Below are 56790 nucleotides of genomic sequence, written 5' to 3' on the forward strand. Positions count from 1 at the left end.
GTCTTGCCATGATCCACGTGACCAATCGTGCCCACGTTCACGTGGGGCTTGGTCCGCTCAAATTTGCCTTTTGCCATTCTGATTTCTCCGTCTAAAGAGCAATTGCCCGTGTGGTGTTTAAGGTCTCCGACGCGTTGTCCGCCACGGGCAACGGACGGCCTATCCCTGGTGGGGATGGGCGCGAAGACCAGCTCTGATTACTTGCCGCGCGCCGTGATGATGGCGTCGGCCACGTTCTTCGGGGCCTCGGCGTAGTGCTTGAACTCCATCGTGTACGTGGCACGGCCTTGCGACATCGAGCGCAGCGTGGTCGAGTAGCCGAACATCTCGGACAGCGGCACCTCGGCCTTGATGACCTTGCCACCGCCGGGCATGTCGTCCATGCCCTGCACCATGCCGCGACGGGACGACAGGTCACCCATCACCGAGCCGGCATAGTCTTCCGGCGTCTCGACCTCGACGGCCATCATCGGCTCGAGGATCACGGGGCTGGCCTTGCGGCAGCCGTCCTTGAAGCCGATGGACGCGGCCATCTTGAACGCGTTTTCGTTCGAGTCCACTTCGTGGTACGAGCCGAAGGTCAGCGTCACCTTGACGTCCACCACCGGGTAGCCGGCCAGCACGCCGTTCGGCAGCGTGTCGATCAGGCCCTTTTCCACGGCGGGAATGAACTCGCGCGGCACGACGCCGCCCTTGATGGCGTCGACGAACTCGAAACCCTTGCCCGGCTCCTGCGGCTCGATCTTCAGGACGACGTGGCCGTACTGGCCCTTGCCGCCCGACTGGCGGACGAACTTGCCTTCGACGTCCTCGATCGCCTTGCGGATGGTCTCGCGGTACGCCACCTGCGGCTTGCCGACATTGGCCTCGACGCCGAACTCGCGCTTCATGCGGTCGACGATGATCTCGAGGTGCAACTCGCCCATGCCGGAGATGATGGTCTGGCCACTCTCCTCGTCGGTGCGGACGCGGAACGACGGATCTTCCTGTGCCAGGCGGCCCAGGGCGATGCCCATCTTCTCCTGGTCGGCCTTGGTCTTCGGCTCGACGGCCTGGGAGATCACCGGCTCCGGGAACACCATCTTCTCGAGCGTGATGATCGAATCCGGGTCGCACAGGGTTTCGCCCGTGGTCACGTCGCGCAGGCCCACGCAGGCGGCAATGTCACCCGCCAGGATTTCCTTGATCTCTTCGCGCTGGTTGGCGTGCATCTGCAGGATCCGGCCGATGCGCTCCTTCTTGCCGCGGATCGGGTTGTAGACCGAGTCGCCCGACTTCAGCACGCCGGAATAGACGCGCACGAAGGTCAGCTGGCCGACGTAAGGGTCGGTCATCAGCTTGAAGGCCAGCGCCGAGAATTTCTCTTCATCGGTGCGATGGCGCACCACCGGCTGGTCGTCGTCGTCGGTGCCGGGCACCGGCGGGATGTCGGCCGGTGACGGCATGAAGTCGACTACGCCGTCGAGCATGCGCTGCACGCCCTTGTTCTTGAAGGCGGTGCCGCAGAACATGGGCTGGATCTCGGCTGCGATGGTCCGCGTGCGGATGCCTTGCATGATCTCGGCCTCGGTCAGCTCACCGGACTCGAGGTACTTGTTCATCAACTCTTCGCTGGCCTCGGCGGCGGCCTCGACCATGTTCTCGCGCCACTTCTGCGCGTCAGCGACCAAGGCCTCGGGAATCGGCTCGTAGTTGAACTTCATGCCCTGCGAGGCCTCGTCCCAGATGATGGCCTTCATCTTCAGCAGGTCGACCACACCGGTGAAGGTTTCTTCCGCGCCGATGGGGATGACGATCGGCACCGGATTGGCCTTCAGGCGCGTCTTCATCTGGTCGTAGACCTTGAAGAAGTTGGCGCCCGTGCGGTCCATCTTGTTGACGAACGCGAGACGCGGCACCTTGTACTTGTTGGCCTGGCGCCAGACGGTCTCCGACTGCGGCTGCACGCCGCCCACGGCGCAGTACACCATGCACGCGCCGTCGAGCACGCGCATGGAGCGCTCCACCTCGATGGTGAAGTCCACGTGTCCAGGCGTGTCGATGATGTTGATGCGGTGCTCGGGGAACGACAGGTCCATGCCCTTCCAGAAACAGGTCGTCGCGGCCGACGTGATCGTGATGCCGCGCTCCTGCTCCTGCTCCATCCAGTCCATCGTGGCGGCGCCGTCATGCACCTCACCGATCTTGTGGTTCACACCGGTGTAGAAAAGGATGCGCTCGGTGGTGGTGGTCTTGCCGGCATCGATGTGCGCGCTGATACCGATGTTGCGGTAGCGCTCGATGGGGGTCTTGCGGGCCATGGTTCACTCCAAATACAGGGGCCGCCCTCGGGTCAGTAGTAACCCGCAGGAGCGGCCGGAAGGCTTTGACAGGGATTAGAAGCGGAAGTGCGAGAACGCCTTGTTGGCTTCGGCCATGCGGTGAACTTCGTCACGCTTCTTCATGGCGCCGCCGCGGCCTTCGCTGGCCTCGAGCAGTTCGTTCGCCAGGCGGGCGGCCATCGACTTCTCGCCGCGCTTGCGGGCGGACTCCTTCAACCAGCGCATGGCCAGAGCCATCCGGCGGACAGGGCGAACTTCCACGGGAACCTGGTAGTTCGCACCGCCAACGCGGCGGGACTTGACCTCGACCATCGGCTTGACGTTGTTGATGGCGACCATGAAGACCTCCAACGGGTCCTTGCCGGCCTTCTTCTCGACCTGCTCGAGGGCACCATAGATGATCCGCTCGGCAACCGCCTTCTTGCCGGATTCCATGATGACGTTCATGAACTTGGACAGGTCGACCGAACCGAACTTCGGGTCGGGGAGGATCTCGCGCTTGGGTACTTCGCGACGACGTGGCATGGGATGCTTCCTTCTAAAGCTTCAGTTGGCGCCGACCACCTGGCCGACCCCTCGAGAGACCACGATCCGGGCCTCTCACTTACTCGACACCCACGAGAGGCATCGCAACTGTCATGAGCACCGCCCCAGGGGCGACACCTGACGACTGGCGAAGACCGATCAGGCCTTCTTCGGACGCTTCGCGCCGTACTTGGACCGCGACTGCTTGCGGTCCTTGACGCCCTGCAGGTCGAGCGAACCCCGCACGATGTGGTAGCGCACGCCCGGCAGATCCTTGACCCGACCGCCGCGCACGAGCACCACGCTGTGCTCCTGCAGGTTGTGGCCCTCACCGCCGATGTACGAGATGATCTCGAAACCGTTGGTCAGGCGAACCTTGGCGACCTTGCGAAGCGCGGAGTTCGGCTTCTTGGGCGTCGTGGTGTACACGCGCGTGCACACGCCCCGGCGCTGCGGGCAATTCTGCATCGCAGGCGATTTGCTCTTGGTGACCTCGACCTGACGGCCGTGGCGCACGAGCTGGTTGATGGTTGGCATAGGTAACTTGTTCCCGTTTGAAGTCACTTGTCTTTCCGGCCGCCGACCTTGCACCCACGGAGCCCGGCCCGATGCCGGAAGCACAAAAGGCGCCGATACCGCCCGCCTCGCGCTCAGTTCACGCGTGACAGGATGAGGTTCGACGCCAGTTCCGGTGGGCCGCTCGACAACGAGCGCGGCTGAAAACTGCCGAAAAGCCCGCGATTATAGTCAGCGCCCCCCGCCTCCACAAGTGCACAGATCCGATGACCGACAAAGACCTCACCTTGGCCGACCCGCCCGAGGTGGTGCTCGACACCAATGTCGTGCTGGATTGGCTGCTGTTCGACGACCCGACGGTGCGGCCGCTCGCAGAGGCCATCATCGCGGGCCGGTGGCGCTGGGTCGGCACCGAAGACACGCTGGGCGAACTCGCCGTGGTGTTGTCCAGGCCCGAACTCGCACGTTGGCACCCTGGTCGTCGCGACCCGGGCACCACCGTTGCAGACGCCTCGCCATCCGCCGAAGCTGCCGAATCACGCGTGGCCGTCACCGGTGAGTGCGTCCACCCGGCCCTCGCGACCGCGCGGCACCTGTGCCGGCGCGTGGCCGCACCGATCGTCGGGGGCACCCAGCGCCTGAACTGCACCGACGCCGACGACCAGAAGTTCATCGACCTGGCCATGGCGCGGCGGGTGCAGTGGCTGTTCAGTCGTGACAAGGCGGTGTTGCGACTGGCGCGGCGCGCGCGCGCCTTCGGTGTGACGGTGCTTCGGCCCAGGGACTGGCCGCGCGACTGACCCACGAAGCGCGACCCGAAATCCGCGTCCAGAACGAAAAACGGGCGGCCGAAGCCGCCCGTTTCGATCCGCCTGACGGCGGATCGGTGGATCACTCCGCCGAGGATTCGCCCGCGGCTGCAGCCGACTGGCTGTCGATCGCAGCCAACTGCACGGCGGCCAGTTCCTCGGCCTCCTGCTGCGCGATGGCCTTGCGCTCGGTCTCGTCCATCTCCTCCTTGGCCTTGCGGGCCTGGTGGTAGGCCATGCCCGTGCCGGCAGGGATCAAGCGACCGACGATGACGTTCTCCTTCAAGCCCCGCAGCTCGTCGCGCTTGCCCATGATGGCCGCCTCGGTGAGCACCCGGGTCGTCTCCTGGAAGGACGCCGCCGAGATGAACGAGTCGGTGGACAGCGAGGCCTTGGTGATGCCCAGCAACACGTCGGCATAGGCCGCCGGCACCTTGCCTTCGCCACGCAGGCGATCGTTCGTGTCGAACAACTCGGAGCGCTCGACCTGCTCGCCGCCGATGTAGGTGCTGTCACCCGGCGCGGTGATCTGCACGCGGCGCAGCATCTGGCGAACGATCACCTCGATGTGCTTGTCGTTGATCTTCACGCCCTGCAGTCGATAGACGTCCTGCACCTCGTCAACGATGTAGCGCGCCAGCTCCTCGACGCCTAGCAGACGCAGGATGTCCTGCGGATCAGCCGGGCCGTCGACGATGAGTTCGCCCTTGTTGACCACCTGGCCTTCGTGCACCAGGATGTTCTTTTCCTTGGGCACCAGCTCTTCATGCTTCTTGCCGTCGGGGTCGGTGATCTCGAGGCGGACCTTGCCCTTGGTCTCCTTGCCGAACGACACCGTACCGGTCTGCTCGGCCAGCTTGCCGGCATCCTTCGGCGAGCGGGCCTCGAACAGCTCGGCCACCCGCGGCAGACCGCCGGTGATGTCGCGCGTCTTCTGGCCTTCGACCGGGATGCGCGCCAGCACCTCGCCCGGGGCGAGGTCCTGGCCATCGCGCACCTGGATCAGCGAGCCGACCGGGAAGCCGATCGTCACCGAGTGGTCGGTGCCGGGGATCTTGACCTCGTTGCCCGACGCGTCCAGCAGCTTGACCTGCGGGCGCACGACCTTGGTCGCACCGCGGCGCTTCGGGTCGATCACCACCAGCGTGGACAGGCCGGTGACCTCGTCCACCTGCTTGGCCACCGTCACGCCCTCTTCGACGTTCTCGAAGCGGGCCTTGCCGGCGAATTCGGTGATGATGGGTCGGGTCAGCGGGTCCCAGTTGGCCAGCACCACACCGGCCTTCAGCGTCTGGTCGGCCTTGATGTTCAAGGTCGCGCCATACGGCACCTTGTGGCGCTCGCGCTCGCGGCCGTGCTGGTCGGAGATGATGATCTCGCCGGAGCGGGAGATCACCACCAGTTCGCCCTTGCCGTTGGTCACGTAGCGCATCGTCGGGTTGAACCCGATGATGCCGTCGGACTTGGCCTCGACGCTGTTGGCCACCGCCGCACGAGACGCCGCACCACCGATGTGGAACGTGCGCATGGTGAGCTGCGTTCCCGGCTCACCGATCGATTGCGCAGCGATGACGCCCACGGCCTCGCCGGTGTTGACCAGGCCGCCACGGCCCAGATCGCGACCGTAGCAGCTCGCGCAGATGCCGAAGCGCGTGGCGCAGGTGAGCGGCGTGCGCACCTTCACCTCGTCGACGCCGGCGGCCTCGAGGATGTCGAGCGCGTCTTCGTCGAGCATCGCCCCAGATGGCAGCAGCGCCTCCTGCGTCTCGGGATGCATCACCTCGACCGCAGCGACGCGGCCCAGGATGCGGTCACGCAACGACTCGATCACCTCGCCGCCCTCAACCAGCGCGCGCGTGGCGAAGCCGTTCTCGGTGCCGCAATCGACCTCGGTGACCACCAGATCCTGGGTCACGTCGACCAGACGACGGGTCAGGTAGCCCGAGTTCGCGGTCTTCAGCGCCGTGTCCGCCAGGCCCTTCCGGGCGCCGTGGGTGGAGATGAAGTACTGCAGCACGTTCAGGCCTTCGCGGAAGTTGGCCGTGATCGGGGTCTCGATGATCGAGCCATCCGGCTTGGCCATCAGGCCGCGCATGCCCGCCAGCTGGCGGATCTGGGCGGCGGAACCGCGGGCACCGGAGTCGGCCATCATGTAGATGGAGTTGAACGACTCCTGATCCACTTCCTTGCCGTTGCGGTCGATGGTCTTTTGCTTGGACAGCTGGGTCATCATGACCTTGCCGACCTCGTCACCTGTCTTGCCCCAGATGTCGACGACCTTGTTGTAGCGCTCGCCGGCGGTCACCAGGCCCGAGACGTACTGCTGCTCGATTTCCTTGACCTCCTTCTCAGCACGCTCGATCAGACCATGCTTCTGTTCGGGCACGAGCATGTCGTCGATGGCGATCGAGATGCCCGCGCGGGTGGCCAGCCGGAAACCGCTCTGCAGCAGCTTGTCGGCCAGCACCACCGTCTCCTTCAGGCCGCACTTGCGGAACGAGGTGTTGATCAGGCGCGAGATCTCCTTCTTCTTCAACGCCTTGTTGATGTTGCTGAAAGGCAGGCCCTTGGGCAGGATCTCCGACAGCAGGGCACGGCCCACGGTGGTCTCGACCAGCTTGGTCTCGGGCGTGAAGTCCTTGCCGTCCTTGTCCTTGACCCATTCGGTCATGCGCACGGTGATGCGCGCGGTGACTTCCACCTGGGCGTTGTCCAGCGCGCGCTGCACCTCGGGCAGGTCGGCGAACACCATGCCTTCGCCCTTGCCGTTGATGCGCTCGCGGGTGGCGTAGTACAGGCCCAGCACCACGTCCTGCGAGGGCACGATCGACGGTTCGCCGGAGGCCGGGAACAGCACGTTGTTGGAGGCCAGCATCAGCGCGCGGGCCTCCATCTGCGCTTCGATCGACAGCGGCACGTGGACGGCCATCTGGTCGCCGTCGAAGTCGGCGTTGAAGGCCGAACAGACCAGCGGATGCAGCTGGATCGCCTTGCCTTCGATCAGCACTGGCTCGAACGCCTGGATGCCCAGGCGGTGCAGCGTGGGTGCGCGGTTCAGCAGCACCGGATGTTCCTTGATGACTTCCTCGAGGATGTCCCAGACCACCGGCGTGCCGGACTCGACTTCCTTCTTCGCCGCCTTGATCGTCGTCGCGATGCCCATGGCTTCGAGGCGCGAGAAGATGAAGGGCTTGAAGAGTTCGAGCGCCATCAGCTTGGGCAGGCCGCACTGGTGCAGCTTGAGCGTCGGGCCGACCACGATGACCGAACGGCCCGAGTAGTCGACGCGCTTGCCCAGCAGGTTCTGCCGGAAGCGGCCGCCCTTGCCCTTGATCATGTCGGCCAGCGACTTCAGCGCGCGCTTGTTGGCACCGGTCATCGCCTTGCCGCGACGGCCGTTGTCCAGCAGCGAGTCGACCGCCTCCTGCAGCATGCGCTTCTCGTTGCGCACGATGATCTCGGGCGCCTTCAGCTCCAGCAGCCGCGCCAGGCGGTTATTGCGGTTGATGACGCGGCGATAGAGGTCGTTCAGGTCGGAGGTCGCGAAGCGGCCACCGTCCAGCGGCACCAGCGGGCGCAGGTCGGGCGGCAGCACCGGCAGGACGGTCATGACCATCCACTCGGGCTTCATGCCGCTCTTCTTGAAGGCTTCCATCACCTTCAGGCGCTTGGAGTTCTTCTTGACCTTGAGCTCGGAGCCGGTCATGTCGTTGCGGAGCTTGTCGATCTCCACGTCGAGGTCCATGTCGGCCAGCAGCTTCTGCACGCCTTCGGCACCCATCAGCGCAACGAACTCTTCACCGAACTCGGTGCGCTTGGCGTCGTAGTCCTCCTCGGTCATGATGGAGAACTTCTTCAGCGGCGTCATGCCCGGGTCGACGACGACGTAGGCCTCGAAGTACAGCACGCGCTCGATGTCGCGCAGCGTCATGTCGAGCACGAGGCCCAGACGCGACGGCAGCGACTTCAGGAACCAGATGTGCGCGCAGGGCGCCGCCAGGTCGATGTGACCCATGCGGTCGCGCCGCACCTTGGTCTGGGTGACCTCGACGCCGCACTTCTCGCAGATCACGCCACGGTGCTTCAGGCGCTTGTACTTGCCGCACAGGCACTCGTAGTCCTTGATCGGACCAAAGATCTTGGCGCAGAACAGGCCGTCGCGCTCGGGCTTGAACGTCCGGTAGTTGATGGTCTCGGGCTTCTTCACCTCGCCGAACGACCATGACCGGATCTTCTCCGGGGATGCGATGCCGATCTTGATGGCATCGAAATGCTCGTCAGGGGTGAACTGCCTGAACAGGTCCAGCAAACCTTTCATGTGATTCTCCTGTTCCTAGTGTTCAGTTGCGCTCGAGTTCCATGTCGATGCCCAAGGAGCGAATCTCCTTGACCAGGACATTGAACGACTCCGGCATGCCGGCATCGATCGCGTGTTCGCCCTTGACGATGCTTTCGTAGACCTTGGTGCGGCCGTTCACGTCGTCGGATTTCACCGTCAGCATCTCCTGCAGGATGTAGCTCGCGCCGTAGGCTTCCAGCGCCCACACTTCCATTTCGCCGAAGCGCTGACCGCCGAACTGGGCCTTGCCGCCCAGCGGCTGCTGGGTGACCAGGCTGTACGGGCCGGTGGAGCGGGCGTGCATCTTGTCGTCCACCAGGTGGTGCAGCTTCAGCACGTGCATGTAGCCGACAGTGACCGGGCGCTCGAAGGCGTCACCGGTGCGGCCGTCGTGCAGCGTGGCCTGGGTGCGGGTGGCCGTGAGGCCCTTCTTGGCCGCAATGTCGTCCGGATAGGCCAGCTTGAGCATGGCGCGGATCTCGGACTCGGCGGCGCCGTCGAACACCGGCGTCGCAAAGGGCACGCCCTTGGACAGGTTGCCGGCCATCTCGAAGACGTCCTCGTCGCTCAGCGCATTGAGATCTTCGGTCTTGCCGCCGTTGCGGTTGTACAGCTCGTCCAGGAACTTGCGCAATTCGGCGGCCTTGGCCTCGCGCTGCAGCATGTCGCCGATGCGCTGGCCGATGCCCTTGCCGGCCCAGCCCAGGTGCACTTCCAGCACCTGGCCCACGTTCATCCGCGAGGGCACGCCCAGCGGATTGAGCACGATGTCGCACGGGGTGCCATCGGCCATGTAGGGCATGTCCTCGACCGGCGTGATCTTGGACACCACGCCCTTGTTGCCGTGGCGGCCGGCCATCTTGTCGCCGGGCTGCAGGCGGCGCTTGACGGCCAGGTACACCTTGACCATCTTCAGCACGCCCGCAGGCAGCTCGTCGCCCTGCGTCAGCTTCTTGCGCTTCTCTTCGAACGCGAGGTCGAAGCTGTGGCGCGTCTGATCGAGCGAGTTCTTGATGCTTTCGAGCTGGTTGGCCACCTCGTCGTCGGCCGGCCGGATGTCGAACCAGTGGTACTTCTCGACCGAGGCCAGGTAGGCCTTGTCGATGGCCGTGCCCTTGGCGATGCGGTTCGGGCCACCGTTGGCCAACTTGCCCGCCAGCAGCTTCTCGATCCGGTCGAAGGCGTCGGCCTCGACGATGCGGAGCTGGTCGTTCAGGTCCAGGCGGAAGCGCTTGAGCTCGTCGTCGATGATCTGCTGGGCGCGCTTGTCGCGCTGGATGCCTTCGCGGGTGAACACCTGCACGTCGATCACGGTGCCGTTGGTGCCCTGGTCGACGCGCAGCGAGGTGTCCTTCACGTCAGACGCCTTCTCGCCGAAGATCGCGCGCAGCAGCTTCTCTTCCGGCGTCAGCGTGGTCTCGCCCTTCGGCGTGACCTTGCCCACCAGCACGTCGCCGGGGTTGACCTCGGCGCCGATGTAGACGATGCCGCTCTCGTCCAGGCGGGCCAGTTGCTGCTCGGACAGATTCGGGATGTCGCGCGTGATTTCTTCCGAGCCCAGCTTGGTGTCGCGCGCCATCACCACCAGTTCCTCGATGTGGATCGAGGTGTAGCGGTCTTCGGCCACGACGCGTTCGCTGATGAGGATCGAATCCTCGAAGTTGTAGCCGTTCCAGGGCATGAACGCGACCAGCATGTTCTGGCCGAGCGCCAGCTCGCCCAGGTCGGTCGACGCGCCGTCGGCCACCACGTCGCCCGAGGCGACCTGGTCGCCGCGGCGCACGATGGCGCGCTGGTGGATGTTGGTGTTCTGGTTGGAACGCTGGTACTTGATCAGGTTGTAGATGTCGACGCCGACTTCACCGGCCACCGTCTCGTTGTCGTTGACGCGGATGACGATGCGGTTGGTGTCGACGTAGTCGACCTTGCCACCGCGGCGCGCGGTGACCACAGTGCCTGAGTCGACCGCGGCAACGCGCTCGACGCCCGTGCCGACGAAGGCCTTCTCCGGGCGCAGCACCGGCACGGCCTGTCGCTGCATGTTAGCGCCCATCAGCGCGCGGTTCGCATCGTCGTGCTCGAGGAAGGGCACCAGCGAAGCGGCCACCGACACGATCTGCGCCGGCGCCACGTCCATGTACTGGATGCGTTCGGGCGAGGTCAGCACCGATTCGCCGTGCTCGCGGGCAGACACCAGCTCGTCGGTCAGCGTGCCTTCGGCGCCCAGCGACGCATTGGCCTGGGCAATGACGTACTTGCCTTCTTCGATGGCCGAAAGGTAGTCGATCTGGTCGGTGACCTTGCCGCCCTCGACGCGGCGGTACGGCGTCTCGAGGAAGCCGTACTCGTTCAGTCGCGCGTACAGCGCCAGCGAGTTGATCAGGCCGATGTTCGGGCCTTCCGGCGTTTCGATCGGGCACACGCGGCCGTAGTGGGTGGGGTGCACGTCGCGCACCTCGAAGCCGGCGCGCTCGCGGGTCAGGCCGCCCGGGCCCAGGGCCGAGACGCGCCGCTTGTGCGTGATCTCGGACAGCGGGTTGGTCTGGTCCATGAACTGCGACAGCTGGCTCGCCCCGAAGAACTCCTTCAGGGCCGCGGAGATCGGCTTGGAGTTGATCAGGTCATGCGGCATCAGCGCGTCGGTCTCGGCCTGGCCGAGACGCTCCTTGACGGCCTTCTCGATGCGGGCGAGGCCCGAGCGGTACTGGTTTTCGGCCAGTTCGCCCACGCAGCGCACGCGGCGATTGCCCAGGTGGTCGATGTCGTCGACTTCACCCCGGCCGTTGCGCAGCTCGACCAGGATCTTGACCACGTCGAGGATGTCCTCGTTGCTCAAGGTCATCGGGCCTTCAGGCGCATCGCGGCCGACGCGGGCATTGAACTTCATGCGGCCGACGCGCGACAGATCGTAGGTGTCTGCGTTGTAGAACAGGCGGCCGAAGAGGGCCTGCACCGCATCCTCGGTAGGCGGCTCGCCAGGGCGCATCATGCGATAGATCGCAACGCGAGCGGCCAGTTCGCTGTCGGTCTCGTCGCTGGCCAGGGTCTGGCTGATGTACGCGCCCTGATCGAGCTCGTTGGTGTACAGGCACTGGATGTCCTTGACACCGGCGGCGCGCAGCTTCTTCAGCAGCGCATCGGTCAGCTCGTCGTTGGCCTTGGCCACGATCTCGCCGGTGTCGGCGTCGATCATGTTGCGGGCGATGATGCGGCCGACGAGGAAGTCTTCCGGCACCGAGATGAACTGCGTGCCACTCTGCTCGATCTGGCGGACATGGCGGGCGGTGATGCGCTTGTCCTTCTCGACGATGACCTTGCCATCCTTGTCGGTGATGTCGAAGCGGGCCACCTCGCCGCGCAGGCGGTCGGCCACGAACTCGAGCTGAGCACCGGCGTCCATCAGGCGGAAATTGTCGAAGACGAAGAAGTGCGCCAGGATCTGCTCGGGCTTCATGCCGATGGCCTTGAGCAGGATCGTGACCGGCATCTTGCGGCGGCGGTCGACGCGGAAGTACAGGATGTCCTTCGGGTCGAACTCGAAGTCGAGCCACGAGCCACGGTACGGAATGATCCGGGCCGAGAACAGCAGCTTGCCCGACGAGTGGGTCTTGCCCTTGTCGTGCTCGAAGAACACGCCGGGCGAGCGGTGCAGCTGCGAGACGATGACCCGCTCGGTGCCGTTGACGATGAAGGAGCCGTAGTCGGTCATGAGCGGCACTTCGCCCATGTAGACCTCTTGCTCCTTGATTTCCTTGACCACCTTGGCCGGCGCCGACTCGCGGTCATAGATGATCATCTGCAGCTTTGCGCGCACGGCGGCGGCGTAGGTCAGCCCGCGCTGCTGGCACTCGCGCACGTCGAACGGCGGCTTGGCGATGTTGTATTCGATGAACTTCATCTCGACCATGCTGTTGTGCGACACGATCGGGAAGGCAGAGAGGAAGGCCGCCTGCAAGCCCTCGGGCTTGCGCTTGGTGGGGGGCAGGTCCTTCTGCAGGAAGGCCACGTAGGCCTCGCGCTGCATGGTGAGCAGGTAGGGAACGTCGAGGACGTGCTCGCGCTTGCCGAAGCTCTTGCGAATACGCTTGCGCTCGGTGTAGCTGTAGGGGGTTGCTTGCGCCATGGATACTCCGTTTCGATGACACGCACCAGGGCCCGGGTGCACATCTCGTCGGCGACTGGCACTCGAGTGACGCCCGGTGGCCGCCGTTGGCGGCACCCGGTCCCTGGTGGAGGGATGGTGCGATCTCGGGGTCAGTCCCGCCGATCGACACAGGGCGTTGCATCTCAAAGCTTGGTGGCTGGCCACTACCAGCCGCTGGCGGACAACCCCGGCGTTGCACCGGAGCCCGACCAAACCGGTTCTCTGCAGTCGGTTCAGAGAACACTTGAAAAAGCCCTTGAGGATACCCCGTCAGGCACTTTCAGGTGATCTCCAGGGCACAAGCCCTGAATTGCAAAGGGCTGGCGGCCGATTTCGGCCGCCAGCCCATGCCAGCCAAGCGGCTTACTTGATCTCGGCCTTGGCGCCGGCGTCGACCAGCTTCTTCAGCGCGGCTTCGGCGTCGGCCTTGGCCACGGCTTCCTTGACGTTCTTCGGAGCGCCGTCGACCAGGTCCTTGGCTTCCTTCAGGCCCAGGCCCGTCAGTTCGCGCACGGCCTTGATGACCGACACCTTGTTGGCGCCGGCTTCGAGCAGCACCACATTGAACTCGGTCTTCTCTTCCACCACCGCAGCAGCGGCACCGCCGCCACCGGCGGCCGGGGCCGCCATGGACGCGGCGGACACGCCGAACTTCTCTTCGATGGCCTTGACCAGGTCGTTGAGTTCCATCACGGACATGCTGTCCATCGCGGCCAGGAAGGCGTCTTTGTCGAATGCCATTTTGATTTCCTCGATTCAGTAGAGATACGGTTGAGAGCGTGCGGTTCAGGCGGCAGCCGATGCGTCGGCGGGTGCCTCGGCTTCGGCAGGGCCCGCGCGCTTTTCGGCCACGGCGGCCAACACACCTGCCAGCCGCTGGATCGGCGACTTCAGCAGGCCGGCCACCTGGGCGATCAGCACTTCACGGCTGGGGATGGCGGCCAGGGCCTTGACCCCATTGGCATCCAACACCTTGCCGGCGTACGCACCGCCCTTGACGATCAGCTTGTCGTTGCCCTTGGCGAAGTCGGCAATGACTTTCGCCGCGGCAACCGCGTCTTCGGAAAAGCCGTAGATCAGCGGGCCGGCCATGCTCTCCGCGGCCACCTCGAACGGCGTGCCAGTGACGGCGCGACGGGCGAGCGTGTTCTTCAGTACATGAAGGTACACGCCCTTGTCGCGCGCCTCTCGGCGCAGCTTGTTCAGGTGTTCGACGGTGAGGCCACGGTACTCGGCCAGCGCAAGCGTCTGCGAACGGGCGGCTTGTGCCGACACGTCCGAGATCACGGCTGCTTTCTCGCTTCGATTGAGACTCAAGGTCTGCTCCTCACATTCACGCGCCATGCGCACCGGTTGCCCGACGACGCCTGGCGCACCCAGGTTGCAGCGACCAAACCGTCCAGCCAACCGAACCTCCGCCCCTCACGGGCCGGAGACTCCACTGTCCTTCGGGCGGGACCGCCATCTGCGCTGGCCCGACGACCCCTTGCAGGGCACCGGATTAAGAGGCTCGAGGCCTCGCCAGCGGTCTTGGATGGCCTGCGCCGGTTGCCCGGCTCAGCCCACCAAACTCAGGGTCGCGCGCAAGACCGACGCGCGACCGTTGATCAAATCAATCTCAGGCGGCGCTCATCGTGGCCAGGTCGACGCGGACGCCAACGCCCATGGTCGACGAGACGGCCAGCTTGCGCAGGTACACGCCCTTGCTCGACGCCGGCTTGGCCTTGGTCAGCGCATCCAGCAGCGCCGCCAGGTTGCCCTTGAGCTTGTCGTTGTCGAACGAACGACGGCCGATGGTGCCGTGGATGATGCCGGCCTTGTCGACGCGGAACTGCACCTGGCCGGCCTTGGCGTTGCGAACCGCCTGGGCGACGTCGGGCGTCACGGTGCCGACCTTCGGGTTGGGCATCAGGCCGCGCGGGCCGAGGATCTGACCCAACGTGCCGACGACGCGCATGGTGTCGGGCGAGGCAATCACCACGTCGAAGTCCATCTTGCCGGCCTTGATCTCGGCGGCCAGGTCGTCCATGCCGACGATGTCGGCACCGGCGGCCCGGGCTTCCTCGGCCTTCGCGCCCTGAGCGAACACAGCGACGCGCTTGGTCTTGCCGGTGCCGTTGGGCATCACGACGGCACCACGCACCACCTGATCGGACTTCTTGGCGTCGATGCCGAGTTGCACCGCCACATCGATCGACTCGTCGAACTTGGCCTTGGCGCAATCCTTGACGAGCCCGAGCGCGTCATCGATGCCATACAGCTTGATCGGATCCACCTTGCCGGCGAGGGCTTTCTCGCGCTTGTTCAGCTTGGTCATGTCAGACACCCTCCACCGTGATGCCCATCGAACGGGCCGAACCTGCGATCGTCTTGACGGCGGCATCCATGTCGGCAGCGGTCAGATCCTTGATCTTCATCTTCGCGATTTCTTCCAGCTGCTCGCGCGTGATCTTGCCGACCTTCTCGAGGTGCGGACGGCCGGAGCCCTTCTCGATCTTCACGGCCTTCTTGATGAGCACGGTCGCCGGGGGCGACTTCAGCACGAAGGTGAACGACTTGTCGGCGTAGGCCGTGATGACGACCGGCAGCTTCAGGCCCGGCTCGTAGCTCTGCGTCTGGGCGTTGAACGCCTTGCAGAACTCCATGATGTTCAGGCCACGCTGACCCAGCGCAGGACCCACCGGCGGCGAAGGATTGGCCTTGCCTGCCGGGATTTGCAGCTTGATGAAGCCGACGATTTTCTTTGCCATGATGGCTCCTCGAGTTCAAACGTTCGTCACCCAGAAACGGGTGGTGCGAACTCCTCGTCCGATGGCGGCCCTGTTGCGAATCAGCAGAAGGCGCCGGGCCGCGCCGCACCTGCCGCCGTGAAACTCAGACCTTTTCGACCTGCGCGAAATCGAGCTCGACACCGGTGGCGCGACCGAAGATCGTGACCGATACCTTGACCTTTGACTTCTCGTAGTTGACTTCCTCGACCGCCCCATTGAAGTCGGTGAAAGGGCCTTCCTTGACGCGGACCAGCTCGCCGACCTGCCACTCGACCTTCGGCCGCGGCTTGTCGATGCCTTCCTGCATCTGGTTGACGATCTTCATCACCTCGGCCTCGGAAATCGGGGCGGGGCGGTTCTTGGCTCCGCCAACGAAGCCGGTGACCTTGCTGGTGTGCTTCACCAGGTGCCAGGACTCGTCGTCCATCAGCATCTCGACCAGCACGTAGCCAGGGAAGAAGCGACGCTCGGTGACGGACTTCTTGCCGTTCTTGAGTTCGATGACTTCTTCCGTGGGCACCAGGATTCGGCCGAACTTGGCTTGCATGCCGGCGCGCTCGATGCGCTCGCGGATGTTGCGCTCGACGGCCTTTTCCATGCCCGAATAGGCGTGCACCACGTACCAACGCAACAGGCTGGGCGCAGAGGTGACGCCGTCGGGCGATGCGTCGGGGGTGAGTTGCTCGGTCATGCGGAACCCTCGTTCAACGCTTCCAGCCCAGGACCAGGTCGTACAGCACCCACTCCAGGGTCTTGTCGGTCAGGAACAGGAACAGCGCCATCACCACGACAAAGGCGAAGACATAGCCCGTCATCTGCATCGCTTCCTTGCGGGCGGGCCAGACGACCTTCTTGGTTTCGCGCACCGAGTCGCGGCCGAAGGCGATCAATTGCCGGCCTGGCTCGCTCGTGAAGAAGGTGGCCACCGCCGCGGCCAACACCGCCAGCAATGCGAGAACGCGAACCCAGAGATCTTGCTTGGCAAGGAGGTAGAACACGACGATGCCAGCCGCCACCAGCACTGCGGCCGCGACCAGTTTCGCCTTATCAGCGCCGGTGGAGACGGTTTCGACTTGAGTGTTGGTGGTGACCATGCTCTCGACTGCTCTCAGGCTCGAGGCGACCCGCAAGGGCCGAACAAGCCGACAATCCCATCAGAAGCAAAGCCCGCCCGGCTGTCCATCAGCCTGCGGGCCGCCACTTTCGGGCAAGAAAAATCAAAGTCCGCGCTTGGCAGGGGCAGAGGGAATCGAACCCCCAACCTTCGGTTTTGGAGACCGACGCTCTGCCAATTGAGCTATGCCCCTGCAGCCCGAACTTGCTTACTCGATGATCTTGGCCACGACGCCGGCGCCGACGGTGCGGCCGCCTTCGCGGATGGCGAAGCGCAGGCCCTCTTCCATCGCGATCGGGGCAATCAGCTTGACCGTGATGCTGACGTTGTCGCCCGGCATCACCATCTCCTTGTCCTTCGGCAACTCCACCGCGCCCGTCACGTCCGTCGTGCGGAAGTAGAACTGCGGCCGGTAGTTGTTGAAGAACGGCGTGTGGCGCCCGCCCTCTTCCTTGCTCAGCACGTAGATCTCGGCCGTGAAGTGCGTGTGCGGCTTGACGCTGTTGGGCTTGCACAGCACCTGGCCGCGCTCGACGTCTTCGCGCTTCGTGCCGCGCAGCAGGATGCCCACGTTGTCGCCCGCCATGCCCTGGTCGAGCAGCTTGCGGAACATCTCCACGCCCGTGCAGGTGGTCTTCTGCGTCGCACGGATGCCGACGATCTCGATTTCCTCGCCGACCTTGATGATGCCGCGCTCGATCCGGCCGGTCACCACGGTGCCGCGACCCGAGATCGAGAACACGTCTTCGACCGGCATCAGGAAGGCGCCGTCCACCGCGCGCTCGGGCGTGGGGATGTAGCTGTCCAGCGCATCGGCCAGCTTCATGATGGCTTGCTCGCCCAGCGGTCCCTTGTCGCCTTCCATGGCCAGCTTGGCGCTGCCGTGGATGATCGGGGTCTTGTCGCCAGGGAAGTCGTACTTGTCCAGCAGCTCGCGAACTTCCATCTCGACGAGCTCGAGCAGTTCGGCGTCGTCGACCATGTCGCACTTGTTCAGGAACACGATGATGTACGGCACACCCACCTGGCGGGCCAGCAGGATGTGCTCGCGCGTCTGGGGCATCGGGCCGTCGGCGGCCGAGCACACCAGGATCGCGCCGTCCATCTGCGCCGCACCGGTGATCATGTTCTTCACGTAGTCGGCGTGCCCCGGGCAGTCCACGTGCGCGTAGTGCCGGTTCGCCGTCTCGTACTCGACGTGCGCGGTGTTGATCGTGATGCCGCGCGCCTTCTCTTCCGGCGCCGCGTCGATCTGGTCGTACGCCTTGGCCTCACCACCAAACTTGCTCGACAGCACCGTCGTGATCGCCGCCGTCAGCGTCGTCTTGCCATGATCCACGTGACCAATCGTGCCCACGTTCACGTGGGGCTTGGTCCGCTCAAATTTGCCTTTTGCCATGTTGCGCTCCTCGCGATCAGACGGGAATGACGATGAATACAGAAAGAACCGGGTGGTGCCCATGGCGCGGATCGAACGCGCGACCTCTCCCTTACCAAGGGAGTGCTCTACCACTGAGCCACATGGGCATCGTCACAGGACTGGACTCGATCTCGGAGCACAGGCCTGTACCGACGGACGCTGGAGCGGGAGACGGGAATCGAACCCGTGTCATTAGCTTGGAAGGCTAAGGTTCTACCATTGAACTACTCCCGCCTTGCCAACCCCCTGCCAGCCAGCGTCAGGATTGGATACGCCGGCAGAGAGCACCGAATTGTTTCGCCTTGGTGGAGGAGGCTGGATTCGAACCAGCGTAGGCGTAAGCCAACAGATTTACAGTCTGCCCCCTTTAGCCACTCGGGCACCCCTCCGCGGCGAACTCAAGACTATAGCAGAAAGTTAAGACGCCCGGCAAATCGAATGACACCGTGGGGCGCGCATGCCCGCTGCGCCAGGGCCGCCAGGTCGCTCAGGTCGACCAGTCGACGGTGTTCGATTCCCCTCCCACGTCCTGGAGGAAGCGCTGCACCGTTCCGAAGTGACCACAACCCAGGAAGGGCACCGGCGGCCGACGCGCCGACAGGGGCGATGGGTGATTGGCGCGCAGCACGAGGTGGCGCCCGCCATCGACCGACTCGATCAGCGGGGCCTTGCCCTGGGCATGCGCGCCCCACAGCAGGAACGCGCGGCGCCCCGGGTCGCCTGCCACGGCACTGATCACGCGGTCGGTCAAGGCCTCCCAGCCCCATGACGCATGTGCGCCGGGCTGGCCGTCCTCGACCGTGAGCGCGGTGTTGAGCAACAGCACGCCCTGGCGGGCCCAACCGCCCAGGTGGCCGACACCGGCATGTCGAACACCCAGGTCGCGCGCCAGCTCGGCGAGGATGTTCCTCAGGCTCGGCGGCACACGCACCCCTGCGGGCACCGAGAACGCAAGCCCTTCGGCCTGACCCGGACCATGGTAGGGGTCCTGGCCCAGGATCACCACGCGCACGGCCGGCCTGGGCGTGCACTCCAGCGCCTTCAGGACATTGGCTGGGTAGATCATGCCGCCGGCGAGGCGGCGTCCTTCGACCGCCGCGATCAAGCGCCTGCCGGCATCACTGGCACGCCACGCCTCGACCACCCCGCGCCAGCTTGCGGGGGCGCGATCGAGCACCGCCCCCAGCGGCTCGACGAGCCGGTTGTCCGGGCCTGCCGCGCCGCCCCTTCGGGACTGCGGCATGGTCAGTCGAACAGGGCCGCGAGCGCCACGCCCGGATCGGGTGCGCGCATGAACGCTTCGCCGACCAGGAATGCATGCACGCCAGCCGAACGCATGCGCTGCACGTCGGCCGGCCCCAGGATGCCCGACTCGGTGACCAGCAGGCGGTCCGCCGGCACCTGCGGCAGCAGCGCCAGCGTGGTGTCCAGCGTGACCTCGAAGCTGCGCAGGTTGCGGTTGTTGATGCCGACGAGCGGCGTCTTCAGGCGCAGCGCGCGATCCAGTTCGGCACCGTCGTGCACCTCGACGAGCACGTCGAGTCCCAGGCCCGTCGCGCAGGACTCCAGGTCGGCCAACTGGGCATCGTCCAGGCAGGCGGCGATCAGCAGGATGCAATCGGCGCCCATCGCGGCGGCCTCGACCACCTGGTAGTCGTCGATCATGAAGTCCTTGCGCAGCACAGGCAGGTCACAGGCGGCGCGCGCCTGGCGAAGGTAGGCGGCCGATCCCTGGAAGAAGCGCTCGTCGGTCAGCACGCTGAGGCATGCGGCGCCGTGGCGCGCATAGCTGGCCGCGATCTCCGACGGCACGAAGTGCTCCCGGATCACCCCCTTGCTGGGACTGGCCTTCTTGATCTCGGCGATCACCGCCGGCCGCCCTGCGGCCAAGCGGCCGCGCATCGCCGCCGCAAAGCCACGCTGGTCACGGCGCTGCTCGGCCTCGGCGCGCAGTGAAGCGAGGTCGCGCACCGCGCGCGCGGCCGCCACTTCCTCGCGCTTGACCGCCACGATCCGGTCGAGGATGTCGCTCATTGAATTACCCTCCGCGCCGGGGAGCGGCCCGGCGCGCTCAACGGAGTACCTTCGTGCTGCGCACTCCGGTATTCGCCCTTGGGGCGGCCCGGCGCGCTCATGCCGACGCCCCCAGTTCCTTGCTGCGCGCGACGAACTGGTGCATCCTGGCCAGGGCCTTGCCCGACGCCAGCGCGTCCAGCGCCAGCGCCACGCCATCGGCCATGGTCGCGGCCACGTCGGCGGCATAGAGCGCCACGCCGGCGTTGAGGGCGACGATGTCGCGCGCCGGGCCGGCTTCGTTCTCGAGCACCGCCTGCATCAGCACACGCGACTGCTCGGGCGTCTCGACCTTGAGGGCGCGGCTGCTGGCCATCGTGAGCCCGAAGTCCTCGGGGTGGATCTCGTACTCGCGGATGCCGCCATCCTTGTACTCGCCGACCATCGTGGAGGCACCGAGCGAGACTTCGTCCATGCCGTCGCGGCCGTAGACCACCACCGCGTGCGACGCACCCAGCCGCTGCAGTGCCCGCACCTGGATGCCGACCAGGTCGGGGTGGAAGACGCCCATCAGGATGTTGGGCGCGTCGGCCGGGTTGGTGAGCGGGCCCAGGATGTTGAAGATCGTGCGCACACCCAGCTCTCGTCGCACTGGGCCGACGTTTTTCATCGCGGGGTGGTGGTTGGGCGCGAACATGAAGCCGATGCCCGTGTCGGCAATGCAGCGCGCGATGGCCGCCGGCGACAACGTCATCGGCACGCCCAGCGCCTCGAGCACGTCGGCGCTGCCGGACTTGCTGGACACGCTGCGGTTGCCATGCTTGCTCACCCGCGCGCCGCAGGCCGCCGCCACGAACATCGAGCAGGTGGAGATGTTGAAGGTGTGCGACCCATCGCCGCCGGTGCCGACGATGTCCACCAGGTGCGTTCGGTCGGCCACGTCGACCTTGGTCGAGAACTCGCGCATCACCTGCGCCGCGGCAGTGATCTCGCCGATGGTCTCCTTCTTGACGCGCAGGCCGATCAGCAGCGCCGACATCATCACCGGCGACATCTCGCCGCTCATGATGCGCCGCATCAGCGCGAGCATCTCGTCGTGGAAGATCTCGCGGTGGTCGATGACGCGCGTCAGGGCTTCGTTGTTGGTGATGGTCATGGGGCCTCGCAAGGTGGGGCGGTGAGGTGCCGCGTCAGGTGCCGAAAAACTCGCGGGTGGCTGCGATGGCATGGTCGATGCCGGCGGCGTCCACGTCCAGGTGGGTGACGAAGCGCAGGCCGATCAGGCCGGTGGCGAGCACGCCGCGCGATTTCAGGTGGGCCAGCAGCGCCGGCCCGCGGCCGTCGGCGACCGTGACGAAGACGATGTTCGTCTGCGGCGGGGTGAGCTGAAGGCCGGGGATGCCGGCAAAGCCCTCGGCGAGCCGGCGCGCCAGCGCATGGTCGACGGCCAGTCGGTCGACATGGTGATCGAGCGCATGCAGCGCGGCCGCCGCCAACAGGCCCGCCTGCCGCATGCCGCCGCCGGCCATCTTGCGGATGCGGTGGGCCCGGGCGATGAGCTCGCGCGGGCCGCACAGGGCCGAGCCGACCGGTGCGCCCAGCCCCTTGCTGAAGCACACCGAGACGCTGTCGAAGGGGCCCGCCAGCCGAGCCGCCGGCAGACCGCTGGCCACCGCCGCGTTGAACAGGCGGGCGCCATCGAGGTGCGTGGCCAGGCCGCGGCGCCGCGCCTGGGCCGTGGCCGCCTCGACATAGTCCGCCGGCAGCACGTTGCCGTTCCAGGTGTTCTCCAGGCACAGCAGGCGCGTGCGGGCAAAGTGCGGATCGTCGGGCTTGATCGCCGCGTCGATGTCGGCCAGCAGCAGCGTGCCGTCGGGCTGGTTGGGCACCGGCTGGGGCTGGATGCTGCCCAGCACCGCGGCGCCGCCGCCCTCGTAGCGGTAGGTGTGGGCCATCTGGCCGACGATGTACTCGTCGCCGCGCCCGCAATGCGCCAGCAGCGCGCACAGGTTGCTCTGCGTGCCGCTGGGCATGAACAGGGCCGCCTCCTTGCCCAGCAGCGCGGCGATGCGCTCCTGCAGCGCGTTGATGCTCGGGTCGTCGCCGAACACGTCGTCGCCCACCGGCGCGGCCGCGATGGCAGCGCGCATCGCCGCGGTCGGGCGGGTGACCGTGTCGCTGCGCAGATCGGCCACCACCGGGACGCCGGCGGCGGCGGACGCGTCGGCAGCGCCGCCGTAGGACACCGTGCTTGCCGTCATGCGTGGCCCCCCAGGCTCAGGAAGTTGCGCAGCATGGCATGACCATGTTCGGACAGGATGGACTCGGGGTGGAACTGCACGCCCTCGAGCGGCGTGGCCGTGCCGGCGAGTTCGCGGTGGCGCACGCCCATGATCTCGCCATCTTCGGACGTGGACGTGACCACCAGCGAGGCCGGGCAGGTGGCGCGGTCGATCACCAGCGAGTGGTAGCGCACGACGCTGAACTCGCGCGGCAGGCCGAGGTACACGCCCTGCTGGTCGGTGGTGAGCGTGCTCGACTTGCCGTGCATCTGGCGCTGCGCGCGCACGATGCGGCCGCCGAGCGCCGCGCCGATGCTCTGGTGCCCCAGGCACACGCCCAGGATCGGCATCCTGCCGATCAGGCCCTGGATCGCCGGCACGCACACGCCGGCCTCGGCAGGCGAGCACGGGCCGGGCGAGAGCACCAGGTGGTCGGGCTTCAGCGCCGCGATCTCGTCGACCGTGATCTCGTCGTTGCGCACCACCTTGACGTCCTGCCCCAGTTCGCCGAAGTACTGCACCAGGTTGTAGGTGAAGGAGTCGTAGTTGTCGATCATCAGCAGCATGGTCGTCCCCTTCAGAAGCCTTCTTCGACCAGCTCGGCGGCTCGGATCAGCGCCCGCGCCTTGTGCTCGGTCTCCCTCCACTCCATCTCGGGCACCGAGTCGGCCACCACGCCGGCCGCGGCCTGCACGTACAGCATGTTGCCCTGGACGATGCCGGTGCGGATGGCGATGGCCACGTCCATGTCGCCGGCAAAGCTGAGGTAGCCGCAGGCGCCGCCGTAGATGCCGCGCTTGACCGGTTCGAGTTCGTCGATGACCTCCATCGCGCGGATCTTCGGCGCACCGGTCAGGGTGCCGGCCGGGAAGGTGGCGCGCAGCACGTCCATGTTGCTCATGCCATCCTGCAGCAGGCCTTCGACGTTGCTGACGATGTGCATCACGTGCGAGTAGCGCTCGACCACGAAAGCCTCGGTCACCTTGACCGAGCCGGTCTTGGCGATGCGGCCGATGTCGTTGCGCGCCAGGTCGATCAGCATCAGGTGCTCGGCGCGCTCCTTGGGGTCGGCCAGCAACTCGGCCTCGGTGGCCTTGTCGGCCTCGGGCGACGTGGCGCGCGGGCGCGTGCCCGCCAGCGGGCGGATGGTGATCTTGTCGCCTTCGGGCGTGCGCTCGTGGCGCACCAGGATCTCGGGCGACGCGCCGACGATCTGGAAATCGCCCATGTCGTAGAAGTACATGTAGGGCGACGGGTTCAGCGACCGCAGCGCGCGATAGAGGCTCAACGGGCTTTCGGTATAGCGCTTCTTCAGGCGCTGGCCGATCTGCACCTGCATCATGTCGCCGGCGGCGATCAGTTCCTTGCTGTGCTCGACCGCCGCCAGGTAGTCAGCCTTGGCGAACTCGCGCTCCACCGGGTACGAGGTGCCGCGTCGCACCGGCGGGGCGGTGACCGAGTAGCGCAGCTTGTCGCCCAGTTCGGTGAGGCGGCGCTTGGCCTTGAAGAATGCCTCGGGCTGCGACGGATCGGCATAGACGATCAGGTACAGGCGCCCCGACAGGTTGTCGATGACGGCCAGTTCCTCGGTCTGCAGCAGTTGGATGTCGGGCGTGTCCAGCCCGCCGGTCTTCACCGTCTTGGCCAGTTTGGGCTCCATGTAGCGTACCGCGTCGTAGCCGAAATAGCCGGCCAGCCCACCGCAGAAGCGCGGCAGCCCGGGCCGCAGCGCCACCTTGAAACGCGACTGGTAGGCCTCGATGAAGTCGAGCGGATTGCCCTCGTGCCGCTCGACGACCTGGTCGTCGGTGACCACCTCGGTGACCCCGCCGGTGGCCCGCAGCAGCGTGTGCGCCGGCAGTCCGATGAACGAGTAGCGGCCGAAACGCTCGCCGCCGACGACGGATTCGAGCAGGAAGCTGTGCTTGGCGCCGCCGGCCAGCTTCAGGTAGAGCGACAGCGGCGTCTCGAGGTCGGCAAAGGCCTCGCTGAGCAGCGGGATGCGGTTGAAACCCTGGGCGGCCAGGCTCTTGAATTCGAGTTCGGTGATCACGGGACGGTGTCCTTCTCGGCGGTCTCGCTCGGCGCCCGTGGGGCGGCTGGCGCGACGGTGGGTGTCGGTGCGGGCGGACTGCGGTGGCGCAGAGGCCCAGGAAACCGAGGGGCGCGAACCGGATCAGGTCATCGACGAAGACAACGGCCCGGCGGCCGACGGCAAATCAGACGGACGCGGTGCCGCGTCGCCAGGGCCAGGCTCCCCGGGCGGCCGACCGGTGGGTCTCCAGCCCCTTGATCTGATTCAGCGCCATGCACATGGCAGCAAGTCTAGCAGCGCGCTTTGCCTGCGGCAGCCGCCGGAAGCCCCAGGCCGCGCAGGTCGTCGATGCGGTCGATCCACGCCAGCGCAGGCACCTCGCGCACCGGCTCGCCGTGGTTGTAGCCGTAGCTCACCAGCACCACCGGGCAGCCGGCCGCGTGCGCCGCCTGCGCGTCGTTGCGCGAATCGCCGATCATCAGCGTGCGCGCCGGCAAGCTGCCCAGCGCCTCGCAGGTGCGCAGCAGCGGCAACGGGTCGGGCTTCTTGCGCTCGAAGGCATCGCCACCGAAGACGCAGGCGAAGTAGCGGTCCAGGCCCTTGGCCACCAGCAGCGGGCGGGCGAAGGCGGTGGGCTTGTTGGTCAGGCAGGCCAGCTTCAGCCCCGCGGCCACCAGCGCCTGCAGGCCCTCGGGCACGCCGGGGAACACGGTCGAATACCGGCCATTGATGGCCTGGTAGTGGAACTGGTAGCGCAGCCAGGCGGGCTCGTACAGCGAGGCGTCGGCGTCCACCTGCGCCAGCGTGCTGCGGATCAGGTGCTCGGAGCCCTTGCCGACCGTGCGCTCGATGAAGTCGCGGCCGATGGGCGGTCTGCCCAGGTCGGCCAGCATTGCATTGAGCGCCACCTCGAAGTCGCCGACCGTGTCGACCATGGTGCCGTCGAGGTCGACGATCGCGGCCTGCAGGCCGGCCAGGGCGGGCAATGGGCCCAGGTTGGGGAGGATGTCGGTCATCGGTTCTCTCGGCTCCGGGGCAGGTGGGCCGCCTGGCAGGCGACGGGGTGACAGCTCAACGCGCCAGTTCGGTGCGCATCGCGTCGATGACGGCGCGGTAGTCTTTCTGGCCGAAGATCGCGCTGCCGGCCACGAAGGTGTCGGCGCCGGCGTCGGCCACGCGACGGATGTTGTCGATCTTGATGCCCCCATCCACCTCGAGCCGGATATCGCGGCCGCTGGCGTCGATCAGCTTGCGCAATTGGCCGATCTTTCGCAGCGCGCTGTCGATGAAGCTCTGGCCACCGAAGCCGGGGTTGACGCTCATCACCAGCACCAGGTCGACCCTGTCGATCACCCACTCGAGCACGTCGATGGGGGCTGCCGGGTTGAACACCAGCCCGGCCTGGCAGCCGGCGCCCTTGATCAGTTGCAGCGTGCGGTCCACGTGCGCGCTGGCGTCGGGATGGAAGCTGATCAGGTCAGCCCCGGCCTTGGCGAAGGCCAGGGCAAGCGCATCGACCGGCTGCACCATCAGGTGCACGTCGATCGGCACCTGGCCGCCGTCGGCCCGCACGGCGTGCTTGCGCAGGGCTTCGCAGACCATCGGGCCGAAGGTGAGGTTGGGCACGTAATGGTTGTCCATCACGTCGAAATGGATCCAGTCGGCGCCGGCGGCCACCACGTCGCGCACCTCCTGGCCGAGGGCGGCGAAATCCGCCGAGAGGATGCTGGGGGCAATGCGATAGGGGCTGGGCATGGGCGTTCGGGTACTCTGTTGCACGCAATTTTCGCAGCCTTCCTAGAATGCGCCGCATGGCCCACCCGCAATTCACCTGCTCGGTCGTTGTCAAGCCCCTGCCCGAACAGACCGATCCGGCACAGCAGCAGTACGGCTACACCTACACGGTGAGCATCCGCAATTCGGGCGACGAGGCCGCGCAGCTGGTCGCCCGGCACTGGCTCATCACCGACCACCGCGGCCATGTGCAAGAGGTGCGCGGTCTGGGCGTGGTCGGCCATCAGCCGCTGCTCAAGCCCGGCGAAGAGTTCGAGTACACCAGCTGGGCCCAGATCGCCACGCCGCAGGGCTCGATGCACGGCTCCTTCTATTGCATCACCGAAGCGGCCCGCTGGTTCGAGGCCCCGGTGCACGAGTTCGCCCTGGCCGACACGGCCGCACTGCATTGAGCGACCGCGCCGCCTGGGACCTGTCGGCGCTGCTGAACGCCGCTGATCCGCGGGCCAGCCGCCCCGAGAGGCACCTCTGGCTGGTACGTCTGGTGCAGTGGCTGCGCCACGGCGAGAACGGCACCGACGAAGACGCCACGCCGCGGCCGGTGTTGCGCCTGAGGCTGCTGCTGAACGCCCTGGAGCGCTACGACGAGCCGCGCGAACGCATCGCGGCGCTGCTGGCGCGCTTCTGGCGCGAAACCGACCTGGCCGCGCTTTTTGCCGATTTCGGCTTCACCGCGCGGCGCGACCTGTGGGGCGAACTGGGCGAGCGCCTGAGGCTGCGCTTCCTGCCGGCCACGCCGGACACCGACGACCTGGCGGCGCTGTTCCAACTGCTGTTCACCGAAGACGGCGATGCCGCCTGGCTGCGCGCCATCGACGACGAAACCCTGTCGCGCCTGGCCAAGCTGCTCGCCACCGCGCACGACGCCGACGGACGCCAACCGCTGCTGCAGGCCATGACCTGGCTGGTCAGCGCGATCCGCTCGGCCGCCTTCGCCGCGCCACTGCGCCGCCGCATGGACGCGGCGCTGCTGGCCGACCGGCCGTTCGAGCAACTGGTGCGTGCGGGTGAAGCCCTGGCCGACAGCCTGGTCTCCGGCACCCCGGTCGACGCCCGCCAGCATGCCAGCTACCTGCGCGCACTGCTGTCGCGCTGCCGCGCGGCCACCGACAGCGTGACGTCCCACCTCGACGACCATGGCATCTCGGTGCACATCGTGTTCGAGCTCGAGCAGTTGCGGGCCCGCACCGAGCGCCTCGAGGCCGTGATCGACGTGCTCATGTCCGACACGCCGCAGCGAGAACTGGCGCACCTGCTGTCCGACCTGGTGGCGCTGGCGCGCGATCGGCGCAGCGTGCGCGCGCTGCTGGCCCGCCAGTACTCGATGCTGGCGCGCAAGGTGGCCGAGCGGCACGCCGAAACCGGTGAGCACTACATCACCCGCACCCGCGCCGAGTACCGCCACATGCTGCGCACCGCCGCCGGGGGCGGGGTCGTGATCGCCGGCACCACCTTCGCCAAGTTCGCCGTGCTGGCGCTCGGGCTGGCGCCGTTCTGGGCCGGCTTTGGTGCCGGGCTGAACTATGCGTTGAGCTTCCTGGTCATCCAGTTGCTGCACTGGACGGTGGCCACCAAGCAACCGGCGATGACGGCGCCGGCCATGGCCGAGAAGCTGCAGGACGTGACCGACGCCGCCGCGGTGGAAGGCTTCGTCGACGAGGTGGCGCACCTGGTGCGCTCGCAGATGGCCGGCATCGTCGGCAACCTGGCGGCCGTGATCCCGGTGGTGCTGGCCGTGCAGGCGCTGGCCTGGTGGGTGGCCGGCCGGCCGCTCATCGGCCCGGCCGAGGCCGAGCATGTGCTGCACGCCATCACCCTGCTCGGTCCGACGGCCTTCTATGCCGCATTCACCGGCGTGCTGCTGTTCGCCAGCAGCCTGATCGCGGGCTGGGTGGAAAACTGGTTCGTCTACCACCGGCTCGACAGCGCCGTGGCCCATCACCCGGCGTTCGTTGCGCGCCTGGGAGCGCCGCGGGCCGCCCGTTGGTCGGCCTGGTGGCGGCACAACATCTCCGGCGTCGCGGCCAATGTGTCGCTGGGCCTGCTGCTGGGCATCGTGCCGGCATTGGCGGCCTTCGTCGGTCTGCCGCTCGATGTGCGCCACGTCACGCTGTCCACCGGGCAACTGGCCGCCGCGGTGGGCGCGCTGGGCTGGCAGACCGTGCTGCAGCCGGCGTTCTGGTGGTGCGTGGCCGGGCTGGGGGTCACCGGGGCGCTCAACCTGGGTGTGAGCTTCTGGCTGGCGCTGAAGGTGGCCTTGCGCTCACGGGGCATCACGCTGAGCGATCGGCGAAGGCTGTACCTGGCCGTGCGCCAGCGCCTGTGGACGCGGCCGCGCAGCTTCTTCCTGCCGGATTGAGCCAGCCCGCCGGCAGGCCCGCGCTGCTCAGCGCGGCGTGTCGTCCTCGTCGCGCCGGTCGCCGCCGCGGCGGCCCGAGAACATCGTCCACCAGACGATCAGGACCAGGATCAGCAGCGCGCCCAGCGCTTCCAGCAGGATCAAGCCCATGACAGCGCGCTTCCGGTGGCGATGTCCCGGATTCTAGGAGCGGGTCGTGTCGCGACGCGGCGTCGGGCCATCAGCGCCGCCGGTCGCCGGCCAGGCCCTGGCGCAGGTGCCCCAGCGGCAGCGCCGCACTGGCCTTCACGTCGCCCAGCGAGAAGCTGGTGTGGATGTCCTTGACGTTGGGCAGCTTGAACAGCGTGTCCATGGCCCAGCGCGAGTAGGCGTCGAGGTCGGTCACCAGCACCTGCAGCTCGAAGGTACCGGCGCCGCTGATGTAGTGGCAGGACACCACCTCGGGCAGGGCCCGGATCAGGTCTTCCAACACCTGCGTCGCCTCGGCGTTGTTGCGTTCGGCGTCCACCCGCACGAAAGCCAGCACGCCCAGGCCGATCTTGCGGCGGTCGATCTCGGCGCGGTAGCCGGTGATGTAGCCCTGCGCCTCGAGCCACTTCACGCGGCGCCAGGTGGGCGCCGCGGACAGCCCGATGCGGCTGGACAACTCGGCGTTGGACAGCCGCGCATCGCGCTGCAGTTCGTCCAGGATGGCCACGTCATAGCGGTCGAGCGCGGGGCCGTGGTCGTCGGCCAAGGGCTCGGTCGACAGACTTCGCGTTTTCCCTGAATCCGGCTTGGCGGGAGATGTTCTGGTCTTGGTGGCCATGATCTGAGCAAGGATCTTGCGCGCAGTATCCCCACAACGGCATAGAAAGAAAAGACTTCACAGGCCTGTTTTCCTACACTGGCGCATCCCGACTGGAGCCTTCGACGCCATGAACGCACCGCTGCCCGAATCGATCCGAAAGGCCCTCGAAAGCGTCACGCTGGACGACAAGTACGCCCTCGACAGTGGCCGCGCCTTCATGAGTGGCATCCAGGCGCTGGTGCGCCTGCCGATGCTGCAGCGCGTGCGCGATGCGGCGGCCGGGCTCAACACCGCCGGCTTCGTCAGCGGCTACCGCGGCTCGCCGCTGGGCGGTTACGACCAGGCACTGTGGTCGGCCAAGAAGCACCTGGCGGCGCATCACGTGGTGTTCCAGCCCGGCGTCAACGAGGAACTGGCCGCCACCGCGGTGTGGGGCACCCAGCAGATCGAGTTCGATGCCGCCAACCGCAAGTACGACGGCGTCTTCGGCCTCTGGTACGGCAAGGGACCGGGGGTGGACCGCTGCTCCGACGTGTTCAAGCACGCCAACCTGGCCGGCACCTCGCCGCACGGCGGCGTCATCGCGCTGGCCGGCGACGACCACGTGGCCAAGAGCAGCACCGCCGCGCACCAGAGCGACCACATCTTCAAGGCCTGCGGGCTGCCGGTGTTCTTCCCGAGCAGCGCGCAGGACATCCTCGACCTCGGCCTGCACGCCTTCGCGATGAGCCGCTTCTCGGGCGTGTGGACCTCGATGAAGACCATCCAGGAGGTGGTCGAGTCGGCCGCCAGCATCGACGTCTCGCCCGACCGGGTGCAGATCGTGCTGCCGACCGATTTCGCGATGCCGCCCGGCGGCGTGCACATCCGCTGGCCCGACCATGCGCTGGTGCAGGAGGCGCGGCTGTTCGACTTCAAGTGGTACGCCGCGCTGGCCTATGTGCGCGCCAACAAGCTCAACCACAACGTCATCTCCGGCCCGAACGACCGCTTCGGCATCATCGCCAGCGGCAAGGCCTTCAACGACACCCGCCAGGCGCTGGCCGACCTGGGCCTGGATGACGACACCTGCCGGCGCCTGGGCATCCGGCTGCACAAGGTCAACGTGGTGTGGCCGCTGGAGGCCACCATCACGCGCGACTTCGCGCAGGGCCTGCAGGAGATCCTGGTCGTCGAGGAAAAGCGCCAGGTCATCGAGTACCAGTTGAAGGAAGAGCTGTACAACTGGCGCCCCGACGTGCGCCCGCACGTGCTGGGCAAGTTCGACGAGCCCGAGGGCAGCGGCACCGGCGGCGAGTGGAGCCAGCCCAACCCCAGCGGCAACTGGCTGCTGCGCGCCAACGCCGACCTCACCCCCGCGCTCATCGGCCAGGCCATCGCCAAGCGGCTGAAGAAGCTCGGCGTGCCGCAGGACATCTTCGCGCGCATGGACGAGCGCATCTCGGTGATCGAGGCCAAGGAACAGGCCCTGGCCGCCAGCACCACCGGCGGTGCCGACCGCGCCCCCTGGTTCTGCAGCGGCTGCCCGCACAACACCAGCACCAAGGTGCCCGAGGGTTCGCGCGCGATGGCCGGCATCGGCTGCCACTTCATGGCCACCTGGATGGACCGCGCCACCATCGGCTTCACGCAGATGGGCGGCGAAGGCGTGCCCTGGGTCGGCCAGGCGCCGTTCAGCAAGCGGCCGCACATGTTCGCCAACCTGGGCGACGGCACCTACTACCACTCGGGCTCGCTGGCAGTGCGGCAGAGCATCGCCGCCGGTGTGAACGTGACCTACAAGATCCTCTACAACGACGCGGTGGCGATGACCGGTGGCCAGCCGGTGGACGGCATCCTGACCGTGCCACAGATGACGCGCGAGCTCGAGGCCGAGGGCGCCAAGGCCATCGTCATCGTCACCGACGACCCTGACAAGTACAACGCCCGCGTCGGGCTGGCGCCGGGCGTGACGGTGCGACACCGCGACGAGCTCGACACCGTGCAGCGCGAACTGCGCGAACTGCCCGGTTGCACCATCCTGATCTACGACCAGACCTGCGCCACCGAAAAGCGCCGCCGCCGCAAGCGCGGCAAGATGGTCGACCCGGCCAAGCGCGTGGTCATCAACGAGCTGGTGTGCGAAGGCTGCGGCGACTGCTCGGTGCAGAGCAACTGCCTGTCGGTGGAGCCGCTCGAGACCGAGTTCGGCCGCAAGCGCCGCATCAACCAGAACAGCTGCAACAAGGATTACTCCTGCACCAAGGGCTTCTGCCCGAGCTTCGTCACCGTCGAAGGCGGGCAGCTGAAGAAGCCGAAGAAGGAGCGCGCCAAGGCCGATCCGTTCAGCCTGCCGGCGATCCCGCAGCCGTCGCTGCCGCTGGCCGAAGAGGCCTTCGGCATCGTCGTGGCCGGCGTCGGCGGCACCGGCGTCATCACCATCGGCCAGTTGCTGGGCATGGCCGCTCACCTCGAAGGCAAGGGCGTGGTCACGCAGGATTCGGCCGGACTGGCGCAGAAGGGCGGCGCCACCTGGAGCCACATCCAGATCGCCAACCGGCCCGAGGCCATCTTCACCACCAAGGTCGACACCGCCAAGGCCGACCTGATCATCGCCTGCGACTCGATCGTCGCGGCCGGCAAGGCCACGCTGTCGCTGATGCGCGAGGGCCGCACCTACGTGGCCATGAACTCGCACGCCACGCCCACCGCCGCCTTCGTCACCAACCCGAACTGGCAGTTCCCGGTGGGCGGCTGCGAGGCTGCGCTGGCCGCGGCGGTGGGCGCCGGCCGGCTCGGCCTGGTCGATGCCGAGCAGGTGGCCGTGCAACTGCTGGGTGACTCGATCTACGCCAACCCGCTGCTGCTGGGCTACGCCTGGCAGCAGGGCCGGGTGCCGCTGGGCCAGGCGGCGCTGCTGCGCGCGATCGAACTCAACGGCACGCAGGTCGAGAACAACAAGGCCGCCTTCGAGTGGGGCCGGCGCTGCGCGCACGACCTGGCGTCGGTGACGGCGCTGTTCCAGGCCGCGCAGGTGATCGAGTTCGTCAAGAAGCCCTCGCTCGACGAGACGATCGCCAGGCGCGTGGACTTCCTCACCGGCTACCAGGACAGCGCCTACGCGGCGCAGTACCAGGCCTTCGTCGAGCGCGTGCGCGCCGCTGAAGCGCCGCTGGGCAAGGGCCACGCGCTCACCGAGGCGGTGGCGCGCTACCTGTTCAAGCTGATGGCCTACAAGGACGAGTACGAGGTGGCCCGCCTGCACACCGACCCGGCCTTCACGCAGAAGATCGAGGGCATGTTCGAGGGCGACTTCAAGCTGGTGCACCACCTGGCGCCGCCGCTGTTCGCCAAGACCAACGACAAGGGCGAACTGGTCAAGCGCCCCTACGGCCCGTGGATGCGCAGTGCCTTCGGCCTGCTGGCGCGCCTGAAGGGCCTGCGCGGCGGTGCCTTCGACGTCTTCGGTCGCACCGAGGAGCGCCGCACCGAGCGTGCGCTGATCGGCGAATACCGCGCCTGCATCGAGGAACTGCTGCGCACGCTGTCGGCCTGCAACCTGGCCGCCGCCGCCGAGATCGCGCGCCTGCCCGAGGAGATCCGCGGCTTCGGCCACGTCAAGGCTCGGCACCTGGCCGCTGCGCGGCTCAAGTGGGAGCGGCTGATGGCGCAGTGGCGCCAGCCGGCCGCGGCGCGCCAGGCGGCCTGACCGGCGCGCACCGCAGCCGCTGCGGCCCGTGCCATGCCGTCGCACCGGGTGATCCGTTGAGCGCCACGCCGCCCTGGCATGCCATTGCCGAGGCCACCCGGCGCGAGGTGCCCCGCGTGCCGTTCCGCGTACTCGACGACGGACCACACGGGCGGCGATCGCTCGAGGCCGGCTCGATCGCCAGTGCCCACCTCGGCGCGCTGGCGCGCTGGCCCGAGGCCCTGCGCGTCGACGACTCCGGCGTCACACTCACCGTGGCCACCGGCGAACGCAACGCGTTCTTCGCGCAGGCCAATGCCGCGCTGCACGCGGACGGGCTGGTCGTCGGCTGGCGCGACGAAACCTACCCGGTGCTGGCCCTGGCCACACAGGAACTGCTGGCCACCTTCGAGCGCGCGGCCTCGCGCTTCTGGGGCACGATCACCTTCGGCGCGCACTGCAATGGCTGTGTCGTCGGCGCCGACGGCCGCCCGCAGCGGCTGTGGATCGCCCGCCGTTCCTTCAGCAAGCCCACCGACCCCGGCCTGCTCGACAACCTGATCGGCGGCGGCGTGCCCCACGGCCAGAGCCCCGCCCAGGCGGTGGTGCGCGAAGGCTGGGAGGAGGCCGGGCTGATGCCGACCCAGATGCGCGGCATCCGCCCCGGCCGGGTGGTGCGCGTGGCGCGCGACATCCCGGAAGGCTTGCAGATCGAATGGCTCAGCGTCTACGACCTGGCCCTGCCCGCCGGATTGCGCCCCTGCAACCAGGACGGCGAGGTCGCCGAGCTGATGTGCCTGACACTGGACGAGGCCCTGGCCCACGCAGCCGGCACGGGCATGACGGTGGATGCCTCGCTGGCGACGCTGGACTTCGCGCTGCGGCACCGCCTGCTGCCGCCGGCGCGCCACGACACGCTGGCGGCGCTCTCAGCCGGGCTCTGGCTCGGCGACGCCGACCTGGCCAGCGTTCAATTCGACTGAAGCGCCCCGACAACCCCGCTGAACCCGCAGGCTCCCGAGGGCGGCACACTCCGCCCCATGACGTCCGCCGCCTCGACCACCCCCACCACGCGTTACAGCGGCCTGGCCATCGGCCTGCACTGGTTGCTGGCGCTGATGATCGTCGGATCCTTCAGCCTCGGCGTGTACATGCACGAGCTGCCGATGACGCCCACGCGGCTGAAGCTCTACAACTATCACAAGTGGGCCGGCGTCACGATCCTGGCCCTGTCGGCGCTGCGCCTGCTGTGGCGCCTGACGCACAAGCCGCCACCCGACGTGCCGATGCCGGCCTGGCAGGCCACCGTGGCGCACGCCACCCACCTGGCGCTGTATGGGCTGTTCTTCGCCGTGCCGCTGGTCGGCTGGGCCTACAGTTCGGCGGCCGGCTTCCCGATCGTCTGGTTCGGCGTGCTGCCGCTGCCCGACTTCGTGCCCGTGGACAAGGCGCTGGCCGAAGCGCTCAAGCCCTGGCACGAGCGCCTGGCCATGCTGATGGCCGTGCTCGTCATCGGCCACGTGGCCGCCGCGATCAAGCACCAGTTCATCGACCGCGACGGCCTGATGGACCGCATGCGGCCCGGCCGCGGCTGACGCGGCCGCTGTCGTTCCGCGCGCACCCCTGCCGGCATCCTCCGTTTCGATTCAATCGTTTCCTCCACCCACTGCAACCCAAAAGGCCCTCCATGATCCGCAGCTGTCTCCTTGCCACCGCCCTTGCCGCCGCCGCCCTCGGCGCCCAGGCCCAGAGCGCCACCTACGCCATCGACCCGACGCACACCTTCGTCACCTTCGAGGCCACCCACTTCGGCACCTCCACCAACCGTGGCCGCTTCGACAAGAAGGAAGGCACGGTGCAGTTCGACCGCGCGGGCAAGTCCGGCAAGGTCGACATCACCATCGAGGCCGGCTCGATCAACACCGGTGTGGAACCGTTCAACAAGCACCTGCAGAGCAAGGACTTCTTCAACGCCACCGAATTCCCGACCATCAAGTTCGTCGGCGACAAGCTCACCTTCGACGGCGACAAGGTCACCGAGGTCGCGGGCCAGCTCACGCTGCTGGGCAAGACCCTGCCGGTCACGCTCAAGTCGAAGCAGTTCAACTGCTACCAGAACCCGATGCTCAAGCGCGAGGTCTGTGGCGGCGACTTCGAGACCACGATCCAGCGCAGCCAGTGGGGCATGACCTACGGCTTGCCCGGCATCCCCGACAACGTGCGCCTGGTCATCCAGGTCGAGGCCGCCAAGCAGTGATGCCGAAGGGCGGTCACCGCCTCGCGGCGGCCGCCTGCACGATTGCATGCGGGGTCTGCATCGGCGCAGCCGCGCAGCCCCGCCACTACACGCTCGACCCGAGCCACAGCTTCGCCACCTTCGAGGTGCTGCACTTCGAGGCGTCGACGATCCGCGGCCGCTTCGGCCCGCTCAGCGGTGAGGTGATGCTCGACCCCGGCGCGCGCCGAGGCCGGGTCCAGGTGCTCATCGACACCGCCGCCGTCAGCACCGGGCTGCCGGTGTTCGATGCCCGGCTGCGCGAGCCCGACATGCTCTCGACCGCGACCCATCCGCAGGCCAGTTTCGTCGCCGAGGGTTTCAGCTTCGACGCCCAGGGCGCGGTCACCGCGGTGCGCGGCGAATTCTTCCTGCGCGGCCACGGCGAAGCCCTGACGTTGACGGCGCGCCGCTTCCGCTGCTACACCAGCCCGCTGTTCCGGCGCGAGGTGTGCGGCGGCGACTTCGAAGCCACCTTCCCACGCAGTGCCTTCGGCATCACCCACAGCCTGCCCTTCGTCGGCGACATGGTTCGCCTGACGGTGCAGGTGGAGGCCATACACCAGCCCGCAGAACGATGACCGGGCAGGGTCTTGACAGGGACCATGGCAGGGATCGCCCCATTGCCAAAGGCCGGGCGGGTTTCGATAGTTGCGCATCCCCGGCCTGTGGAGGTCGCGGACAACCATCGACGAACCTGGAGACCCCCATGTCCGAGCAAGACAAGTCTGGCGCGCCGCGCCGTCGTTTTCTCCAGCGGGCCGCGGCAGGCACCGCTGCCGCCGGCGCCTTGGCCGTTCCGGCGGTGTCACGGGCCCAGACCGTGGCCTTGCGCTTCCAGAGCACCTGGCCGTCCAAGGACATCTTCCACGAGTACGCCTCCGACTTCGCCAAGAAGGTCAACGACATGGCCGGCGGGCGCCTGAAGATCGAGGTGCTGCCCGCGGGTTCGGTGGTGCCGGCCTTCCAACTGCTCGACGCGGTGAACAAGGGCACGCTCGACGGCGGCCACGGTGTCGTCGCCTACCACTACGGCAAGAACACCGCGCTGGCGCTGTGGGGCTCGGGCCCGGCCTATGGCATGGACCCCAACATGGTGCTGTCCTGGCACTACTACGGCGGCGGCAAGGCGCTGCTCGACGAGATCTACAAGAGCCTGAACATGGACGTGGTGTCGTACCTCTACGGCCCCATGCCGACGCAACCGCTGGGCTGGTTCAAGAAGCCGGTGGCCAAGGTCGAGGACATGAAGGGCCTGAAGTTCCGCACCGTGGGCCTGGCGGTCGACGTGTTCAAGGAACTGGGCACCGCCGTGAACCCGCTGCCCGGCGGCGAGATCGTGCCCGCCCTCGACCGCGGCCTGATCGACGCGGCCGAGTTCAACAATGCCTCCAGCGACCGCCTGCTGGGCTTCCCCGACGTGGTGAAGAACTGCATGCTGCAGAGCTTCCACCAGAGCGGCGAGCAGTTCGAGATCCTCTTCAACAAGGGCAAGTACGACGGCCTGCCGGCCGAGCTGAAGTCCATCATCGACTACGCGGTGCAGGCCTCCAGCGCCGACATGAGCTGGAAGGCCATCCAGCGCAACAGCCAGGACTACATCGAGCTGAAGAAGGCCAAGATCAACTTCTACAAGACGCCCGACGCCATCCTGCGCGCGCAGTTGGCGGCCTGGGACAAGGTGATCAACGCCAAGGCTGGCGAGAACGCACTGTTCAAGAGGGTGCTCGAATCGCAGAAGGCCTACGCCGAGCGCGCCGGCCAGTGGCAGAACGACTACACCGTCGACTTCAAGATGGCCTGGAACCACTACTTCCGGTCCGGCAAGAAGGCCTGATCCGCCGAGCCCTGCGCGGGCCACCGCCTCCCCCGAGGCCGGTGGCCCTTTTTTCGATCGAACCCAACAAACCGACAAGGACGCCGCGATGCAACGCCTGCTGCTGCTGGTGGACCGGGTGTCGACATGGCTGGGGCAGCTGTTCGCCTGGCTCATCGTCGCACTGACGCTGATGATCAGCTGGGAGGTGTTCTCCCGCTACGTGCTGAACAACCCGCACGACTGGGCGCTGGACGCCCAGATCATGATGTACGGCACGCTGTTCATGATGGCCGGCGCCTACACGCTGAGCAAGAACGGCCATGTGCGCGGCGACGTGCTTTACGGCTTCTTCATGCCGCGCACGCAGGCCACGCTCGACCTCATCCTGTACTTCCTGTTCTTCCTGCCGGGGGTGTTCGCCCTCACCTGGGCCGGCTGGAACTTCGCCAGCGAATCGGCCGCCATCCGCGAAAGCACCTTCTCGGCCACGCCGCTGCCGGTGTACCCGTTCAAGTTCGGCATCCCGCTGGCCGGCGGCATGCTGCTGCTGCAGGGCATCGTCGAGATCGTGCGCTGCGTGCAGTGCATCCGTGACGGTGAATGGCCGTCGCGCGAGCAGGACGTGGAAGAGGTCGACCTCGACAAGCTCAAGGCCATGGTGCACGTGAAGGACGAGGACATCTACGGACTCGACAAGTACGTGACGCCGCCGAAGGGGTCGACATGAAGATCCGCAAGGAACTCTGGTTCGGCTTCATCCTGATGGCGCTCATCATCGCCGGCACGGCGCTGATGCTGCTGCTGGCACCCAAGCTCACCACCGGCCACCTCGGGCTGATGATGCTGGCGCTGGTGGTGGTGGCCATCATGCTGGGCTTTCCCACGGCGTTCACGCTGATGGGCATGGGCATGATCTTCACCTGGCTGGCCTACGAGCGGGACACGTCCAAGACGCTCACGCTGATGGTGCAGTCGGCGTTCAAGGTGATGGGCAACGACGTGCTCATCTCGATCCCGCTGTTCGTCTTCATGGGTTACCTGGTCGAGCGGGCCAACCTGATCGAGAAGCTCTTCAAGAGCCTGCACCTGGCGATGGCGCGGGTGCCCGGCTCGCTGGCCGTGGCCACGCTGTTCACCTGCGCGGTGTTCGCCACCGCCACCGGCATCGTCGGCGCAGTGGTCACGCTGATGGGCCTGCTGGCGCTGCCGCAGATGCTGCGCGGCGGCTACGACGTGCGCGTCTCGGCCGGCGCCATCACGGCCGGCGGCTGCCTGGGCATCCTGATCCCGCCGAGCGTGATGCTGATCGTCTACGGCGCCACCGCTGGCGTGTCAGTGGTGCAGTTGTACGCCGGAGCATTCTTCCCCGGGATCATGCTGGCCGGCCTGTACGTGGTCTACGTGATCATCCTGGCCAAGCTCAAGCCGCACCTGATGCCGCCGCTGTCGGCCGAAGATCGCTTCGTGCCGCTGCCGCCATTGACCGAGCGCATCTCGACGGCCGTGTCCAACACCGCCCTGCCGGCGCTGCTGGTGGCGCTGAAGGGCAAGCGCAATGCGGACGTGCCCACCGGCTACATCCTGCAGCAGCTCGCCGTCGCGCTGATCCCGCTGATCCTGTTCCTGCTGGTCACGCTGATGAGCTGGCGGTCCAACACCGCCCCGCCCGACGCCGACGCCATCATGGCCAGCCGCCAGGCCACCGCCACCGCGGCCGCCGACGCCTCGGGCAGCGGCCTGCAGGCGCCGCCCGGCACCGAGCCGGATGCGTCGACCAGCGAGAAGAGCGGCCTGGCCGAGCCCCCCAGCGCCGGCCAGGGCGGCCTCGCCGAACCGCCGAGCGAGGACAAGGGCGCGCTGGCCGAGCCGCCCAGCGACAACAAGGGCGCCTTGTCCGAGCCGCCGTCCGCCTCTGGCGACCTGAAGCCGCCGCCCGGCACCGACGAGGGCGTCAAGGAGCCTCCCGGCGCCGAGGCGCCCGCGTCGGCCAGCGCCGGTGGCGTGCAGGAACCCGGCGCGGCAGCCAGCCCGCCGCCGTCGACCGAACGCACACCGGCCACGCGCGGCTGGTGGATCGGCGTGGGCGTCGGCGCGCTGGCCATGGTCGGCTACTACGCGCTGCTCAGCTTCCAGCGGCTCGAGATCTTCAAGATGCTGCTGTCGAGCTTCTTCCCGCTGCTGGTGCTGATCCTGTCGGTGCTGGGCTCCATCGTCATGGGCCTGGCCACGCCCACCGAGGCGGCAGCGGTCGGCGCGCTGGGCGGCTTCATCCTGGCCGTGGCCTACCGGCAGTTCACGGTGCTGGTGCTGAAGGAGTCGGTGTTCCTCACCGCCAAGACCAGTGCGATGGTGTGCTGGCTGTTCGTGGGCTCGGCCATCTTCTCGGCGGCGTTTGCGCTGCTGGGCGGGCAGGAACTGGTCGAGAACTGGGTCATGTCGATGAACCTGTCGAAGACGCAGTTCCTGGTGCTGAGCCAGGTGATCATCTTCATCCTCGGCTGGCCGCTGGAATGGACCGAGATCATCGTCATCTTCATGCCCATCTTCATCCCGCTGCTGGACAACTTCGGTGTCGACCCGCTGTTCTTCGGCCTGCTGGTGGCGCTGAACCTGCAGACCGCCTTCCTCAGCCCGCCGGTGGCGATGGCGGCGTTCTACCTGAAGGGCGTGAGCCCGCCGCACGTGACGCTGAACCAGATCTTCGCCGGCATGCTGCCCTTCATGGGCATCCAGGTGATCGCGATCATCCTGCTCTACCAGTTTCCGGCCATCGGACTCTGGCTGCCGCAGCTGCTCTACAAGTAGGCCGGGCCATGACGGTGAGCGCTGGCAGGCGCTCACCGCGCTCGCCCCGCAAGGCGTCGACAGTCGGAGCGACGCGCGCGCCGTTGGCGGTGCGTAGGATGCGGCGGTTATGCTCGCCGCGCCGATGCCCCCGCCGACGCTCGCACTGCACCTGAGCGGCGACCCCCAGGTGGTCGCCGGCCATGGCGTGGCCCAGCCGCTGGGCACGGTCGACGCGCTGCTGCTCGGCTGGCTGGCGGTGTGCGGGCCCACCGGGCGCGATCGCCTGGCCAGCCTGCTGTGGCCCGACAGCCCCGCCGACGCCGCACGCACCGCCCTGCGCCAGCGCCTGTTCCGGCTGCGCAAGCAATTCGGCGAAGACCCCGTCGCCGGCACGCGGCAGCTGTCTCTGGCGCCCGGCGTGGCGCACGACCTGGACGAGGCCACCACGCTGCTGGGCAACCTGCAACTGCCGGCCGGCACCGAGCTGGCCCAGTGGCTGGACGACGAGCGCGCTCGCCGCCGCGAGCTGGCGCGCTCGCGGCTGCTGCAGCGCATCGACGCGCTGGAGCAGGCGGCCGACCTGCCCGCGGCGCTGCCGCTGGCCCGCGAGCTGATCGCCCTCGACCCGCTGCGCGAGGACGCGCACCAGCGCCTGATGCGCCTGCTCTACCTGGGCGGCGACCGCGCCGGCGCGCTGAAGGCCTTCGACGACTGCGAGCAGCGCCTGAAGCACGACCTGGGCGCGCGACCCTCGCCCGAGACCCTGGCGCTGCTGGCCACCATCGAGGCCGCTGCGCGCGAAGCAGCCCCGGGCGGCGCCGCGCGCCGAACGCTGCCGGCCGCGCTGATGCGCCCGCCTCGGCTGGTGGGGCGCGGCGCCGAGCTCGCACGTCTGCAGCGCGTGCTGTCTGATGGCGGCCGCGCGCTGGTGCTGGGCGAGGCCGGGCTGGGCAAGTCGCGGCTACTGCAGGCCGCCGCAGCGGCGTCAAATCCGCCCTGGATGGCCGCCGGCCGGCCCGGCGATGCCCTGGTGCCTTACGCGACGCTGGGCCGTGCGCTGCGGGCCTTGCAGGCGCTGCGGCCGCAGGCGCTGGCCTCGGTGCCCGCCGGGCACCTGGCGCCGGTGCTGCCCGAACTGGTGCCGGCGCAGCCGGAGCCGGTGACCGTGCGCCGCGACACGATGGTCGCCGCCCTGTCGACGGTGGCGCGTGACGCACTGGCAGGCCTGGGCGGCATCGTGCTGGACGACCTGCACTTCGCCGACGATGCCACGCTGCAGTTGCTGCCGGAGTTGGTGGCCGCCGCCGGCCCGGGCGCGTGGCTGATGGCCTTGCGACCGCCGGCCGAGGGCACGCCCTGCGCGAGCCTGCTGGCCGCGCTGGGCACCGCAGCGCCGTGGGAAACGCTGGCGCTGGCGCCGCTGGACGATGCGGCACTGGCCGAAATGGTCGATTCGCTGCAGCTGCCCGGCGTGCAGGGCCGGCGCCTGGCCGCCCTGCTGCGCGCCCGCAGCGGCGGCAACCCGCTGTTTGCGCTCGAGACGCTCAAGCTGGCCTGGACCGAAGGCCACGCGCTGGACAGCGGCGACCTGCCGCGCCCGCGCAACGTGGGCCAGCTGATCGACAGCGCGCTGTCCGAGCTGTCGCCGCGCGCCCTGCTGCTGGCGCGCGTGGCGGCGATCGCCGGGGTCGACTTCTCGATCGACCTGGCCGAGCAGGTGCTGCGCCAGGGCGCGCTCGAGCTGGCCGACCCCTGGGCCGAGCTGGAATCGCGGCAGGTGCTGCGCGGCACGGCCTTCGGCCACGACCTGATGCACGAGGCCGTGCTGGCCGGCATCCCCGAGGTGCTGGCCCGCCATGCCCACGGCCAGGTGGCGGGCTGGCTGGAGCAGCACCAGGGCGAGCCCGCACGCATCGCCGCGCACTGGGAAGCGGCCGGCCAGCGCGAACGCGCCCTGCCCGGCCTGCGCGCGGCCGCCCAGCGCGCCCACGCCGCGCTGCGCGAACCCGAACGGGTGGCGTTCCTGCTGCGCGGCGCCGACATCGCCGAGGCGGCCGGCCGGGGCGACGAGGCCTTCGAGCTGATCGCGCAGGCCGCCGAAGCGCACATGAACACCATCCGCGACGCCGCCGGCCTGCCGCTGCTCGACCGGCTCGACGGACTGTCCACCAGCCCGCACCAGCGCGCCCGTGCCGCCGGCCACCGCGCCTGGTACCTGACGACGCTGGCCGACTGGGACGGGGCCATCGAGGCCGGCCGCCGGGCCCTGGCCTGCTGCGGCGAGGTCGACGACGCCGAGCTGTGCGCCTCCATCTCGCAGCGGCTGGGCACCGCGCTGGCGATGGCCGGGCGCTTCGACGAGGCGCTGCCGCAACTGCGCGCCGCCGAACCCTGGGTCGACGCCCACGTCGGCAGCGACACCGCGGCCGAGTTCCTGGGCAACCTGGCCGCCGTGCTCGACAACCTGGGCCATGCGCACGAGGCCGAGGCCTACCACCTGCGCGTGATCGACGCCACCCGAGCCATGGGCGACCAGAGCTTCATGGCCACCGCGCGCGCCAACCTGGCCGTCAGCCGCCTGCAGGTGGGCGATGTGGCCGGGGCCCGCGCCCAACTGACGCTGGCCCAGCAGGTGGTGGCCGGCTACGAGCTGCGCGGCGCCAGCGCCGGCTTCGTGGCCGCGCTGCAGGCGCAGGCCGAGCGGGCGGCCGGCGACTACCCGGCCGCGCTGCAGTGGTGCGACACCGCCGAGCGCCTGATCAGCGCCGCCGGCCCGGCCTGGCTGCCCGTGGTGCACATGCACCGCGCCCAGGTGCTGCTCGACCTGGCGCAGGCGGCCCGTGCGCAGCAGGCGCTGGCGCGCTGCGATGCCGCGGCGCTGCCGCCGCGGCTGCGGGCGCGGCACGGCCTGCTCACGGGCCGGCTCCGGCTGGCCTTGCAGCAAGGCGCCCGCCGCGAGTTCGACGCCGCGCTGGCGCTGGCACCGCGGCCCGGCTGGCCCGAGCTGAGGCTGACCCTGCGCATCGAGCGCGCCGGCGCGCTCGACCTCGGCGAGGCCGTCGCCGAGTTGGTCCAGGTGGCAGAAGAGGCGCTGGCCCTGGGCCTATCGGGCGTGGTCCTGGCCGCACGCCTGCGCCTGGCGGCGATGGCGCCGCTGTTCGGCCTCGGCGGCGCACCCGCCGAAACCCTGGCCGCCGCCGAGGAAGCCCTGGCCACCGATCCGGGCATCGAACCCAACGGCCTGTACCGGGCCGAGCGCTGGGCGGGTCCGGCCTGGGCGCTGCACTGTGGAGGGCAGGCCGCGCGCGCCACAGCCCTGGCGCAGGACGGCCTGGCCTGGGTGGACGCCTGCGCCGAGCGCCTGCCCGAGGCCTGGCGCGAGGCCTTCCTGCAGCGCCATCCGGTGAACCAGGCGCTGCGGCACCTGGCCACCCTGCCGATGGCAACCGTGGCGCCTCCGGCGCAGGGCCCGGCTGCGCCGGGTGCGACCGTGCCGGGCTCGAGCGCATCGCCGCCGGGCGCTTGAGGCCGCGGCCCCTGACGCCGGCATAGGCCTCAGGAGCGGCCCGACGACGCCGTGCGTGACCGCCGACGACTTCGGCTTAACGCTGCTGTCACGGTGCGAAGCCTACAAACCTGAACCAAGGCGGCCGACCGGCCGCACGTGGTTCACGGAGAACGACATGGACGCACTGCACCAGGGCCTGGCCCACACCGACACCCACTCCGAGCCCGCCGTGCTGCTGGCCATGGAGGAGCAGTCCGCCATGGCGCTGCTGCGCCTCATCGCAGCCGCAGGGCTGGCGGTGACGGTCCTCGGCGTGGCCCTGCGCCTGACCGCCTGAGCGGCGGCGTGGTCGAGCCATGCCAGGGCCCTCGGCGGGCCGCGTCCTCCCGTGGGATGAGGCCGCCCTGCCAGACCGCGGCATCCCCCGCAGGGGGGACGGGCGGGGGCCGCCGTCACGGTGCCGTCACGCCAACGGGCCTACAAACGCATCTGAACCGGCGGGCCGATCAGGACCTGCCATCCACCACCAATCAGGAGAGCACCATGACCGACCATCAGATCGACGTACTGCTGCGTCGCCACGAACAGGACGACCGCCGGCTGCAGTGGCTGTTGCGCGGCATGGTCCTGGCCGCGCTGGCGCTGGTGGTGCTGGCCTGGGTGGCGCCGCTGGGGGCGTGACGTCCGCCGGCCGACCGGCGGACGCACGCAGGTGCAGCCCGTCGGTGCGAGCGGCACCCCGTCCGGCGGCGGATGCAGCGTGTCGCAAAGGCCGGGCGGCGGCGGGCCGGGGTGCGTACAGTGGCCCATCTCCCCGAATCGCACCGCCCCCATGTCCACCCCCAATGCCGGCTCGCCCAGGTCACCCCGCTGGCAGCAATCCTCGGCCACCATCGTCCGCGCCTTCCACGCGTATGCCGGCTGGCTGGTGACGATCAGCTGGAAGCGCTTCTTCCTGCTGTCGCTGCTGCTGCTGGTGTCCGCCGGCATCCTGCAGAACGTGCCGCCCTTCCGCTGGACCTACACCGAGCGGGTGTCCAGCCCCGAGTCGGCGATCGTCATCACGCCGCCGACCCCGCCGGCGCCACCGTCGGCGCCGCGCCGCGAGCCGATCATCAAGATCGACAAGCCCCGGCCCGGCAGCAAGACGGAGGGGGTCGAGATCTCCATCGACGAGCGCGGCATCCGCATCACGCCGAGGTCGCCGGCAGCGGCCTCCGCGGCGTCGGCAGCGGCCTCCGGGGCCAGCGCCGGGGCGACCGCGGCCAGCGCCCCGGTCGTCGACATCCGCCTGCCCGAAGGCGTCACCTCGGAGGCCGTGAAAGAGGCCGTGCAGCAGGCCCGCCGCGAGATCGAGGACGCCGTCCGCGCCGCCAAGGAGGAGGCCCGCGACGCCGCCGAAGCGGCACGCCTGGATGCCGAGGAGGCCGCCCGCGAGGCCGCGGAGGCCACCCAGGAGGCCGCCCGGGCGGTGTCGCGCGGCGGCACGCACGAACAGACCCGCACCGTCCGTTTCGGCGACGCCTTGCCCGAACTGGCCTTCCTGTGGATCCTGGCCTCGGCCGTCATCAAGATCACCTACAAGCGCCAGATCCAGGCCGAGGCGCAGGCCGCGCAGGCGGTGGAGACGGCCGAGGCCGAATCGCTGCGCCGCCAGGTGCTCGAGGCCCGCATGGCCGCGATGCAGGCGCAGGTGGAGCCGCATTTCCTGTTCAACACGCTGGCCTCCATCGACCACCTGATCGAGGTCGACCCCAAGCGCGCCAGCGTGATGCAGAAGAACCTGATCGCGCTGCTGCGTGCCAGCATGCCCACCATGCGCGAGGCCGGCGACGGTGGCCCGCGCGACCTGGGCCGCGAGTTGTCGGTGATCCGCCCCTACCTCGAGATCCTGAAGGTGCGCATGGAAGAGCGGCTGACCACCGACCTGCGCGTGCCCGACGGCCTGCTGTCGGCCGAGTTCCCGCAGATGATGGTGCAGACGCTGGTGGAAAACGCCATCAAGCACGGCCTCGAACCCAAGCCCGAAGGCGGAAACCTCGAGGTGCGGGCCGAGATCCTGCACGGCAAGCTGGCCGTCACGGTGGCCGACACCGGCCTGGGCTTCGGCCGGGCGGCCACGGCCGGCACCGGCGTGGGCCTGGCCAACATCCGCGAACGGCTGCAACTGCTCTACGGCAGCAAGGCTGCGCTGACCATCACCGAGAACCCCGGCGGCGGCACCGTCGCCACCATCACCGTGCCCTACAAGCCCCTGCAAGGAGACACGGCATGAGCGACTCCACTGGCCACGCGGCGCAGACCCGTTCGGTGCCGGCGGGCTTCACCGGTGCCCCCGGCGCGCAGCCACGCCGGCGCCTGCCACGCCCGCTGCTGGCTCTGCTGCTGGTGCTGGCCCTGCTGGCCGCGGGGATCGCGCTGGCCTGGCATGGCATGGCGCAGGTGACGCTGCCGCCGGTGTCGGTGGTGATCGACGGCGACGAGGTGCTCAGCGGCGTCGACCTCGGTGCGCTGACCATCGGTGAACAGGCCTGCGTGGCGGGCGGCGTGGTGCTGGCGATCCTGGCGGTCGCCGTGGTGGTGCCGCTGACGCTGCTGGTCGCGGCCGCCGTCGTCGCCACCGTGCTGCTGGTGGTGGCCGGCGTGCCGGTGCTGGTGGCGGGCGTGCTGCTGGCCGTGCTGCTGTCACCGCTGTGGCTGGCGGCCCTGCTGCTGTGGTGGCTGCTGCGCCGCAGGGCGGCACCGCGCTCCGCTACGATGGCCGGATGACCAGCGAAACCGCCCACCCCGAGCCCGACGGCCCCGGCGCGCACGGCGCCGTGCGCGCCGTGATCGCCGACGACGAGCGCCTGATGCGCGAGCAACTGCGTGCGCGCCTGGCCGAGGTCTGGCCCGAACTGCAGGTGGTGGCCGAGGCCCGCAATGGCATCGAGGCGGTCGAACTGGTCGAGCAGCACCGGCCCGACCTGGTCTTCCTCGACATCCGCATGCCCGGCCTCACCGGCGTGGATGCGGCGCGAAAGATCGCCCAGATGGAGGTGGCCGACGACGAGTCGCTGCCCGAGGTGGTGTTCATCACCGCCTACGACCAGTACGCGGTCGAGGCCTTCGAGCAGGGCGTGGTCGACTATGTGCTCAAACCCGCCGAGCGCGAGCGCCTGGCCGTCACGGTGGCGCGCATCCGCCGCCGACTGGCCGCCCGCGGCACGCCCGAGGGCATGGCCGACGCCGACCGCGCCCCGCCTGTGCAGCAGTTGCTGCACAAGCTGGCCGCGCAGCTGACCCCGGGCACGGCGCCGCGCTACCTCGAATGGATCCAGGCCACCGTCGGCCAGGGCATCCAGATGATCCCGGTGGCCGAGGTGCTGTTCTTCATCAGCGACGAGAAGTACACCCGCGTGCAGACCGCGCAGGTCGAGGCGCTGATCCGCAAGCCGATCAAGGAGCTGATCGACGAGCTCGACCCGCATGCCTTCTGGCAGATCCACCGCTCGACGCTGGTCAACGTGAAGGCCATCGCCGGCATCACCCGCGACTTCCGTGGCCGGCAGATCGTCAGCGTCAAGGGCCACCCCGAGAAGCTCGAGGTGAGCCGCAGCTACACGCACCTGTTCAAGGGGATGTAGCCCGCGGCCGCGGCGGCCGCTCGCCGGCCAGGTAGCGCGCACCGGGGCCGCGCCGACCGGCGGCGTCTTGCGGGTTGTACAGCGCGCACGACTTCAGCGACAGGCAGCCGCAGCCGATGCAGGCCCCCAGCTGGTCGCGCAGCGCGGTGAGCGCGGCGATGCGGGCGTCCAGCAGCGGCTGCCAGGAGCGCGCCAAGCGCTCCCAGTCGGCCTTGGTGGGCGTGCGCGCGTCGGGCAGGCCGGACAGCGCCTCGCGGATCTCGGCCAGGCCCAGCCCCACCGCCTGGGCTGCGCGGATGAAGGACACCCGCCGCAACACGTGCCGCGGATACTGCCGATGGCGGCCCGCGGTGCGGGCGCCGCTGATCAGGCCCTGGGCCTCGTAGAAGCGCAGCGCGCTGGCCGCCACGCCGGCGCGGCGTGTCAGTTCACCGATGGCGATCCAGCCGGGGTCCGTCGACATGGGCAGCTCCGTTTCAAGCTTCAAGTTCGATTGAACTCGACTGTTGCCGCCCCGGACCGCGCTGTCAATGCGCCGCGGCCCGCGTCGGGCTTCAGGCCGTCACGCCATCGGCCTTGAACATGGCCTTGATGCCGCGCACCGCCTGTCGGATGCGCGACTCGTTCTCGATCAGCGCGAAGCGCACGTGGTCGTCGCCATGGTCGCCGAAGCCGATGCCGGGCGACACCGACACCTTGGCCTTGTCGAGCAGCTGGCGCGCGAACTCCAGCGAACCGAGCGCCTTGTAGCGCTCGGGGATCGCGGCCCAGATGTACATCGACGCCTTGGGGCACTCCACCGCCCACCCTGCCTCGCGCAGGCCCTTGACGAGCACGTCGCGGCGCTTCTGGTAGGTGGCGGCGATGTCGCGCACGCACTGCTGGTCGCCTTCGAGCGCCGCGATCGCGGCCACCTGCACCGGCGTGAAGCTGCCGTAGTCGTGATAGCTCTTCATGCGGGCCAGTGCATGCACCAGGTCGGCGTTGCCGACCATGAAGCCGATGCGCCAGCCGGCCATGTTGTAGCTCTTGCTGAGGGTGAAGAACTCCACCGCCACGTCCTTGGCCCCGGGCACCTGCATGATGGACGGCGCCTTCCAGCCGTCGTACACGATGTCGGCATAGGCCAGGTCGTGCACCACCAGGATCTCGTGCTTGCGCGCCAGCGCCACCACTCGCTCGAAGAAGTCGAGTTCCACGCACTGCGCCGTCGGGTTGGACGGGAAGCCCAGCACCATCATCTTCGGCTTGGGGTAGCTGCCGCGGATGGCCTTCTCGAGCTCGCCGAAGAACTCGGCCGACGGCATGCCCGGCGACAGCGGCACCGAGCGGATGTCGGCCCCGGCGATGACCGCGCCGTAGATGTGGATGGGGTAGCTGGGGTCGGGCACCAGCACGGTGTCACCGCGGTCCAGCGTGGCGAGCATCAGGTGCGCCAGGCCTTCCTTCGAGCCGATGGTGACGATGGCCTCGGTGTCGGGGTCGATGGCCACGCCGTAGCGGTCGCGGTACCAGTGCGAGATGGCCCGGCGCAGCCTCGGGATGCCCTTGCTGGCCGAGTAGCCGTGGGTGTCGGGGCGCTGGGCCACCTCGGCCAGCTTGGCCACGATGTGCGCCGGCGTGGCGCCATCAGGGTTGCCCATGCTCATGTCGATGATGTCCTCGCCGCGCCGGCGGGCGGCCAGCTTCCACTCGGCGGTGGTGTTGAAGACGTAGGGGGGCAGGCGATCGATGCGCGCAAAGCGGCGGCGCGCCGGAGAGGCGGTCATGGCAGTGACTTTCACGTGAGCGCCCGGAACCGTCCGAGCGACGTGACCTGGGCAAGGCGCCCGGGCCGGACACGATGCTAGCCGAAGTGACGCGGGTCCAATGCGCACGCCGGCGCGGGTGCGCTCGGCCGCCCCGCCGTGCCCCGCTCCACGTCGGCATCGGCATCGGCATCGGCATCGGCATCGGCGGCCTTGACATGAAGTTCCCTTTAACTTGCACAGTACGGCCGGCCGATGAGCCTCGCGCCCATCGGCATCCACCCGGCCACCCACATCACCCAGGACCCCAGCACCATGGACACCGAAGCCCTCGAGCACCTCAACCTCACCGTCGCCGACCTCGACGCCACGCTGGCCTTCCTGCAAGCCGCCCTGCCCACCTGGCAGGTGCGCGGCGAAGGCCGGCTCGACTGGCATGGCAAGGCGATCCGATGGCTGCACGTGGGCACGCCCTCGTGCTACATCGCGCTGCAGGGCGGCGGCGAAGGCGAGGCGCCAGACTGGACCGGCCACGCCATCGGCGCCAGGCACGCCGGCCTGCGGGTGCCTTCGCTCGACGCGGTGGTGCAACGCCTCGCGCTGGCCGGCCATGCGGTGGATCACCCCGGCGGCACGCACCCGCACCGCCGCAGCGTGTACTACACGCTGCCGGGCGCCTTGCAGTTCGAGTTCGTCGAGTACCTGTCGGACGATCCCGCCCAGCGCAACGACTACGCCCGCTGACCGGCCGTGGCCGGCTCGCTCAGGTCGAGGTCGACGCTCTGCAGGTTGCGCGGCACGTCGAAGCGCGAATCGCCCCGCTCGACCGGCCTGCAGGGCGCGGCCGACTCCGCCGCGCGCACGGCCGCGCGAGCTGCCGATTCGGCCATCGCGCGCACGTCCACGTGCGCCGGGATCGCGCCGGTCTGGTAGGCCAGTTGGTTCAGCACACGCTGCGCCTGGCGGCTGGCGGCGCGCTCGGCGTCGTCGGTGGTCGGCTGCGGCGCCACGCGGGTCTCGGGCCGCGGCGCCGCGGGCGTGGCCAGCGGCCGCAGCTGGGACGGGCCCCCCGACGTTGCGGGCGCCGGGCTGGGCAGTTCACCGGCTCGCGCGCGGCGCGGCACGGCGTCCAGCGCGCGCATCACGCGCACCAGATTGATCGGCCGCGGCAGGTGCAGCAGCGAGCCCGGCCGGTCGACCGCCCCCAGCAGCACGGTGTGACCGAGCAGATGGCGCCGCTCCAGCGTCGCACAGGCCGCGGCGTCGTCGGCGTCGGCAATGATGAAGTCGGCCCTGGACAGGCTGGTCTCGAGCGCGTACGCCGGCTCGCGCTTGCGGGCCAGGCGGAAGAACGACTCGAAGGTCTCGCGCTCGAAGCGCGTGAAGCCGAGCAATGCGACGGACCTGGTATGCGACATGGACACTTCTTTCCGGGCACTGCGCCTTCGGAAGATGTCGGCCCGCCAGCCCGCGCCTTGAGGCACGGGCCGCGGTGCACCGCCTGGGTGCGCCGCGGGCCGTGACGGGCGTCACGGACGGCGCCCCGATCGGCACGCCGGACGGCCTCAGCCGGTCGCCGTCGGCGTCAGGCGCGCGGCCAGTTCGGCGCGCAGTTTCTTCAGCCGCTCGCGCGGGTCTTCCTTGGTGGTCACCTCGTTCAGCTTCATCTCGGCGATGAAGCGGCTGGGGATGCCCTGCACCGTGTCGCGGCCCTTCTTGCGCCGCCGCAGGGTGCTGACATGCAAGGTGGTGCGGGCCCGGGTGATGCCCACGTACATCAGCCGGCGCTCTTCCTCGATGCGCTCGGGCGTCATCTCGTCGGCATCGCTGCGGAACGGCAGCAGGCCTTCGTTGATGCCGGCCAGCAGCACGTGCGGCCACTCCAGGCCCTTGCTGGCGTGCAGCGTGGACAGCGTGACCACGTCCTGGTCGTCGCCACGCTCGGCCAGGCTGATGATGACGCTGATGGTCTGCGCCACCTGCAGCACGGTCTGCTTCGGGCTCTGCTCGGCGCTGCCGTCGTTGGCCACCTCGCCGCCGCAGCGCCGCGCGATCCAGTCGACGAAATCGAGCACGTTGGCCCAGCGTGCGGTGGCCACCTTCTCGCTGTCCTCGCCGTCGTACAGGTGCTGCTCGTAGCCGATGTCCTTCAGCCAGCCCAGCAGCAGCTCGCGCGCGGCCTCGGCGCCCTCGGTGTGGCGGGCGCGGTACTCGAGCTCGTTGACGCAGCGGCCGAACTCGTGCAGCGAGCCCACCGCCTTGGTGCCCAGCTGCGCCGCCAGGCTGGCCGCGAACAGCGATTCGAACAGGCTCTTCTTCCACTGCCCCGAGAACTCGCCCAACTTGCCCAGCGTGGTGTGGCCGATGCCGCGCTTGGGCGTGGTCACGGCGCGCAGGAAGGCCGGGTCGTCGTCGTTGTTGACCAGCAGCCGCAGCCAGGCGCACAGGTCCTTGATCTCGGCCCGGTCGAAGTAGCTCTGGCCGCCCGACACCTTGTAGGGGATCTGCGCCGCGCGCAGCTTCTGCTCGATCACGCGCGACTGGTGGTTGGCGCGGTACAGGATCGCGAAGTCGCTGAACTTCACCTCGCCACCGCGGGCGCGCTGCGCCTGGATCATGGCCACGGCGCGCTCGGCCTCGTGCTCCTCGCCGTCGCACTCGAGCAGGCGCACCGGCTCGCCGTCGCCGAACTCGCTCCACAGCTTCTTCTCGAACAGCTTGGGGTTGCCGGCGATGACGTGGTTGGCCGCGCGCAGGATGTTGCCCGTGGAGCGGTAGTTCTGCTCCAGCGGAATCACCTTCAGGTTGGGCCAGTCCTGCGGCAGGCGCTTGAGGTTGTCGATGGTGGCGCCGCGCCAGCCGTAGATGCTCTGGTCGTCGTCGCCCACCGCGGTGAAGAAGCCGCGGCGGCGGTCGTCCTCGTGGTCGACCAGCGCCTTGAGCAGTTCGTACTGCACGGCGTTGGTGTCCTGGTACTCGTCGACCAGCACGTGCCGGAAGCGGTCCTGCCACTTGGCGCGGGCCTCGGCGTCACGCTGCAGCAGCTTCAGCGGCAGCGAGATCAGGTCGTCGAAGTCCACGGCCTGGTAGGCCGCCAGGCGCTCTTCGTAGAGCTTCATCACGCGGGCGGCCACCTGCTCGTCAGCGTCCTTGGCGGCGGCCGCGGCGGCGTCGCTGTTCAGCCCCTGGTTCTTCCACAGGCTGATGGTCCACTGCCAGCGCTTGGCCAACGCGTTGTCGGTGGCGCCGCCGGCCTCGCGCAACACGCCCAGCACGTCGTCGCTGTCAAGGATCGAGAAGCGCTCCTTCAGCCCCAGGCGCGTGCCGTCCTCGCGCAGCAGGCGCACACCCAGCGAGTGGAAGGTGGAGATGGCCAGGTCGCGCGAGGCCCGCGAACCCACCAGGCCCTTGGCCCGCTCGCGCATCTCCTGCGCCGCCTTGTTGGTGAAGGTGATGGCGGCGATCTGCTTCGGCTCCAGCCCGGCCTGCAGCAGGCGTGCGATCTTGTGCACGATGACCCGCGTCTTGCCCGAGCCGGCCCCGGCCAGCACCAGGCAGGGCCCCGAGAGGTGGTGCACGGCGTCGAGCTGGGCGGGGTTGAGCGAGGTGGGGGCGTCGGCCATGGGCGCGCCGGGCGGCGACTGAAGGTGGGGGCGGCGGATGATAGCCAACCGGTTGGGGCGGCCGGCTTGCGATACTGTGCGCGAAGCCCGCCGTCCGGGGTGGGTTGGAATGCGCACGATGATCGAACTGCTGCAGTTCAAACCCGCCTTCGGCCTGATGAACGCCAGCCCCTTCTGCATGAAGGTCGAGGTCTTCCTTCGGCTGGCCGGCCTGGAGTACCGGTGCGTCGACGGGCAGATGCCGATGGGCACGCCCAAGGGCAAGCTGCCGGTGCTGCGCGACGGCGATGCGCTGGTGGCCGACTCGCAGGCCATCGTCGAGCACCTGCAACGCCGCCACGGCGAGCGCATGCCGGCCGCCCTGCGCGCGCCCGACAGCCCGCAGGGGCTGGCGCTGCGGCGCATGCTCGAGGAGCACACCTACTTCACCGCGCTGTGGCTGCGCTGGGTCGACGACGCCGGCTGGCGGCTGACGGCGCCGGCCTTCTTCGGCCACCTGCCCTGGCCGCTGCGGCACCTGGCGCCGGCGCTGGTGCGGCACAAGATGCGGCGCGACCTGGTCGGCCAGGGCATGGGCCGCCACAGCCGCGACGAGATCTGCGCCCGCGCCATCGCCGACCTGCACGCGCTGGTCGGGCTGCTGGGCGACCGCCCATTCTTCGGTGGCGGCGAGCCGCGGGCGGTCGATGCCACGGCCTACGCCTTCCTCGCGAACCTGCTGTGGACCCCGTTCGACCACCCGGTGCGCGCCACCGGCCTGCGCATGCCCACGCTGCTGGCCTACGCCGAGCGCATGGACGCACGCATCGGCCGCTGACCCCGCCGTCGCACGACCGAGCCTGCAGCCCTGCAGCCCATGGCGGCAACCGCGCCAGGGGGTGGCTGAGATACTTCCGGCCTCCATGCAGGCGATCCTCAGCGTCACCGTTCCGTTCTTCGCGCTCGTGCTGGCCGGCTGGCTGGCGGCGCGGCGGCACGTGCTGCCCGAGTCCGCCATCCCGGGGCTGAACGCCTACGTGCTGTACTTCGCGCTGCCGTGCCTGCTGTTCCGCTTCGGCGCCGGCACGCCGGTGCTGCAGTTGCTGAACCCCTACGTGCTGGCGGTGTACCTGGTGTGCGCGCTGCTGATCGTGGGCTTCACCATCGCGGTGACGCTGGACAAGCACGTGGACCTGAAGAACGCCGCCTTCGGTGCGCTGGTGGCCTCGTTCCCGAACACGGGTTTCATGGGCGTGCCGCTGCTGGTGGCGCTGCTCGGGCCCGCGGCGGCCGGCCCGGTGATCTGCACCGTGCTGGCCGACCTGTTCGTCACCAGTTCGCTGTGCATCGCGGTGGCCCAGGCGCACGGCGCGGCGCACCATGGTTCACGCGAGGCCTTGACCCGGGCCTTGCGCGGCGCGCTGTCCAACCCGCTGCCCTGGTCGATCGCGCTGGGGGCGGCCTTCTCGGCGGCCGAGGTGAAGCTGGCCGGGCCGGTGGACGTGATCGTGCGCATGCTGGCCGACTCCGCCACCCCGGTGGCGCTGTTCACCATCGGCGCCGTGCTGTGGCGCGCGGGCCAGCACGTGCACACGCGCACGCCGGTGTCGCGCTACCTGCCGGTGGCGTTGATCAAGCTGTTCGTGCACCCGCTGCTGGTGCTGGCCATGGCCGCCACAGCGCAGCACCTGGGCGCCCCACTCACCAGCTTCCACCTGCTGGTGATGACGCTGGCCGCCGCGCTGCCCAGCGCCAGCAACGTGTCGCTGCTGGCCGAGCGCTACGGGGCCGACAACGGCCGCATCGCCCGCATCATCATGAGCAGCACGGTGCTGGCCTTCGTCACCTTCTCGCTGCTGGCCTGGCTGCTGGGGGTGAATCCGCAGGGCTGAGTCGGCGCCCGCGCCACCCCGTCAGATCGCCAGCGGATCGACGTCGATGGCCCAGCGCGCCAGGCCCTTGTGGTCGCCACGCAGCGCGTGCAGCCGCGGCAGCCACGCCGCCAGCAGGTGCTGCAGCTGCGGCCGCGAGGCGGCCTCCACCAGCATCTGCAGGCGCTCGATGCCGGCCACCTTCGAGATGGTCGGCGGCACCGGCGGGTAGACCGTCACGCCCTCGGCCGCGGGCAGGGCCGCGGCCTCCTGCGCGGCGGCCTTCAGGAAGGCCATGGCCACCGACGCGTCGCGGGCCTCGGCGCGCAGCAGCGCCAGGTGTCTGAAGGGCGGCAGCCCTGCGCTGCGGCGCTCGGACAACTGGCTGGCGGCGAAGGCGCCGAAATCATGCGTCTTCAAGGCCGCGTACAACGGATGCTGGGGATGCCAGGTCTGTACCCACATCTCGCTGCGGCCGGCCGACGCGGCGTCGCGGCCGGCGCGGCCGGCGGCCTGCATCAGCAGCGCGAACAGCCGCTCTGGCGCGCGGAAATCGCTGGCAAACAGCGCACTGTCGGGGTTCACCGCCACCACCAGCGTGATGCGCCGGAAATCGTGACCCTTGGTCACCATCTGCGTGCCGACGAGCACGTCCACCTCGCCCGCATGCACCTCGGCCAGGCGGCTTTCGAGCTGGCCCTTGCCGCGGGCGGTGTCGGCGTCGAGCCGGGCGATGCGGGCGCCGGGCAGCAGTTCGGCCAGCTGCTCTTCCAGCCGCTCGGTGCCGCGGCCCAGCGGCGCGATGTCGAGGTTGCCGCAGTCGGGGCAGGCGCGCGGCACGCGCTCGGTGAAACCGCAGTGGTGGCAGCGCAGCGTGCGCTCGCCCTTGTGGAAGACGCGCCAGGCGCTGCAGTGCGGGCAGCCGCTCTTCCAGCCGCAATCCGCACAGTGCAGCACCGGCGCATAGCCGCGGCGGTTGAGGAACACCAGGCTCTGCTCGCCGCGTTCGAGCCGCTCGCGCAGCGACTGCAGCACCATCGGCGCCAGCACCGGGGCCACGCCCTTCTCGCGCGGCAGCACGCCCATGTCGAACAGCCGTACCCGCGGCAGCGGCCCGTCGCCCACGCGCTGCGCCATGGTCAGGCGCTGGTAGCGACCCTCGTCGGCGCGCTGCCAGCTCTCGAGCGAGGGCGTGGCCGAGCCCAGGATCACCGGCACGCGCTCGAGGTGGGCGCGGTAGATGGCCAGGTCGCGCGCCGAGTAGCGGGCACCCTCCTGCTGCTTGTACGACGGGTCGTGCTCCTCGTCGACCACCACCAGCCCCAGCCGCGGCAGCGGCGCAAACACCGCCAGTCGCGTACCCAGCACGATATCGGCGCGCCCCAGCAAGGCCTGCAGCCAGTGCGACAGGCGCTGCGCGGGCGTCAGGCCGCTGTGCATCGCCACCAGCCGGCGCCCGGGGAAGCGCGCAGCGAAGCGCGCCTCGAGCTGCGGCGTGAGGTTGATCTCGGGCACCAGCACCAGCGCCTGGCGGCCGGCGTCGAGCACGGCCTCGGCCGCGCGCAGGTAGACCTCGGTCTTGCCGCTGCCGGTGACTCCGTGCAACAGGATCGGTGCGGGGCGCGGCTGCACGCGGGCCGCCTCGAAGGCGTCGAGGGCCAGCTGTTGCTCCGCCGCCAGCTCGGGGCGCAGCACGGGCGGCGCCGGTGTGGCGTCGACGCCACTGCCCTTGTCGAGCCGCTTGACCAGCCGCGCCTGGCGCTTGGCCAGCGTAGGCGCATCGAGCTTGCGCAGTTCGGGCGGCAGCACCGCCAGGGCCAGCTCACCGATGCCGCGCTGGTAGTAGGTGGCCGCGAATTCCACCAGGGCCAGCCAGGCGGCCGGCAGCGGCGGCAGGGCCTCGAAGGCCTCGCCGACCGGCCTGAGCGCACTGGCGGCCACTGCGTGATCGGGCTCGGCGGCCCCGGGCCAGGCGATGCCCAGCACGTCGCGCTTGCCCAGGGGCACGCGCAACAGGCTGCCGGGCGCGAGCGGGCGCTCGCTCAGGTAATCCAGCGGGCCGGACAGGTTGCTGTGCTGCGGCGTGTCCACCGCCACGCGGACGCGGACGGTGTCAGGCACGCCTCACCCCCCCGACAAAGGCGTTCGCTTGCGACAAAGCATCAACAAGCCCACCTAAGTTCATGATTGAGAAGGGCTTTTCCACCTATCCCCGTTTTCTGTGGATAACTTTGTGGGAAAGCTGCTGGCGAACGCGCTAAGTGCTTGATGCGCCGTGCCTTGGGCTGGATTGCCCAATCCTGCAGCACCCCAAAAAAGACATTTAAATTCAGTGACTTAGCACGAATTTTCGTGATTCTTCATGGTGCGCTCCGGTGCCGGATGGGCTGCTGGAGGCGAGATCGCGTTTTGGGGATAAGTCAAGCCCTGAGCACTCACTCACCCGTCACCAATTGCGATTCGTGGGACCGGGATCAACCCACTTGCCGCAAATGCCGAGAATGGGCATGCACCGTCTCCACCAGGGCCTGCACCTGGTCGATCGGGGTGTGCTGGTTGATGCCATGGCCGAGGTTGAAGACATGCCCGCCCCAGCGGCCATCGGCCCGTTTCGGCGGGCCGAAACTGTCCAGCACGGCACGCGCCTCGGCGGCC

The 56790-nt window shown here is 68.8% G+C and carries 48 protein-coding genes, 4 tRNA genes and 1 pseudogene (1 of these 53 only partly in view); 20 read left to right on the plus strand and 33 right to left on the minus strand.

Annotation, left to right across the window (positions count from 1 at the left end; genetic code table 11):
- The 4 genes and pseudogenes from EOINJALH_RS15080 to rpsL all read right to left on the minus strand — a co-directional run.
- A pseudogene (locus tag EOINJALH_RS15080) lies at nt 1-77 on the minus strand (elongation factor Tu); the annotation flags it as partial.
- 120 nt (nt 78-197) lie between these two features.
- Nucleotides 198-2300: an elongation factor G gene (gene fusA, locus EOINJALH_RS15085; RefSeq protein WP_088281448.1), complete on the minus strand. Its 2103-nt coding sequence runs from the start codon at nt 2298-2300 to the stop codon at nt 198-200.
- 75 nt (nt 2301-2375) lie between these two features.
- The gene (gene rpsG, locus EOINJALH_RS15090) at nt 2376-2846 is read right to left on the minus strand and encodes a 30S ribosomal protein S7 (RefSeq protein WP_088281450.1); all 471 of its coding nucleotides are present in this window, start codon (nt 2844-2846) and stop codon (nt 2376-2378) included.
- 159 nt (nt 2847-3005) lie between these two features.
- Nucleotides 3006-3383, minus strand: a complete 378-nt coding sequence (gene rpsL, locus EOINJALH_RS15095; protein WP_088281452.1) for a 30S ribosomal protein S12 — start codon at nt 3381-3383, stop codon at nt 3006-3008.
- A gap of 245 nt (nt 3384-3628) precedes the next feature.
- Here rpsL and EOINJALH_RS15100 point away from each other — a divergent pair, with 245 nt between their 5' ends.
- The gene (locus EOINJALH_RS15100; protein ID WP_088281454.1) at nt 3629-4162 is read left to right on the plus strand and encodes a putative toxin-antitoxin system toxin component, PIN family; all 534 of its coding nucleotides are present in this window, start codon (nt 3629-3631) and stop codon (nt 4160-4162) included.
- A 91-nt stretch (nt 4163-4253) separates the two neighbouring features.
- Here the strand turns inward: EOINJALH_RS15100 and rpoC are convergent, their stop codons facing one another.
- The 21 genes from rpoC to rpe all read right to left on the minus strand — a co-directional run bounded on the left by rpoC (nt 4254) and on the right by rpe (nt 26044).
- Nucleotides 4254-8489: a DNA-directed RNA polymerase subunit beta' gene (rpoC, locus tag EOINJALH_RS15105; protein WP_088281456.1), complete on the minus strand. Its 4236-nt coding sequence runs from the start codon at nt 8487-8489 to the stop codon at nt 4254-4256.
- A gap of 22 nt (nt 8490-8511) precedes the next feature.
- On the minus strand, nt 8512-12633 hold the full coding sequence (gene rpoB, locus EOINJALH_RS15110) for a DNA-directed RNA polymerase subunit beta (protein ID WP_088281458.1): 4122 nt from the start codon (nt 12631-12633) through the stop codon (nt 8512-8514).
- A gap of 384 nt (nt 12634-13017) precedes the next feature.
- A complete protein-coding gene (gene rplL / locus EOINJALH_RS15115) occupies nt 13018-13395 on the minus strand; it encodes a 50S ribosomal protein L7/L12 (protein WP_088281460.1) in 378 nt (125 codons plus the stop codon).
- A gap of 45 nt (nt 13396-13440) precedes the next feature.
- The gene (gene rplJ, locus EOINJALH_RS15120) at nt 13441-13971 is read right to left on the minus strand and encodes a 50S ribosomal protein L10 (protein WP_088281531.1); all 531 of its coding nucleotides are present in this window, start codon (nt 13969-13971) and stop codon (nt 13441-13443) included.
- Nucleotides 13972-14272: 301 nt separating this feature from the next.
- Nucleotides 14273-14971, minus strand: a complete 699-nt coding sequence (rplA, locus tag EOINJALH_RS15125) for a 50S ribosomal protein L1 (protein WP_088281462.1) — start codon at nt 14969-14971, stop codon at nt 14273-14275.
- Nucleotide 14972: 1 nt separating this feature from the next.
- On the minus strand, nt 14973-15404 hold the full coding sequence (rplK, locus tag EOINJALH_RS15130; protein WP_088281464.1) for a 50S ribosomal protein L11: 432 nt from the start codon (nt 15402-15404) through the stop codon (nt 14973-14975).
- 124 nt (nt 15405-15528) lie between these two features.
- Nucleotides 15529-16116 carry a transcription termination/antitermination protein NusG gene (nusG, locus tag EOINJALH_RS15135; RefSeq protein WP_088281466.1) on the minus strand — a complete coding sequence of 196 codons (588 nt, stop codon included), beginning with the start codon at nt 16114-16116 and terminating at the stop codon, nt 15529-15531.
- Between the two features lie 13 nt (nt 16117-16129).
- On the minus strand, nt 16130-16519 hold the full coding sequence (gene secE, locus EOINJALH_RS15140; protein ID WP_088281468.1) for a preprotein translocase subunit SecE: 390 nt from the start codon (nt 16517-16519) through the stop codon (nt 16130-16132).
- A 137-nt stretch (nt 16520-16656) separates the two neighbouring features.
- Nucleotides 16657-16732, minus strand: a tRNA-Trp gene (locus tag EOINJALH_RS15145).
- Nucleotides 16733-16747: 15 nt separating this feature from the next.
- Nucleotides 16748-17938 (minus strand): elongation factor Tu, encoded by a 1191-nt coding sequence (tuf, locus tag EOINJALH_RS15150; RefSeq protein WP_088281470.1) that lies wholly within the window; start codon nt 17936-17938, stop codon nt 16748-16750.
- 53 nt (nt 17939-17991) lie between these two features.
- Nucleotides 17992-18066, minus strand: a tRNA-Thr gene (locus EOINJALH_RS15155).
- Between the two features lie 53 nt (nt 18067-18119).
- A tRNA-Gly gene (locus tag EOINJALH_RS15160) sits at nt 18120-18193 on the minus strand.
- A gap of 69 nt (nt 18194-18262) precedes the next feature.
- Nucleotides 18263-18348: transfer RNA gene (locus tag EOINJALH_RS15165), tRNA-Tyr, on the minus strand.
- A gap of 98 nt (nt 18349-18446) precedes the next feature.
- Nucleotides 18447-19202 carry a uracil-DNA glycosylase gene (locus EOINJALH_RS15170; protein WP_088281472.1) on the minus strand — a complete coding sequence of 252 codons (756 nt, stop codon included), beginning with the start codon at nt 19200-19202 and terminating at the stop codon, nt 18447-18449.
- A gap of 2 nt (nt 19203-19204) precedes the next feature.
- Nucleotides 19205-19993, minus strand: a complete 789-nt coding sequence (trpC, locus tag EOINJALH_RS15175; protein ID WP_088281474.1) for an indole-3-glycerol phosphate synthase TrpC — start codon at nt 19991-19993, stop codon at nt 19205-19207.
- 97 nt (nt 19994-20090) lie between these two features.
- Nucleotides 20091-21128, minus strand: coding sequence for an anthranilate phosphoribosyltransferase (gene trpD / locus EOINJALH_RS15180; protein WP_088281476.1), 1038 nt, complete (start codon nt 21126-21128; stop codon nt 20091-20093).
- Between the two features lie 34 nt (nt 21129-21162).
- A complete protein-coding gene (ltaE, locus tag EOINJALH_RS15185) occupies nt 21163-22233 on the minus strand; it encodes a low-specificity L-threonine aldolase (protein ID WP_088281478.1) in 1071 nt (356 codons plus the stop codon).
- Nucleotides 22230-22820 (minus strand): aminodeoxychorismate/anthranilate synthase component II, encoded by a 591-nt coding sequence (locus EOINJALH_RS15190; RefSeq protein WP_088281480.1) that lies wholly within the window; start codon nt 22818-22820, stop codon nt 22230-22232. Before EOINJALH_RS15190 ends, ltaE begins: the two co-directional genes overlap by 4 nt.
- A gap of 11 nt (nt 22821-22831) precedes the next feature.
- The gene (trpE, locus tag EOINJALH_RS15195) at nt 22832-24307 is read right to left on the minus strand and encodes an anthranilate synthase component I (protein WP_088281482.1); all 1476 of its coding nucleotides are present in this window, start codon (nt 24305-24307) and stop codon (nt 22832-22834) included.
- A 272-nt stretch (nt 24308-24579) separates the two neighbouring features.
- Complete coding sequence (gene gph / locus EOINJALH_RS15200; RefSeq protein WP_199873386.1) at nt 24580-25305, minus strand: phosphoglycolate phosphatase; 726 nt, start codon at nt 25303-25305, stop codon at nt 24580-24582.
- 55 nt (nt 25306-25360) lie between these two features.
- On the minus strand, nt 25361-26044 hold the full coding sequence (gene rpe / locus EOINJALH_RS15205) for a ribulose-phosphate 3-epimerase (RefSeq protein WP_088281484.1): 684 nt from the start codon (nt 26042-26044) through the stop codon (nt 25361-25363).
- A gap of 56 nt (nt 26045-26100) precedes the next feature.
- On the opposite strand from rpe, the gene apaG reads away from it, so the two are divergent.
- A complete protein-coding gene (gene apaG / locus EOINJALH_RS15210; protein WP_310732310.1) occupies nt 26101-26475 on the plus strand; it encodes a Co2+/Mg2+ efflux protein ApaG in 375 nt (124 codons plus the stop codon).
- Nucleotides 26472-28442: a site-specific recombinase gene (locus EOINJALH_RS15215; RefSeq protein ID WP_088281488.1), complete on the plus strand. Its 1971-nt coding sequence runs from the start codon at nt 26472-26474 to the stop codon at nt 28440-28442. The genes apaG and EOINJALH_RS15215 overlap by 4 nt, the downstream gene beginning before the upstream one ends.
- A gap of 27 nt (nt 28443-28469) precedes the next feature.
- Here EOINJALH_RS15215 and EOINJALH_RS33175 read toward each other — a convergent pair whose 3' ends face one another.
- Both EOINJALH_RS33175 and EOINJALH_RS15220 read right to left on the minus strand, forming a co-directional pair.
- Nucleotides 28470-28592 (minus strand): hypothetical protein, encoded by a 123-nt coding sequence (locus tag EOINJALH_RS33175; RefSeq protein WP_255407125.1) that lies wholly within the window; start codon nt 28590-28592, stop codon nt 28470-28472.
- A 70-nt stretch (nt 28593-28662) separates the two neighbouring features.
- Nucleotides 28663-29250: an Lrp/AsnC family transcriptional regulator gene (locus tag EOINJALH_RS15220; protein ID WP_088281490.1), complete on the minus strand. Its 588-nt coding sequence runs from the start codon at nt 29248-29250 to the stop codon at nt 28663-28665.
- 109 nt (nt 29251-29359) lie between these two features.
- On the opposite strand from EOINJALH_RS15220, the gene EOINJALH_RS15225 reads away from it, so the two are divergent.
- From EOINJALH_RS15225 to EOINJALH_RS15280, 14 genes are all read left to right on the plus strand, one after another.
- A complete protein-coding gene (locus tag EOINJALH_RS15225) occupies nt 29360-32920 on the plus strand; it encodes an indolepyruvate ferredoxin oxidoreductase family protein (RefSeq protein ID WP_088281492.1) in 3561 nt (1186 codons plus the stop codon).
- Nucleotides 32921-32976: 56 nt separating this feature from the next.
- On the plus strand, nt 32977-33882 hold the full coding sequence (locus tag EOINJALH_RS15230; protein ID WP_088281535.1) for an NUDIX hydrolase family protein: 906 nt from the start codon (nt 32977-32979) through the stop codon (nt 33880-33882).
- A gap of 57 nt (nt 33883-33939) precedes the next feature.
- Nucleotides 33940-34494, plus strand: coding sequence for a cytochrome b (locus tag EOINJALH_RS15235; protein WP_088281494.1), 555 nt, complete (start codon nt 33940-33942; stop codon nt 34492-34494).
- A 95-nt stretch (nt 34495-34589) separates the two neighbouring features.
- A complete protein-coding gene (locus EOINJALH_RS15240) occupies nt 34590-35156 on the plus strand; it encodes a YceI family protein (RefSeq protein WP_088281537.1) in 567 nt (188 codons plus the stop codon).
- Nucleotides 35156-35755 carry a YceI family protein gene (locus EOINJALH_RS15245; protein WP_088281496.1) on the plus strand — a complete coding sequence of 200 codons (600 nt, stop codon included), beginning with the start codon at nt 35156-35158 and terminating at the stop codon, nt 35753-35755. The genes EOINJALH_RS15240 and EOINJALH_RS15245 overlap by 1 nt, the downstream gene beginning before the upstream one ends.
- A 128-nt stretch (nt 35756-35883) precedes the next feature.
- Complete coding sequence (locus tag EOINJALH_RS15250) at nt 35884-37011, plus strand: TRAP transporter substrate-binding protein (RefSeq protein WP_088281498.1); 1128 nt, start codon at nt 35884-35886, stop codon at nt 37009-37011.
- Between the two features lie 88 nt (nt 37012-37099).
- Nucleotides 37100-37720, plus strand: a complete 621-nt coding sequence (locus EOINJALH_RS15255; protein ID WP_088281500.1) for a TRAP transporter small permease subunit — start codon at nt 37100-37102, stop codon at nt 37718-37720.
- Nucleotides 37717-39798 (plus strand): TRAP transporter large permease subunit, encoded by a 2082-nt coding sequence (locus tag EOINJALH_RS15260; RefSeq protein WP_088281502.1) that lies wholly within the window; start codon nt 37717-37719, stop codon nt 39796-39798. Before EOINJALH_RS15255 ends, EOINJALH_RS15260 begins: the two co-directional genes overlap by 4 nt.
- A gap of 109 nt (nt 39799-39907) precedes the next feature.
- Nucleotides 39908-43306: an AAA family ATPase gene (locus tag EOINJALH_RS15265; RefSeq protein ID WP_088281504.1), complete on the plus strand. Its 3399-nt coding sequence runs from the start codon at nt 39908-39910 to the stop codon at nt 43304-43306.
- Between the two features lie 157 nt (nt 43307-43463).
- A complete protein-coding gene (locus tag EOINJALH_RS31855) occupies nt 43464-43625 on the plus strand; it encodes a hypothetical protein (RefSeq protein ID WP_158219782.1) in 162 nt (53 codons plus the stop codon).
- Between the two features lie 206 nt (nt 43626-43831).
- Nucleotides 43832-43969, plus strand: coding sequence for a hypothetical protein (locus EOINJALH_RS31860; RefSeq protein ID WP_158219783.1), 138 nt, complete (start codon nt 43832-43834; stop codon nt 43967-43969).
- Between the two features lie 151 nt (nt 43970-44120).
- Nucleotides 44121-45563 carry a sensor histidine kinase gene (locus tag EOINJALH_RS15270; RefSeq protein ID WP_088281506.1) on the plus strand — a complete coding sequence of 481 codons (1443 nt, stop codon included), beginning with the start codon at nt 44121-44123 and terminating at the stop codon, nt 45561-45563.
- On the plus strand, nt 45560-46057 hold the full coding sequence (locus EOINJALH_RS15275) for a hypothetical protein (protein WP_088281508.1): 498 nt from the start codon (nt 45560-45562) through the stop codon (nt 46055-46057). The genes EOINJALH_RS15270 and EOINJALH_RS15275 overlap by 4 nt, the downstream gene beginning before the upstream one ends.
- Nucleotides 46054-46914: a LytTR family DNA-binding domain-containing protein gene (locus EOINJALH_RS15280; protein WP_088281539.1), complete on the plus strand. Its 861-nt coding sequence runs from the start codon at nt 46054-46056 to the stop codon at nt 46912-46914. The genes EOINJALH_RS15275 and EOINJALH_RS15280 overlap by 4 nt, the downstream gene beginning before the upstream one ends.
- Here EOINJALH_RS15280 and soxR read toward each other — a convergent pair.
- Together soxR and alaC are read right to left on the minus strand one after the other, a co-directional pair.
- Nucleotides 46901-47377, minus strand: coding sequence for a redox-sensitive transcriptional activator SoxR (gene soxR, locus EOINJALH_RS15285; protein WP_088281510.1), 477 nt, complete (start codon nt 47375-47377; stop codon nt 46901-46903). The genes EOINJALH_RS15280 and soxR overlap by 14 nt on opposite strands.
- A 91-nt stretch (nt 47378-47468) precedes the next feature.
- Nucleotides 47469-48683 carry an alanine transaminase gene (gene alaC, locus EOINJALH_RS15290; RefSeq protein WP_088281512.1) on the minus strand — a complete coding sequence of 405 codons (1215 nt, stop codon included), beginning with the start codon at nt 48681-48683 and terminating at the stop codon, nt 47469-47471.
- A 234-nt stretch (nt 48684-48917) separates the two neighbouring features.
- On the opposite strand from alaC, the gene EOINJALH_RS15295 reads away from it, so the two are divergent.
- The gene (locus EOINJALH_RS15295; protein ID WP_199873387.1) at nt 48918-49406 is read left to right on the plus strand and encodes a VOC family protein; all 489 of its coding nucleotides are present in this window, start codon (nt 48918-48920) and stop codon (nt 49404-49406) included.
- Here the strand turns inward: EOINJALH_RS15295 and EOINJALH_RS15300 are convergent.
- On the minus strand, nt 49394-50080 hold the full coding sequence (locus EOINJALH_RS15300) for a hypothetical protein (protein ID WP_144290044.1): 687 nt from the start codon (nt 50078-50080) through the stop codon (nt 49394-49396). The genes EOINJALH_RS15295 and EOINJALH_RS15300 overlap by 13 nt on opposite strands.
- Nucleotides 50081-50227: 147 nt before the next feature.
- Nucleotides 50228-52285: an ATP-dependent helicase gene (locus EOINJALH_RS15305; RefSeq protein WP_088281516.1), complete on the minus strand. Its 2058-nt coding sequence runs from the start codon at nt 52283-52285 to the stop codon at nt 50228-50230.
- Between the two features lie 118 nt (nt 52286-52403).
- On the opposite strand from EOINJALH_RS15305, the gene EOINJALH_RS15310 reads away from it, so the two are divergent.
- Nucleotides 52404-53102 carry a glutathione S-transferase family protein gene (locus EOINJALH_RS15310; protein ID WP_158219784.1) on the plus strand — a complete coding sequence of 233 codons (699 nt, stop codon included), beginning with the start codon at nt 52404-52406 and terminating at the stop codon, nt 53100-53102.
- 85 nt (nt 53103-53187) lie between these two features.
- The gene (locus EOINJALH_RS15315) at nt 53188-54156 is read left to right on the plus strand and encodes an AEC family transporter (protein WP_088281520.1); all 969 of its coding nucleotides are present in this window, start codon (nt 53188-53190) and stop codon (nt 54154-54156) included.
- Nucleotides 54157-54177: 21 nt separating this feature from the next.
- Here EOINJALH_RS15315 and EOINJALH_RS15320 read toward each other — a convergent pair whose 3' ends face one another.
- Together EOINJALH_RS15320 and hemE are read right to left on the minus strand one after the other, a co-directional pair.
- On the minus strand, nt 54178-56256 hold the full coding sequence (locus tag EOINJALH_RS15320) for a primosomal protein N' (protein WP_088281522.1): 2079 nt from the start codon (nt 56254-56256) through the stop codon (nt 54178-54180).
- 353 nt (nt 56257-56609) lie between these two features.
- On the minus strand, nt 56610-56790 hold the end of the coding sequence (gene hemE / locus EOINJALH_RS15325; protein ID WP_088281524.1) for a uroporphyrinogen decarboxylase. 914 nt of this gene lie beyond the right edge of the window; 181 of the gene's 1095 nt are visible here — the last part of the coding sequence; its start codon lies off the right edge, out of view — the gene reads right to left on this strand; it ends in the stop codon at nt 56610-56612.

Source organism: Ideonella sp. A 288, from assembly GCF_002198735.1.
In the GTDB taxonomy this organism is placed as follows: Bacteria; Pseudomonadota; Gammaproteobacteria; order Burkholderiales; family Burkholderiaceae_C; genus Pseudaquabacterium.

Excerpts from the sequence above, each read along its gene's own strand:
- fusA (WP_088281448.1), bottom strand. The coding sequence starts at position 2,300 with ATGGCCCGCAAGACCCCCATCGAGCGCTACCGCAACATCGGTATCAGC.
- rpsG (WP_088281450.1), bottom strand. The coding sequence starts at position 2,846 with ATGCCACGTCGTCGCGAAGTACCCAAGCGCGAGATCCTCCCCGACCCG.
- rpsL (WP_088281452.1), bottom strand. The coding sequence starts at position 3,383 with ATGCCAACCATCAACCAGCTCGTGCGCCACGGCCGTCAGGTCGAGGTC.
- EOINJALH_RS15100 (WP_088281454.1), top strand. The coding sequence starts at position 3,629 with ATGACCGACAAAGACCTCACCTTGGCCGACCCGCCCGAGGTGGTGCTC.
- rpoC (WP_088281456.1), bottom strand. The coding sequence starts at position 8,489 with ATGAAAGGTTTGCTGGACCTGTTCAGGCAGTTCACCCCTGACGAGCAT.
- rpoB (WP_088281458.1), bottom strand. The coding sequence starts at position 12,633 with ATGGCGCAAGCAACCCCCTACAGCTACACCGAGCGCAAGCGTATTCGC.
- rplL (WP_088281460.1), bottom strand. The coding sequence starts at position 13,395 with ATGGCATTCGACAAAGACGCCTTCCTGGCCGCGATGGACAGCATGTCC.
- rplA (WP_088281462.1), bottom strand. The coding sequence starts at position 14,971 with ATGACCAAGCTGAACAAGCGCGAGAAAGCCCTCGCCGGCAAGGTGGAT.
- rplK (WP_088281464.1), bottom strand. The coding sequence starts at position 15,404 with ATGGCAAAGAAAATCGTCGGCTTCATCAAGCTGCAAATCCCGGCAGGC.
- nusG (WP_088281466.1), bottom strand. The coding sequence starts at position 16,116 with ATGACCGAGCAACTCACCCCCGACGCATCGCCCGACGGCGTCACCTCT.
- secE (WP_088281468.1), bottom strand. The coding sequence starts at position 16,519 with ATGGTCACCACCAACACTCAAGTCGAAACCGTCTCCACCGGCGCTGAT.
- tuf (WP_088281470.1), bottom strand. The coding sequence starts at position 17,938 with ATGGCAAAAGGCAAATTTGAGCGGACCAAGCCCCACGTGAACGTGGGC.
- EOINJALH_RS15170 (WP_088281472.1), bottom strand. The coding sequence starts at position 19,202 with ATGCCGCAGTCCCGAAGGGGCGGCGCGGCAGGCCCGGACAACCGGCTC.
- trpC (WP_088281474.1), bottom strand. The coding sequence starts at position 19,993 with ATGAGCGACATCCTCGACCGGATCGTGGCGGTCAAGCGCGAGGAAGTG.
- trpD (WP_088281476.1), bottom strand. The coding sequence starts at position 21,128 with ATGACCATCACCAACAACGAAGCCCTGACGCGCGTCATCGACCACCGC.
- ltaE (WP_088281478.1), bottom strand. The coding sequence starts at position 22,233 with ATGACGGCAAGCACGGTGTCCTACGGCGGCGCTGCCGACGCGTCCGCC.
- EOINJALH_RS15190 (WP_088281480.1), bottom strand. The coding sequence starts at position 22,820 with ATGCTGCTGATGATCGACAACTACGACTCCTTCACCTACAACCTGGTG.
- gph (WP_199873386.1), bottom strand. The coding sequence starts at position 25,305 with ATGACCGACATCCTCCCCAACCTGGGCCCATTGCCCGCCCTGGCCGGC.
- rpe (WP_088281484.1), bottom strand. The coding sequence starts at position 26,044 with ATGCCCAGCCCCTATCGCATTGCCCCCAGCATCCTCTCGGCGGATTTC.
- apaG (WP_310732310.1), top strand. The coding sequence starts at position 26,101 with ATGGCCCACCCGCAATTCACCTGCTCGGTCGTTGTCAAGCCCCTGCCC.
- EOINJALH_RS33175 (WP_255407125.1), bottom strand. The coding sequence starts at position 28,592 with ATGGGCTTGATCCTGCTGGAAGCGCTGGGCGCGCTGCTGATCCTGGTC.
- EOINJALH_RS15220 (WP_088281490.1), bottom strand. The coding sequence starts at position 29,250 with ATGGCCACCAAGACCAGAACATCTCCCGCCAAGCCGGATTCAGGGAAA.
- EOINJALH_RS15225 (WP_088281492.1), top strand. The coding sequence starts at position 29,360 with ATGAACGCACCGCTGCCCGAATCGATCCGAAAGGCCCTCGAAAGCGTC.
- EOINJALH_RS15235 (WP_088281494.1), top strand. The coding sequence starts at position 33,940 with ATGACGTCCGCCGCCTCGACCACCCCCACCACGCGTTACAGCGGCCTG.
- EOINJALH_RS15245 (WP_088281496.1), top strand. The coding sequence starts at position 35,156 with ATGCCGAAGGGCGGTCACCGCCTCGCGGCGGCCGCCTGCACGATTGCA.
- EOINJALH_RS15250 (WP_088281498.1), top strand. The coding sequence starts at position 35,884 with ATGTCCGAGCAAGACAAGTCTGGCGCGCCGCGCCGTCGTTTTCTCCAG.
- EOINJALH_RS15255 (WP_088281500.1), top strand. The coding sequence starts at position 37,100 with ATGCAACGCCTGCTGCTGCTGGTGGACCGGGTGTCGACATGGCTGGGG.
- EOINJALH_RS15260 (WP_088281502.1), top strand. The coding sequence starts at position 37,717 with ATGAAGATCCGCAAGGAACTCTGGTTCGGCTTCATCCTGATGGCGCTC.
- EOINJALH_RS15265 (WP_088281504.1), top strand. The coding sequence starts at position 39,908 with ATGCTCGCCGCGCCGATGCCCCCGCCGACGCTCGCACTGCACCTGAGC.
- EOINJALH_RS31855 (WP_158219782.1), top strand. The coding sequence starts at position 43,464 with ATGGACGCACTGCACCAGGGCCTGGCCCACACCGACACCCACTCCGAG.
- EOINJALH_RS31860 (WP_158219783.1), top strand. The coding sequence starts at position 43,832 with ATGACCGACCATCAGATCGACGTACTGCTGCGTCGCCACGAACAGGAC.
- EOINJALH_RS15270 (WP_088281506.1), top strand. The coding sequence starts at position 44,121 with ATGTCCACCCCCAATGCCGGCTCGCCCAGGTCACCCCGCTGGCAGCAA.
- EOINJALH_RS15275 (WP_088281508.1), top strand. The coding sequence starts at position 45,560 with ATGAGCGACTCCACTGGCCACGCGGCGCAGACCCGTTCGGTGCCGGCG.
- EOINJALH_RS15280 (WP_088281539.1), top strand. The coding sequence starts at position 46,054 with ATGACCAGCGAAACCGCCCACCCCGAGCCCGACGGCCCCGGCGCGCAC.
- soxR (WP_088281510.1), bottom strand. The coding sequence starts at position 47,377 with ATGTCGACGGACCCCGGCTGGATCGCCATCGGTGAACTGACACGCCGC.
- alaC (WP_088281512.1), bottom strand. The coding sequence starts at position 48,683 with ATGACCGCCTCTCCGGCGCGCCGCCGCTTTGCGCGCATCGATCGCCTG.
- EOINJALH_RS15295 (WP_199873387.1), top strand. The coding sequence starts at position 48,918 with ATGAGCCTCGCGCCCATCGGCATCCACCCGGCCACCCACATCACCCAG.
- EOINJALH_RS15300 (WP_144290044.1), bottom strand. The coding sequence starts at position 50,080 with ATGTCGCATACCAGGTCCGTCGCATTGCTCGGCTTCACGCGCTTCGAG.
- EOINJALH_RS15305 (WP_088281516.1), bottom strand. The coding sequence starts at position 52,285 with ATGGCCGACGCCCCCACCTCGCTCAACCCCGCCCAGCTCGACGCCGTG.
- EOINJALH_RS15310 (WP_158219784.1), top strand. The coding sequence starts at position 52,404 with ATGATCGAACTGCTGCAGTTCAAACCCGCCTTCGGCCTGATGAACGCC.
- EOINJALH_RS15315 (WP_088281520.1), top strand. The coding sequence starts at position 53,188 with ATGCAGGCGATCCTCAGCGTCACCGTTCCGTTCTTCGCGCTCGTGCTG.